Source organism: Streptomyces sp. NPDC028289 (assembly GCF_055565975.1).
The window spans coordinates 540,958-596,466 of sequence record NZ_JBVHTI010000005.1 but is presented as its reverse complement, the minus strand read 5'-3'; the positions used below and the strand labels follow the sequence as shown (position 1 = coordinate 596,466).

Below are 55,509 nucleotides of genomic sequence, written 5' to 3'. Positions count from 1 at the left end.
GCCGGGGTCCGGTGCGAGGTCCAGTCCACGTTGATCAGGCCCTCGTCGGCCAGGTAGGCGCAGGCGGCGGAGAGGTCCTCGTCGGGCAGGCCCAGCTCGGTACGGAGCGCCGATCCGCTGACCTCGGAGCGGTTGTGCTCCACAGCCCCGTACAGGGATCGCAGGACCGCCTTCCGGTTGTTCTTGCGTTCACGCAGTTTCGTCATGTCTGTCGTTCTCCGAAGTTTTGACGGCCGTGTGGAGAAGGCCGGGACGACGGACCCTCCTGACCGCACGCGCCCGGGTCACACCTCATCGGCGTGTGCCGACGCCTGCCCCGTCGACTCGCCGGCCGCGAGCCACGACCGTGCGGGTTCCGCGGTGCGGGCGGTGTCGAGGGTGAGATGGAGCCGGGTGCCTCCGCCTTCCCCGGCGGGGTAGCTGCGCTGCTCGGTCGAGGCGAAGCAGCGACGGAGGACCTCGGCCACGCGCCGCGCGACCTCCGGGGTCGCGGCGACGATGCGCACCTCTGCGTGGCCCCGAGAGGGCAGGTGGTCGTACTCCACAGGGACCTCCTGACGGGCGACCGGCAGAACGCGGACGCGTCGCTGCCCGGTACGCCGGGAGACGGGGCGGGGCGGCTGCGGCGCGTTCCACGCGGGCCCGGCCGAAATTTTCCAGCGCCCCCTTTTCTGAAGGGTATGCCGGGGAGGACCGGCCGTGCGTGCCATGGTCACACCGACGTCCGGACGGTGGTCCGCCCGTCACGGGGTGCCCTCCCCCGGTGACCGAACGGAGCCGGGCCGGTCGCCCCGTGCCCGGCAGCAGAGGCCGACGCGAAGGCGGCTGCCGCTCTCGGCCGGGAGTTCGGTGCACACCGGGGTGTCCCGCGCACGGATTCAGGCACCGGTGCCGCTCCGGCGATCGACGACGCCGGGTCGGCCGAAGCGGGAGGAGGGATCCCCGACTCACGAGATCGAACGCCTCCGTGCGCTGACACGCCGCCAGGTCGAGAACCGCAGGCAGGAGCCGGGCGAGCTGTATGCCGAGCCTCCGGCGGCAGCCCACGGGCCTGGAACCAGTCGCGCATCAGCGCACCCGCGCGCCGCGCCGTCCCCTCTGTCCGGTTGGCCAAGGGCGCGGCGCCCACCACGGCGGGCCCGCCGCCGTGGTGGGCGGTGGCGGCCAGGACGAGAACCTCTCCGAAAGGTTCTCCTCCGGAGGAAATCCACCTAGGCTTGCGGCATTCCGCCGTGCCACAGGTTTCCGCGGAAGGCACACCGTTCGGCAGCCTGTCGGCCGCCCGTGCCCCCGAACCCGGGCAAGGATCGAATTCGCAGCCTCCGCAGAACAGCCACCTCTCATGGCCCCCGGCCGGCTGCCCCCTGTGCGTCACCCCGTCCACTTCCCCCTCGTCGCGAGACCGGCGCGGTGACCTTCCCGCATGCCGCTGCACGGTCCGACGTGGGGTACACGGCTCCCGTTGACGCGCCCGAACAATTGGGGGGAGCGGCGCGCGGGGAGCCCGGGCGGCCGCCGTCGAGTTACGGACGACCGGCGGCGGCCGTCGCAGACCGCGGTGCCGGGCCGGAGAACCGGGCGGGGCCCGGGGCAGCGCCTCCGGCCGGAGGCTCGTCTCTCGCCGCTGCCGGGAAGGACTCGGCGTGGGCACCCGCCGTCTTCCGGCGGGAGCCTGCCGCCGCCTACGTCCGCAGCAGCCGCTGGGTCAGCTCCCGGTACTGCCTCAGCGAAGCACGGAGTTCGGCGGAGTCCGTCTCGGGGTCCCGGTCATGCCAGCCTGCGCGGAGCACTCGACGCACCTCGGACAGGGCGGTCGCGAGCTGGGCGGCGGCTTCGTCGAAGGCGCCCTCGGCCTCCTCCAGCGCCTCGCGCGGGGTGTCCGCGAAGGTGTTGACGGCATGTCCGAGGCGGCGCACGATCTCGGCCCGTCCTTCTGGGGGAAGCAGCGGCTCCGGTCCCGTGGTGCGGCGTCCACCCGGGTCCCGGGGCCGGTCCGCGGGCTGCTGGGCGCGTGTCTGGTCGTACATCGTCGTGTGTACCGCTTCCGTTCGCGATGCGGATCACCGCCTGGAGGCGCCCTTCGCCTTCCCTACGGCCTGATTCGGGCTCCCGAGGACCCGGTCCGCCTGCTCTTCATGGCCCTCGGCCGTCCTGTCAGTCAACGTCCGGCGACGATCGGTGTCAACGCGACGTCTGCCCGATCGCGTCCGGCCGAAGGCCGCTGTTCAGCGGAATCAGGTATCCCCCGACCCGAGGGGTACGGTGGGCGCAACGAGGGTGTGTCGTGCCTATCCGACAGGTCGTCACCAGCACACCGCCCATCCCCAGGGGCAGTCCGTGACCCCGGCCGCACCTTCGTCCCAGCGGCCTCCGCCGAGGTCAAGGACCCCTCCATGCGCCCCAGCCCGGTCGACGTCCACCCCACCGGACACCGCCTCGCCGGTCCGGGGCCACAACGGCACCTCCCCCTTCCCGCCGGACGGACCTGCGCCCGCGCGCGACATCGACCGCGGCCAGAAGGACCCCTTGGTCGCCGTCACCCGCCTCCTGAACGCCTCCGTCTGGTGCGCGTCGCACACCCGGCGACACGGGACAGAGGCGCCGCGCGTCGCGCCCGACGGCAACCACGCACCCATCTACGGAAGTTGGCAGCAGCCTCATGACCACCGCACTGCAACCCCCGCTTCCCTCCCACCCCGCCCTCCGCCTGCGCCTGGCGCCCCGCAGCGACCTGCCGCGGTCCATCGACGGAGCATGGTGGCCGCGCTCCTACGACCTCCTCGTGGAACTCCCGCGACTGCTGGCCGGGTTGCCGCGCGAGTGGGGCCATATCACCAGCGTCACCGTCAACGGGGCGGTGTGGTCCACGGCGCCCGGCCGGATACTCGTCTCCAACCAGGTCGTACGACTGCACGGAGCCCTGGCGGCGAACGCCCCGCACACCGTCGTCCTGCTCGCCCCCGGCCTGGGGCGCTGGGACCTTGTGGTCGTGCCTCCGGACACCACCGACGACGACGCCGAACCGCTCATGGCGGCCGCGGCGGGTGCCCCCCGGGGCAGGCTGACCCGGACGCCGTGACATCCCCGCCGGCCTTCCCGCCCTGATCCACCCACACGCACCCGCCCTGTTCCCGGCGGCCACCGGGACGCCGGGGCGCCAGGAGTACGGTGGAGAGACCGAGGGCATGCCGTGCACCGCCTCCGACGCCGGTGCCGTTCTCGGGGATCGACGACGCCGGGTCGGTCTTCGCCCGCGCCCGGGGCAGGGTTGCTCATGCCCGCGCACGTGTTCCTCCCGATGACGTTGACTCTCCCCGCGCTCCGACCCGCACGGGGCAGGCCGCGCACTCGCCTGCCGGACCCGGACTCCGCGACGGCGGAGCGCCGGTCCTCGCCCGAGGTGGCGGAGCGCGTCCGCCCGCTGTCCCGCGGTCAGGTCGCTGACCGTCTGCAGGAACTGGGCGACCTGTACGCGGAGACCTCCGGCGGTGACGCGTGGGCGTGGAACCAGGCGCGGGCGACCTTCCTGCTCCATCTCGCGGCCGACTCCCGGCGACCGGGGTTCTCGCTGCTGATCGCGGAGACCACGGCCCTGGCCGGATACGCCTACGGCTTTCCCACGGCGGGCACAGGTCCGTGGGGGCCGAGGTTCCGTGGCCACGTCAGGGAGGGCCTGCTGCGCCGCGCCGTCACCGGCGGGCTCTTCGTCGTCTCCGGCATCGTGGTGCCCCCTCGCGTGCGCCGGGAGTACAAGGACCAGGTCTGGAACCTCGCCCGGCGCCTGCAGCGGCGGTTGCTCTCCGATCACGGCGCCGCGCTCGGCGTCACGCTGGTGGACGCCCGGGACGCCAGGACGGTCGAGACCATGCGGTCCTGGGGCTGGCGGGACGCAGGGGACGGCACCCTCCCGGCCGTGCCGCTGGCCGTGCCGCCCGGTCCGTTCCGCCTTCTGGTACTGGTTCCGGGGACGTGAGCGGCCGTCTCCGCACGGATCACATCTCGGCCCCGGCCGGAGGCAGGGGCAGACGCAGCGCGAGCAGGGCGATGTCGTCGGAGCTGCCGGGCGGCATCCGGGCCGCCAACTGGTCGCACAGCCTGTCCAGCGGTTCGTGGGCGAGTGTGAGGGCGTGGCGGCGCAGTCGGCCGAGCCCGGTGCCCAGGTCGCTGCCGGGAGACTCGATCAGGCCGTCGGTGTAGAGCAGGAGCGTGGACCCCGGCAGCATGGCCTGGGCGGCGCTCGGCCGACGGCTGCTGACCGCCCAGGTGGGTTCCGAGGATCATTCCCTGCCCGGCTTCGAGGTACCGCGCGTTCCCGTCGGGGGTCAGCAGCAGCGGTGGCGGGTGACCGGCACTGGTCCAGCGAAGCGTCCAGGGGCCGGTGTCCGTGCCCTCCGGCCGGGCGAGGACGAGAGTGGCCATCGAGACGGTCGTGATGGCGTGCAGGGCGTCGTCCAGGCGGTCCACTACGGCACCGGTCGACCCGGTGTGGTCCCATGCGAGGGAGCGAAGGACGCCCTGCAACTGCGCCATGCCGGCCGCAGCGGTCGGATCGTGACCCAACGACGTCGCCGATGACCAGCGCGAGCGCGCCGTCCCTCAGCGTGAACGCGTCGTACCAGTCGCCGCCGACCTGCGAGCCGGCCGGCGCGGGCTGGTACCGGGCCGCCAGCCGGATCACCCTCACCGAGACCGACCTGCGCTCCCTCCTGCTCGGCACCCTCACCCCCCGCCGGCCTCGCCGCGCGCGACACCGTCGAGATCACCGGCGACGCCGGGCCGGCTCACCGAACTGCTCGGCCATCTCGGCGCACCCGACCCGGACTTCGCCATCGTCACACCGTGAGCCGAGGCCCGGCGGCGGACCGGCACTCCGGCCTGAACGGTGCTCGTCGCCGAGACACACGGTGGCGAGGAATCGGTGCGGACACCGAACTCACTTGTAAATGGGCTGAGTTGGTTCCACCTCGACCAATGACGCCGGGATCGCTGCCCCGCCGTCGGCCAGGTACCTGGGTGTCATCGCCCCGGCGGTGACCGAGGACGAGAAGTTCCGGTCCGTGCAGAACACGACGTCGGGCACCGTCAACTTCCGCATCGGCCGGGGAGGACCGCTGCCCAGGGTCGGCACGGCCAACGGACTGCCTCCATTCGCCGAATCCGGCCTGGCGGCATCGCCGCGGTGCGAGGAAGCGGCCACCGCGGCCATGGCGCCCCGGACATTCCCCTGTCCGGGGCGCCAGAGGTCGAAGGCGAGGCCGGCCAGAACCCACTTGGGCGGCAGGCTCGCCGCGAAGCCGCAGCCCTCGCCGATCCACTCGCCGAGCGCCCCGTTCTCCGCGACGGCGGACCCTGCGACCACGACCCATCCGCGGATCGGGCCGCCCGTCATGTGTCGTGACGCCAGTCCACGGTGCACGCGGCCACCCGGTCGGGCGGTAGCGGGATCACCCGGCGCACCGGCACATCGATCGCCGCCGGACCAGGATCCCAGCCGGTGTCGGAGTGCGCACGACAGCGGCCGGACGGTACCGGGGCCATTCGGAGGTGCTGCGGTGGCACCTGGCGCGGCGGACTCGCACGCTGAATCCCGGACATGGACGCCCCACCACGCACCATTCGGTGGCAAAACCCTTCAGGAGGATCACGTGACCGCATCGCCGCCCGCCGGCGACGCCCCGCCGGCCCGGTACGACGACCTGCGCGCCCTGGTGATCAACTGCACCCTCAAACGGTCACCGGACCCGAGCAACACGCAGGGGCTGATCGACCGCAGTGTCGCCATCATGGACGCGCAGGGAGTGCACGTCGATGTCGTACGGGCGGTGGACCACGACATCGCCACCGGTGTGTGGCCCGACATGACGGAGCACGGCTGGGAGACGGACGCCTGGCCCGACCTGTACCAGCAGGTCATGGCGGCCGACATCCTGGTACTGGCCGGCCCGATCTGGCTGGGCGACAACAGCTCCGTGACGAAGCGGGTCATCGAGCGTCTGTACGCCTGTTCCAGCCTGCTCAACGAGGCGGGGCAGTACGCCTATTACGGCCGGGTCGGCGGCTGCCTGATCACCGGTAACGAGGACGGCGTCAAGCACTGCGCCATGAACGTCCTCTACAGCCTCCAGCACCTCGGGTACACCATCCCTCCCCAGGCGGACGCCGGCTGGATCGGCGAGGCGGGCCCCGGACCGTCGTACCTCGACCCCGGCTCGGGCGGCCCGGAGAACGACTTCACCAACCGCAACACCACGTTCATGACCTGGAACCTGCTCCACCTGGCCCGCGCGCTGAAGGACCTGGGCGGCATCCCCGCCTACGGCAACCAGCGCACCGCCTGGGACGCCGGCTGCCGCCGCGACTACGAGAACCCCGAACACCGGTAGGGACATCCATGGCCGGAACAGCCGCGCGCGGTCCGGAAGCAGGGTCCGTCTCCGCCGCCGTGCGCACCACTCCTGATGAGGGTGGCACGGTCACGAGGCACAGACGTTCGGAGATCACCGAGGCGGTCGTTCCGCCGTTCGGCTGGTGACGGACACCCGCTTGCACCTCGGGTCCGGACAGCCCACCCGACCTGTGCCAGCTTGAAGGTGTCCTGTTTGTCCGGAACAGGTCGTGGCATTGAGGGCCGTCCGCTTGCGAGCGCGGCTCAAGGACTGGAGGAGACGGCCGATGGCAGGTGGCGGACGGCCGTCGGGTCCGACCCAGACCGGTGGGCCGCAACGCCGAAGACCGGAAGGGACGTCGGTGCTGAAGCAGCTGAAGCGCGCAGCAGGCGCTGTGGCCGCCGCCGCGGCGGCGAGCCGTGCCCGGACCCGTGCGACGGCAGAGCGTGTCGGACAACTGCCCCCGCCTCCGGGTCCGTTCCGCCCCGGGTTCTGGCGCAGTCCGATCCGCGGGCCCTGGCTGACCTCGGCGTTCGGCCTGGTCCTCCTGATCGGCATTCCGCTGCTTTTCGTCACCGGACTGCTCTCCTACGCCGCCTACAACCCCGATCTGAGCCCCCTCAACGACGAGACCCCCGACAAGGGCGTCCTGGGCTTCTACCTCTTCGCCTGGCCCACGCACCCCTACTGGCTCTACCGACTGCTCCAGGGCGTGCACGTGACGCTGGGCGTGGTCCTCGTCCCGGTGCTGCTGGCCAAGCTGTGGTCGGTGATCCCGAAGCTGTTCGAATGGCTGCCGGTGCGCTCCGTCGCCCACGGCCTGGAGCGGCTGTCCCTGCTCATGCTGGTCGGCGGCGTCATCTTCGAATTCGTCACCGGAATCCTCAACATCCAGCTCTACTACGTCTTCCCGGGCTCGTTCTACCGCCTGCACTTCTACGGCGCCTGGGTGTTCATCGCCGCCTTCGCCGTCCACGTGTGCCTCAGACTCGGCCGGATGACCCGGGCCCTGCGCTCGCGCAGCCTGCGGACCGAACTGCGCACCGACCTCGCCCACACCCTGCCCGAACCCCCCGATCCCGACGGCCTGGTGGCGGCCGCCCCCGCCCCGCCGACGATGACCCGCCGCGGCGCACTCGGCATGGTGGGCGCGGGATCACTGCTCCTCCTCGTCGTGACCGCCGGACAGAGCATCGGCGGGTGGCTGCGCGGCAGCGCACTGCTCGCACCGCACAACCGCGACCCCGGCAGCGGCCCGAACGCCTTCCAGATCAACAAGACGGCGGCGAAGGTCGGCGTCACCCCCGCGCTCGTAGGCCCGACCTGGCGGTTGGAGGTGCACGGAAGCGGAGCGCCGCGGATCCTCACCCGCGAGCAGCTCCTGGCGATGCCCCAGCACGCCGCCGCACTGCCGATCGCCTGCGTGGAGGGCTGGTCCACCGAGGACCAGCACTGGAGCGGCCTGCGGCTGGCCGACCTCGCCGCCCTGGCCGGACTGCCGGACGCCGCAAGCGTCCTGGTCCAGTCGATCCAGCCGCCCGGGCCCTTCACCAGGGTGGTGCTGCGGGGCAACCAGATCCGCGACCCCCGGGCGCTGCTCGCCCTCCGCGTCAACGGCGCGGACCTCTCACTCGACCACGGCTACCCGGCCCGCATCATCGTCCCGGCCAACCCCGGCGTGAACAACACCAAGTGGGTGCACCGGCTCACCTTCAGGACGTGACCATGGCACGATTCGTCCGCTGGTACGGCTCCGGCCCCCTGCACCTGCTCGTCCTGATCGCCTCGTTCGCCCTGACCGGCTACGCCATGGTGCGCCTGTTCGCCGTCCAGCCCTGGGAGGTGGCGATCTGGTTCGTCGGCGCGGCGGTCCTCCACGACCTGATCCTGCTGCCCCTGTACTCGCTGGCCGACCTGTCGGCGCTCTCCGTAGTGCGGCACCGAGCCGACGCCGCCGACAGACCGACGGTGCGGTGGATCAACCACCTGCGGGTTCCCGTCTTCCTGTCCGGTCTGCTCCTGCTGGTCTGGTTCCCTCTCATCCTCCGTCTGGCGGTGCCCTACCCAGGTGACACCGGGCTGTCCGACAGCGTCTACCTCGGCCGATGGCTGGCGATCACCGGCGTGCTCTTCGCAGCCTCCGCGGTCGCCTTCGCGGTGAGACTGCGCCGAGTGCGTCGCGATGACAGTGACAGCCGACCTCCTGCCGGCCACGGCACACCACCGTGACCACGGACGAGAACGAGCTGTACGACGCCGACGAGGACCCGTACGCCGTAGCCCTGCGCCCCGGCCGGGAACCGGTGTACCTACGACTGGACGACCGGCGCCGCATCCAAATCCCGGTCCACCGCTGGCACGAACAGCCCACGGCGGCCGACAGGACCGTGCTGGAACGCTGCGCCGGCCCCGTCCTCGACGTCGGCTGCGGTCCCGGCCGCATGTGCAGAGCGCTCCTGAGCCGCGGAGTCTTCGCCCTCGGCGTCGACATCACCCCCCGCGCCGTCGCCCTGACCACCGCCCTGGGCGGCCTCGCACTGCACCGGTCGGTCTTCGACCGGCTGCCTGCCGAGAGAGGCTGGCAGACAGTGCTGCTCATCGACGGCAACATCGGCATCGGAGGCGACCCCCACGGCCTGCTGCGCCGCTGCGGCGACCTCATCGCCCCCGCCGGGCGCCTCGTCGTCGAGGTCGACCCCCATGACGTGGAAGAACAGTGCACCGCCCGGTTCGAGAACGACCAGGGCCAGGCCGGACCGTACTTTCCCTGGGCCCGGCTGGGACGACCAGCGCTCCACCGGATCGCCGCCGGCCTCGCCCTCACGGTCACCGACCAGTGGACGAGCGGACACCGCTGCTTCGCCACCCTCGCCCACCAGGGACCGTCCTGACGGAGCCGTCGCGGCGACGGAAGACATGGGCACGGCAGTCGTCCGAGCCGGACGCTGTCTCGGTCCCCCGCGCGACGGAGCCCGATGAGCAGACCCCTCGTGGGCGGGACCGCCATCGAACACCCTGAGCCCATCAGCAACCCCACCCGCAGGCCAGGGGTTCGGCTCGTGCTGTTCAGCCCCCGGGGGTCCAATCGTTCGCGAGGAGGCCAAGGACGGCTTCGTCCGCACAGATGCCGTACGCCCATGCGGAACGCCGCAATGTTCCTTCCCGCGTGAACCCGACCCTGGTTGCCGCCGCGAGCATCGGGGTGTTGTCCGTGAGGGTCTCGATCTGCAGGCGCTGTAGTCCGTGTACGGCGAATCCGTACGCGCACAGCGCGTGCAGGACGTCCGCGCTGAACCCGCGGCCGCGAAATGTGGGGCGCAGGGCGATCCCGATGTGCGCCGTCCGGTTGTGCGTGTCGATGCCCCACAGGAGGGCCTCGCCGGCCAGCTCCTGCGACTCCAGCTCGACGACGGAGAAGCACGCCGCCTCGTCCGACGGCCCGGTAACGGCGAAAGGCGAGTGGCGCGAACCTGGTGGGATGGGCCGCCACGGGCGAGAGTCGGCGCGTGACCGTGTCGGCACATCGTCGTACAGCTCGGAGTGGAGAACGGGGACGTCGCTCTCGTGCCGGGCGCGTAAGCCGATCCTTTCACCACGTATCACAGCGCATTGCTATACGAGGAGTTCCAGCCGATCAACCAAGCTTCAGGACGCGACGGCTCAGTTGCGCCAAGTGGCGGCCGACCAGGCAGCTCCGTCCCCCGGCGGGCCGCGCACCGAGCCGATCGGTCTCAGACTTGGAGGAGGGGCCGAGACGGTGAGAGGGCCGGTGAGTGATGGCGGAGGAACCGGGTGCCGCGCTGGCGCTGTTTCTTGAGCGCTCGCACGCCGCCTCCCCACGGCAGGTACCGCAGCTGGTCGACGAGACCGCCCGGCGGCTGGGGATGGCCTCGGCGGTCGTCTACCTGGCGGACGTACAGGAAGACCAGCTGGTGCCCCTGTTCGGCACGGCCGAGGGCCAGGGCGAGGCCGCCCTGGCGGTCGAGGGGACGGTGGCCGGATGGGCCTACCGCACCATGTCGCTGCGGCTGTCGCGCCGCCGGCCGCTGGCGGTGTGGCTGCCTCTGGTCGACGGTAGGGATCGTCCTCGCCGAACGCGACGGTGACCGGCACGGTCAGCGTGGCCAGATCACCATCCGCGATGCGGCGGTTCTGGACCTCCAGGTCGGGGAAGAGAGCAGCAGTCCACGCACGAATCGCTACCAGCGCGTCCGACCGCGTGCCTTCGCCGAACCATTGCGGAACTACGGAGGCGGCCACCACACCGTCCGGGTCCCCGACTGCGTAACCGAACCGCGCCTGGGTGTGCGCCAGGATCCATTCCCGCATCTTCGGGTCGTCCATGAGGGCGTCGGCGAGCGGTCTGAAGTTGGGATCTCCCAGCAGGCGGATCAACTCCGGGAACTGCAAGGAAGGGGCGTCCCCGTAGTAGCAGTTGAGGAGGACTAGTCTGTCCACCGACTCGGCGTGGTCCAGAGTGAAATTGACCGCGACGGCACCCGAAGCGTCGTGGCCGACCAGAACGCAGCGATCGATTCCCAGCTCAGTCAGTACCGCACTGAGTTCGGCCTCGCGCTGTCCGGGCCGGAGGGTGGTCTCTGGCCCCGCTCGGACTTTCCGAAGCCGGAGAAGTCCAGAGCCACCACGCGCCGCGGAGTTACGAGAGGGATGATGCGGTCATAGATCCGTGAATCGTCCGGAAAACCATGCATGGCGACTACGGGTAGGCCAGTGCCTCCGTTGTCTCGGACGTGCAGACGTCCGTAGGGTGTTTCGACCGATCTGCTCGCATACTCGTCATCAGGTGTGGACATACCGTCCTCTCCGGCTTTGAGTGCCATCCCCAGCCACCTGGCATTTTGGGTACTTGCCGTCGGTCCGCTGTTCCCAGCGACTCGTCCTCGGCGCCCTGGAGGGCACAGACCTATTCGTGGTCGGTGGCGAGGGCGATGGGGCGGGCGGCGTCCATGTCCTTGCGGAAGGTGTCCAGCTTGGCGTCGAAGGCTTGCAGGGTGTCGGCTCCGAGCGGGAGGCGCAGGGGCGGTTCGGGGTCGTCGGCCATCTCGACGATGGCGCGCGCGGCCTTGACCGGGTCGCCGGGCTGGGTGTGGTGGAGGCTCGCGGCGGCAGTGCGCATGGCGCCGACGGTGGGCGCGTAGTCGTCGATGGTGTCGGGTCCGGTGTGCAGGTTGGCGGGGTCGAGGAAGTCGGTGCGGAAGAAGCCGGGTTCCACGAGGGTGACGTGGATGCCCAGGGGTGCCAGTTCGGTGTGGAGGGTCTCGGTGAAGCCCCCGACGGCGAACTTGGTGGAGGCGTAGATGCCCCAGCCGGGCGCGGTGGCGAAGCCGACGATGGAGCTGATGTTGATGACGTGGCCGGCTCGACCGGCCGTGCCCGCGGCGGTCGTGCAGGATGGCCCGGTAGCCGCTCTCTGCCACCAGGCGAGCCTGGTCGTCCCAGGCGTCGGCGTTGAGCGGCCAGCCGTGGCTGAACACCACGGGGCGGCCGCTTCCCCAGTCCTTGTAAAAGATCTGGGTGCCGTCAGAAGTGGTGAAGACTGCCATGATCGACTCACCTTTCCGCCGGCGGTATCCCGCCGGTCGAGCTGTTCCCATGTCAGCGTTTCTACAGAACTCGCCGGCGAAAGAGCCTGCTTGGAAATAGTTCAACGGACTGGCCCGTGTGCAGCGAGCCGACCATGGGCGCCACATTCGCTGGGCTTTCTCCCCACCGCCGTGCTCTGTCGTGCCCGATGCCGCTGGACCGCTTCCCATGGTGAATCAGGACGAGCGCGCGGCCATCACGTGCGGCTCCCAGTCCGCGTAGCCCGGTGACTACGAACCCGTGGCCCAGGACCGGAATCCGCCCGGTTCACACCGTCTTGCAGGGGTTCATGGACTACGGTATTTCCGATTGTCCTGCAGTTCTCGACGCGAACGCACTCCCAGTTTCCTGAACACTTTGCGCAGGTGATAATCGACGGTATGCACACTCAGGAAGAGTTGCTCGGCGATCTCGGCGTTCGTCGCGCCATCGGCCACAAGTCTCGCAACTCTGGCTTCCTGCGTGGTGAGGCGACTTTCACTGCCGGCCGCAGGAAGGGGACGTCGGGGCTCCGAAGGGGCTCCGGCCGCAGAGAGCTCCATGGCCGCACGCATCGCATATCCCTCCGCGCCCATATATGCGAACAGGTCACGGGCGGACCGGAGGTGATGGCGCGCTTCCTTGGTACGGCGGACCCGGCGCAGCCACTCTCCGTAGAGATGATGGCTGCGGGCGCGCCGCCCGGGGCCCCGTGTGTTCTCGTGATGCTGAATCGCCTCAAGGTAGCGCGGTTCGGCCGACGCGTCGTCTCCGAGGACAAGTGCGTCGGCGCGCGCCAGATCACCCAGGAGGGCGGGCACCGGAGTCAATTCGGCCAGGTCACGCAGATAATCCCGTATGGAAAGAGCCTGCTCCGATTCGTCGCAGCGGACAGCTGCTTCCACCATGTCGCCAATCGCGAATTTCAGTTGCGAGCTCTCCGCGAGACACCCCTCCAGGTTGCTGAGGGCCTCGGCATAGCGGCCCTGGCTCAGCGCGACGACACTTCGCGCATAGTCACGGAATACCAACTGGTAGCCCTGCCCGTTACGAGATGCCTGCTGCGTAACGATTTCATCCAGTTCCCGAGCGGCGACGTATTGACCACGCCAGGCCGCGATGAGAAGTGCTCCGATGTGCTGCTCGTTGCCGCGTGCCTCTTCCCACGCGGACCGCTTGTCGAAAAGGATTTCCGCCTCCCGGACGCGTCCGGCAACGAGTTCGGAAACCGCCGTGTGACTGAGCGCGAGAGCCAGCGGAATGGCCGCTCCCTGTGCACGGGCCTCCTTTTCCATGCGCAACGCCAAGGTGTTGAGAGCGATATCGTCACCCAGCAGGGTTGCGTGGGCACATGCTGCGGCGAGCCACTGGAACAGTTCAGGTGCCGTCGCCGGAGCTTGACGTACTTCGTCGACGGCGCGGTGAAGGTGGGCCGCCGCTTCGGCGAGTCCTTCGAGATGCAACGTGGCATCGGCGTCCAGGAGAGCGTCACCGGGGGTGCGGTCCATCTCCGGGGGCAGCGGCAGGTCCCGGATCAGCTGGGCCACCGCACGCCGGGTGCTGACGGCGGGGGCCAGGGACCCGCCGATCTGCGCCTGCACCACCGCCTCCACCAGGACGTCACGGGCCATGCGGATATCAACGGGCGCGAGTTGCCGAGCGGCAGAGAGCAGTGCTCCCGCAGCAGCGCCCGTGTCTCCGACAAGTCGATGGATTCGCGCTTGGACACGCTGGGCCTGCCCGTTGTAGTGCGGATCCGCTCGGTAGGCCGCTGCTTCGTCGAGAAGCGCCTGCCCTCGCCCGGGCGATCCGGCGACCACACTCGCTTCGGCCGCGGTGAGCAGCCGGCGTGCGCGGGAGGGCAGGTCGGTGGTCAGCGCGGCGGAGCGGGCGAGGATGGTGGAGGCCGCCGCCCACCCTCCACGGCTGACGGCACGCTGCGCTGCGGTTTCGAGCTCCATGGCGACGGCGTCGTCCGGGTTCGTGGCTGCCGACGCGAGATGCCACGCTCGAAGGTCCGTGTCGCCGAGGTCACCGGCCACATCGGCGAGGACCGCATGGGTTCGGACGCGGAGGGCGGTGGGTGCGGCGTGATACACGGCTGCGCGAATGAGGGGGTGGCGGAAGGTGACACGGTCCCGGATGGTCAGCAGGTTCTGCTCCTCCGCCGGCGCGGCGGCATCGGCGTCGTAGTCGAGAACGGCTCCGGCGCGCCAGAGGACCTTGGGATCGCAGGTAGGGTCGGCAGCGGCGGCAAGCAGCAGGGCCCGGGTGACATCCGGCAGGGCCAGAGTCTCTCGTACGTAGAGTTTCTCGGTGGCCTGGCCCAGTGGAACGGGGTCGGGAAGCGGTGAGGCGCCGCTCAGTTGGGCGGGGCTGAGTTCTCTGGCTGCTTCGATCAAGGCCAGCGGGTTGCCTGTTGTGGCGGATACGATCCGGTCGCGTACCTCGCCGTCGAGTACTCCGTCGACAGCCGCCTCAAGTAACTGAGCGGCGTGTCTCTCGGTAAGGGTTTCGACCAGTAGCGAGGGCAGTCCCTGGAGAGTGGGGGCTGATTCGGTGCCCTCACGAACGGCGAAGATCAGGGTGAGGGACTCCGCGTACATGCGCCGCGCGATGAAGCCCAGGGCAACGGCAGACTCCTCATCCAGCCACTGTGCATCGTCCACCAGGCACAAGAGCGGCCGGTCCGCAGCAGCCACCGTGAGCAGCCCCAGGGCGGCCACCCCGACGAGGAGGCGGTCCGGCGGGGCGGTGTGGTCCTGGAGGCCGAAAATGCGCCCGAGCGCGTTGCGTTGTGGGAGCGGTAGCTGGGGCAGACGAAAGAGATGAGGAGCGAGTAGGTGGTGGAGGGCTGCGTATCCGAGTTCTGCCTCGGAATCGACGGCATCAAATCGCAGGATCTGATGGCTTTCCTCGGCTGCGGCCTGAACCTGATCGAGCAGGGCGCTCTTTCCGACGCCTGGTGCACCGCGGAGAACGACTGCACTGCTCAGGCCGGTTCGGCCGCGCTTGAGCAGTGACTGGAGGCGGCTGCGCTCTTCGTCGCGGCCGAATAGCTGATCCATCTGTTGTCCTGTGGGCCTTCCGTTGCCGCTGGCCGTGCTCACGCAGCAGTCAGACCGGTCGCGGTCGCGCCGCGCGTCCCGTCTCCCCTCCGTGCCTGGGCGGGCAGCCCGAGGTGCTCGGTTGTCGGGTCGGGGCAGGCTGTCCGCAGCAGGATCCGAAAGCTCCCGGGTCAATACCCGCACGTGATCGCTTCCATCAGTAGATCACGCGGTTTCAGGGGCGTGACGGTCCTTTGAAAGGTGGCCTGGCATGGCACGTACTCGACGATGACCGGGGGCGTCGGCCGGGGACGGGGGAACCGCTCATCGTCGCTCCGCCGTAGACACCTCATCCGCCGTCATGCGGCGAGAGCATCGGACCGCAGCGAGCATGTGATGCCGTCGATGGCTGCGTTGAGCCGCCCGGCGACAGCCGTCAGCTGTGGCATCACAGCCGGGGCTGCCGCCATCAAAACAGGTTCAGCCTGGGTACGGACGACAACAACGTAGGGCGGCGAGCCGCTCGGCGCGCCCGTCGAGGCTCCGGACGGGGGCGCGGACATGGTGGCCGCGCTGGAGCAGGAGTTCGGTGGTCTGGCCGCCGGTCTTGCCGGTGGCCCCGATCACGAGGAGGTTGCGTTCCATGAGGGTGATCTCCGTTTCTTGAGCGGGAGCTGGTGGGAGCTCCGGCGTCAGTCCTGCGCACCGGTGCCGCGCGAGGTGGGGGGACGCTGGCGCGATGCCCGTCCGGCAGAGGGCGGTGGTTGCGCGCCCGACCCTGTGGTCAGGGGGTGTGGCGGGGCCGGAGGGCGAGCAGCGCGCTGGCCGCGGCGATTCCTGCGCCGGCCTGGACCCACCAGGCGTGGTCGAAGCCGGTGGTCGCGGCCTGGGGGGTGAGGGCGACGAGCAGGGCCACACCCACGGCGCTGCCGATCTGCCGGCTCATGTTGAGTACGGCGCTGCCGGTGGTGGCGCGTTCGGGTGCGAGGGTGCCGGCGGCGGCGAACAGCGGTGCCTGGGCCAGACCGCCGGCCAGGCCGACCAGGATCAGGCCCGGGAACATGCCGCTCCAGTAGTCGGGGGTGGTGTGCACGGCCGCGAGCCAGTACCCGGCGGCGAGTGCCATGGCCAGCGTGCCGGTCACGGCGGGGGCGGTGCGTCCGAAGCGGCTCTGGATGGGTCCGGCGTTCATGGCGAAGGCGATCGAGGCCAGGGGGGCCGGGGCGATGGAGACGCCTGCGCGCAGCGGGCTGAAGTGCCAGACCTCCTGCATGAACAGCGCGGTGCTGAGCAGGACGATGGCGAAGCCGGCGGAGAACAGGAAGAGGGCCACGGTGGCGGCGGTGAACGGCCTGCCGGCGAACAGCTCCTTCTCGATCACCGGCGCCTTGGCGCGCAGGGTGCGCTCGACGGTCGCGGCCCCGGCCAGGGCGGCTGCGGCGAACAGGGCCAGGGTGCGGAGGTCTGTCCAGCCCCACCCGGGTCCTTGGACGGTGGCGAGCACCAGCAGGCTCACGGCCAGCAGCAGTGCGAGGGCGGAGACCGGGTCCGGCAGGGCGGCGCCCTTGGGCTGGCGCACCTCGGGCAGCAGCAGCGCTCCGGCGACGAGGGTGGCGACGCCGACGGGAACGTTGACCAGGAAGATCCACCGCCAGTCGAGGGTGACGAGCAGGCCGCCGACGGGCGGTCCGGCCGAGGCCGCGATGGCGCCCACGCCCGCCCACAGGCCCACCACCAGGGTGTGCTGGCGCTTGGGGAAGCTCGGGTAGAGCAGACCGAGCGAGGTCGGCACGATCATCGCCGCGCCGACGGCCTGGAGGGCGCGGGCGGCGACCAGTACGCCGAGACTCGGTGCGGCGGCCGCGACGGCGGAGGTGAGGGTGAACAGCGCCACTCCGGACAGCAGCATCTTCTTGCGTCCCCAGTGGTCCGCGATGCGGCCCGCGGGCACGAGCACGGCGGCGAAGACGATCGCGTAGGCCGACAGAACCCATGACACGCTCGCGACGCCCGTGCCCGGGAACGACCGGCCGATCCCGTCGAGGGCGACGTTGACGACGAAGAAGTCGAGCTGCGCCATGAAGGCGACGGCGCCCAGCACCGCCATGATGCTCCAGCGGCGCGGGTGGCCCCCGTCGGTGACAGCCGGAGCCGCACCGGCGGGCCATGTCGATGTCGCGGCTGCCTGCGGTGAAGCCTGTGTGGACATGGCGTCCGCCCCTCACTCGAAAATGGGCTTGCTAGCCCTTTTTGGGCTCGGCCTCATGGGACACCCAAAAAAAGAGGCTGTCAAGCCCATTTTTATGCTAAGGTCATCCGGATGACCGCAAGCAGCGAAGTGCCGGCTCGGAAGCTGACCCCCAAGGGTCTGGCCACCCGCGAGCGCATCATCGCGGCAGCAGCGGAGCTGATCTACGAACACGGCGCCCAGAACACCAACAACGAGCAGATCCGCGAGGCCGCCGGAGTCAGCGGCTCACAGCTCACGCGCCACTTCCCCACCAAGGAGGCCCTGGTGCGCGCGGTGCTCGCCTGGCAGGCCGACAGCATCGTCGCCCGCCACCAGGCACCGGAGCTGGGCGAGCTGGACAGTTTCGCCGCCCTTCATCAGTGGGCCGACTCCTACATCGCCTCGCAGGACATGCTGCGCGGCGGCTGCACGTTCGGCTCCCTGGCCGCCGAGGTCGTCAAGGCCGAACCCGCCCACCGGGACACGGTGGCCGACGGCTTCGAGCGGTGGCAGGCACTGTTCCGGCGCGGCTTGAGCAAGATGCGCGAGCGCGGCGAACTGCGGCCGGAAGCCGACCCGGCCGCGCTCGCCCACCTGCTCACCGCCGCATTCCAGGGCGGAGCCCTCCTGGACCAGGCGGCCGGCGATCCCACACCCCTGCGCGACGCACTGCACGGCGCCCTGGCCTACATCGAATCCTTCGCCGTAGAGGGCTGAGCGACCCGGCACTGGCGGACACTCGGCGGCACCCGATGAGAGAGCCCGCAGCCCGGTGAGGCCGCAGAGGGATCCGGACGGCACCCGCCCACTGCTCTACGAAACTCCAGGACTACCGGCTGTCGACTGGATCGGTCCTGGTCCGGCGGGGACGCCCACCCGTTGCCGTTCCGCCTCCGCGAGGCGCGCTGAGCGTGTCCGGGTGCCGAAGGCGGCCAGGGCGATCACGCCGAGCAGCCAGGTGCCGGCGATGAAGTAGAAGACGCTCTGGTAGCCGTGGCCGTTGTAGAGCGCGGCGACGATCAGCGGACCGGCGGCGTTCGACAGCCGGCCGAGGCCGTAGGAGACGCTCGTGCCCAGCGAGCGGCTGCGGGTGTCGAAGAGCTCGGGAGAGTAGGCGTAGGCGAGGGCGGTGTAGCCGCGTTCGAAGAGGTTCACCAGGAAGCCGAACACGACGACGAGGACCGGGTCGAAGGTGAGGCCGTACAGCAGGCCGCAGACCGCGATCACCGTGCCGAAGGCGACCAGGCACCATGTGCGCTCGAACCGGTCGGTGACCAGGGAAGCCAGATAGCAGCCGAGTGGTGCGCCGACGGTGGTCAGGGCCACGTAGAAGACGGACTTCTCGACGCTGAAGCCCTCCTTGGCCAGCAGGGTGGGTGCCCAGCTGGAGTAGCCGAAGAAGCCGATGGTCTGCGTCATCCACAGAACGCTGAGCAGCAGCGTCGGGAAGAGGTACTTCCGCTGAAGCAGCAGTCGCAGCGGCGCCTTTGCCGACGGCTTTTCGCCCACCGGGGGCGCGGGCTCGGGCAGGGGCCCCTTCTCCGCGGCGACGCCTGCCTCGATCTCCCGCAGGATCGCGTCCGCCGTGGCGTGGTCTCCCCTGCTTTCGAGCCAGCGCGGTGACTCCTTGAGGTGCCGGGTGAACAGGACGAGCAGGATGCCCAGCGAGCCCCAGAGGTAGACCAGCCGCCACGACCAGTCGTTGAGCGGTACCACTGCGCTGGCGATGAGGTTGGTGACGGGGGTGCCGCAGATGCCGATCGCGATGGCGTACGCCTGGTACTTGCCGCGGGTCGCCGACGGGTACATCTCGTTGACGTAGACGACCCCCACGACGGTCATCGCCGACAGGCCGGCCGAGGTCAGGACGCGGAAGACGCCCAGGGATGCGAGGTCCCAGGAGAACACCGCCGCGAACGAGGAAAGGCCGAAGAAGAGCGTCGTCCACAGCAGGGCCCGCTTGCGGCCCCAACGGTCGGCGATGGATCCCGCGAGGATCGCCCCGACGAACATGCCGACGAACGACAGCGAGGTGACGTAGGCGATCTGGTCGACTGTCACACCCCACAGCTTGATCAGTTTCGGTGCGGTGGTGGCGAAGCTGTTGATGTCGGCGAACTCGAAGAAGTAGGCGAAGGCGACGGCGAGCAGGGTGACCTTGTGGAACCGGGAGATTGGAAGCCGGTCCAGCCGGTTCAGCGCGTTGGCGTGTTGCATGAGCGGGCCTTGTCGAAGTCGGGGAGGTGGGAGGGGAGTTGGGGGCGTCAGCGGGGAGTTGAGGCGTCAGATGTCCTCGTCGGGCCAGTACAGGCGCATCGGGTTGGCGACGAGGAGCTTGTGGCGCTGTTCGTCGGTGACCGCCACCCGTGGGAGGTAGTCGACGAGGAGGCCGTCGTCCGGCATGTGGTCGGTGAGGTTGGGGTGCGGCCAGTCGGTGCCCCACAGCACCCGGTCGGGGAACTCCTCCACGACGCGGCGGGCGAAGGGGACGACATCGGTGTACGCATGGCGTTCGCCGTTGAGGGCGGCTGGTCCCGTCACGCTGAGGCGCTCGGGGCAGGTCACCTTCACCCAGACGTCGTTGTCCTCGACGAAGCGCAGGAACCGGCTGAACTGCGGCCCCTCCACCGGCCGGGTCACATCCGGGCGGCCCATGTGGTCCACCACCAGCGACACGGGCAACGACCCGAAGAAGCCCTCCAGTCGGGGCAGATCGGCGCTCTCGAAGTAGAGGACGACGTGCCAGCCCAGCGGGGCGACCTTCCTGGCGATCGTCTGCAGGTCGTCCTCGGGTGAGGCGTCGACCAGACGCCGTACGAAGTTGAAGCGCACTCCGCGCACGCCCGCCGCGTCGAGGGCGAGCAGTTCGCTCTCGTCGATGTCGGATCGGACGGTCGCGATGCCGCGTGCCCGGCCGCCCGCCGCCCGGACGGCGTCGACCATGGCGCTGTTGTCCACGCCGTGGCAGGTGGCCTGCACGATGACGTTGCGGGCGATGCCCAAGTGGTCGCGGAGTGCGAAGAGTTCGTCCTTGCCGCCGTCGCAGGGCGTGTACTTGCGTTCCGGCGCGAAGGGGAACTCGGCCTGCGGTCCGAAGACATGGCAGTGGGTGTCGACCGTTCCCGGCGGCAGTCGGAAGTCCGGGTCGGTCGGATTCTCGTACCAGTCCAGCCAGCCGGGGGACTTGGGGGAGAGCGTGCTCATGTGCGTCACCGGCCCTGGCGCTTCAGCAGCGCGTCGAGGCGGGGGTACACGGCGCGGGCGTTGTGCTCCTGGACCGCCGCCAGGTCGTCCGCGGTCAGCTTGGCCGCCTCCGCGTAGCGGCGGGTGTCGTCGAAGTGGTGGCCGGTGCACGGGTCGACGTCCCGCACCGCGCCGATCATCTCCGAGGCGAAGAGGATGTTGCGGGCCGGAATGACGTCGTAGAGGAGGTCGGAGCCGGGCTGGTGGTAGACGCAGGTGTCGAAGTAGACGTTGCCCAGGACGTGTTCCTCCAGCGGAGGTTTCCCGAGTGCCATCGCGAGGCCCCGGAAGCGGCCCCAGTGGTAGGGGACGGCGCCGCCGCCGTGCGGGATCACCAGGCGCAGGGTCGGGAAGTCCGTGAACAGGTCGCCCTGGACCAGCTGCATGAACGCCGTGGTGTCGGCGTTGAGATAGTGCGCGCCCGTGGTGTGGAAGGCCGGGTTGACGCTCGTACTCACGTGGATCATCGCCGGGATGTCGTACTCCACCATCTTCTCGTAGAGCGGGTACCACGAGCGGTCGGTGAGCGGCGGGGCGGTCCAGTGGCCGCCCGAGGGGTCGGGGTTGAGGTTGACCGCGACGGCGCCCCACTCCTCCACGCAGCGCGTGAGTTCCGGAACGCAGGTGGCCGGATCGGCACCGGGAGACTGCGGGAGCATCGCGGCCGGCACGAAGCGCTCCGGGTACAACTGGCTGACCCGGAAGCAGAGTTCGTTGCAGATGGCCGCCCAGGCGGCGGAGGTCTCGAAGCCCCCGACGTGGTGCGCCATGAAGGAGGCACGGGGCGAGAAGACCGTCACGTCGATGCCGCGCTCGTCCATCAGCCGCAACTGGTTCGGCTCGATGCTCTCGCGCAGCTCGTCGTCGCCGATGCACGGGTCCGCGAGGGCGGGGGCGGCCGACGGATCGGTGAGGGCGGTGGTCTGCCGCTTGCGCCATGCCTCCAGGGCCGGCGGGGCGGTCGTGTAGTGACCGTGACAGTCGATGATCATTACGGCGTCCTTCTCAGGCTGCTGGGTGCCGTGCAGCCTGGCCGCGCCCCGCACCGGCGGACGAGAGGGCCGAACACAGAACTAACCTCCCCTTAACACTCCGGCGAGCACCCGGTCGGTGTGGTCTACATTCGGCTGGATGGGTCGTCGGAGTGACCGAAAGGAGGTGGGCGGAGTGCAGATACTGCTGGCCGAGGACGACGACGGGGTCGCCGCGGCACTCGTGGAGGTCCTCTACGACCACGGTCACGTCACCAGACGCGTCCGGTACGGCCGGGACGTGCTGACCTACCACCGCAGCTCCGACCTGCTGCTTCTCGACCTGGGCCTGCCCGACACCGACGGACTGGCGGTGCTGCGCGCCCTGCGCGCGGTCAGCGACATGTCGGTCGTGGTGCTCACCGCCCGCGGCGACGAACGCTCGGTCGTGCGCGGACTACGGCTCGGGGCCGACGACTACCTCGTCAAGCCGGTACGCCTCGCCGAACTGCTCGCGCGGATCGACGCGGTCACCCGTCGGACCACGGCGAAAGACGGTCCGCCGGTGCGGACGGTCCGTGCCAGTGACGTCGAGGTGGATCTCGACGCGCGCCGGGTCCGGGTCGGGGGGACCGAGGTCGAGCTGACCACCAAGGAGTTCGACATCCTCGCCGTGCTGGCCGGCCGGGCCGGCACCGCGGTCAGCCGTGAACAGCTCCTGGACGAGGTGTGGGGCGACGCCTACCACGCCGTCTCCCGGTCGCTCGACGTCCACCTCACCCAGCTGCGGGCCAAACTCGCCCGCCCCGAGCTGCTCACCACGATCCGGGGCTTCGGCTACCGCTTCGGGGACCCCGGGAACTGAGGAGCCTCCGCGTGCGCACCCGGGTCCAGGCCGCGCTGCTGCTGTTCGTCGTGATCGCGGTGGCCGCGTTCGCCGTACCGCTGCTGCTGTTCACCGCGTCCGACCGCACCCAGCAACTCGTCCTCGCCCGCAGTGCGGACCTCGACCGCCTCGCGTCCCTCATGGACCAGGCCGCACAGACCGGCGACACCTCGGCCGTCACCGCCGAAGCCCGCCGCTACACCCAGCTGTACGGCGAACCGCTCGTCGTCACCGACACACGCCGCAGACCGATTGTCCAGACCGGCGGTATGCAGGCCGCCGATCCCGCTGTCGGCCGGCTCCTGGACGCGGCGCTGCGCAACCAGACCGCGCATCCCACGGGCGCGCTGCGTCCCTGGTCGAAGGGGTCCCGGATGTTCGCCGAGCCCGCGGGCACCGGGACCCGGGTCTCCGGCGCCGTCGTGCTCCGGGCCTCGGTCGACACGGCGGCGGAGGACATCACCCGGCGCTGGGCCGCCGTCCTCGCCGGGACCGCTCTGGTCGCCGTCGCCTGCACGGTCCTCGCGCGGGCCGCGACGAAATGGGTGGTCAGCCCGCTGCGCCGCCTGGACCACGCGGTCGGACAACTCGCCGCGGGACTCCCGCCCGAACAGACCAGGGCCGGCGGCCCACCGGAACTGCGCCAGCTCGCGACCGGCTTCAACCGCATGGCGCGTACGGTCACGGCGGCCCTGGAACAGCAGCGTCGGCTCGTCGCCGACACCTCCCACCAGATGCGCAACCCCATGGCCGCGCTACGGCTGCGCGTCGACGCCCTGCACCGCCATCTGCCCGCCTCCGCCAACCGCACGTACACCGGCGTGACCACCGAACTCGACCGCTTGGAGACCCTGCTCGACGACATGCTGACCCTCGCCACCGCGGAACACCGCGCCGGGGAACTCGCCGTGTCCGACGACTCCGGCGCCCACTGCGACGCCACGGCGGTCGCGACCGCCCAGTACCGGCTGTGGGAGCCGGTCGCCCACCGCGCCGGCACCCGCCTCACCCTCCACAGCGCCGAGAGCCCGGTCATGGCCGCCTGCACGGACCACGAACTCGCCCAGATCACGGACATCCTCCTGGACAACGCCATCAAGTACGCGGGCCCGGACGCCGAGATCTCCCTGCGCTGCACCGTCGAAGGCCGCCACACGGTCCTCACGGTGACGGACGACGGACCCGGCCTGACCTCGGAGGAAATCGCCCAGGCCACTACGCGATTCTGGCGCTCCGGCCGACAACGACAGGACGGGACGGCTGGAACGGGCCTGGGGCTGGCCATCGTCGAACAACTGCTGGCGGGCCGGGAAGGCCGACTGGAACTGGGGCCCGCACGACCACGAGGACTGCGGGCCACAGCGCTTCTGCCGTGCGCCGTGACCGACGCGGCCGACCGTGGCGACGGCGTCCGGATGAACGGCCACAGCCATGCCCGTCGCCCGTCGCACGGGCGGCTCGCTCCCGATCCCGAGGCGACCGCAGCCCGCCGTGATCCGCGGGGCGGTACACGATGACCCGCCCTGTCGACCGCCGCACCCTTCTCCACGCCGCCCTCGGCGCGACGACCGTCGCCGTCCTCGGGGGCGCGCTCACAGGCGACGCCTCCGGGCAGCGGCCCGGACCGAGCGGTGTCCTGCGCTTCGCGACCGGGGAGCCCACGGCCTTCTACGAGGCTTTCGGCCGCCTCCTCGCCGCCGAAGTCACGGCGGCGTACCCCCGTCTGAGCTGCCGTGTCCGCACGACCCCGGGCAGCCTCACCAACATCGAACTGCTCCGCGACCGCCGCGCCGACCTCGCGCTCGTCCTCACCGACACCGCACGGGCAGCCCAGGGCACCGCCCTCTTCCCGCACCCCGTGCCCCTGCGGGCGATCGGCAGGTTGTACGAGACCTACCTCCAGTTCGTCGTCCGCGCAGACTCGCCCGTGCGCACGGTGTCCGACCTGGCCGGACATACCGTGTCGCTCGGCGCGGCCGGATCGGGCGCGGCCGTACTCGGCGAACAGATCCTGCACGCCGCGGGCCTGTCCCCCGGCACCGAGGTCGCCGTACACCATCTTCCGCTGGCCGACGCGGCCGACGCCCTGCGGGCGGGCTCGGTCGACGCTCTGCTCGTGGCGGGCGGCGTACCGCTGCCGGCTCTGTCCGAGCTGGACGACCGGTTCGGTCTGCGGTTCCTGCCGCTGGCCAGGCTGCTGCCCCGGCTCGGCGGACAGGGCGGCCAGGCGGGCTCGGGCCTGGAAGAGGTGTCCTTGCCGCAGGGCGCTTACCGGGCGGCGGGCGGGGTCGCCACCATCGGGGTGTCCAACCTGCTGGTGTGCCGCTCCGAACTGCCCCGCGGCGTGGCCGAGGCGCTCACCCGCCTGCTGGTCCTGCGCGCGACCGAACTCGTTCCCCGCAACGCCGTCGGCACCCAGTTCCTCGACGTCCGCAGCCTCATCGGCACAGGCGCCATCCCTCTGCACCCAGGGGCGATCGCGGCATACCGTGCACTGCACGGCTGAGCCCCGGACGACGTTCCGGGCGTCCGGCCAGATCGTCGTGACGACCACTTTGCCGGTGTACCGCGGTACCAGCGGCCGACGGTGATTGTGACCTCCGGGTCCACGGGTCGCGCCGTAGCCGCTCCTAGCCTCGAAAGCAGTGACCCGGCCGGATGCCGGGCCAGGCAGAAGCGGGGATCGGCACCGTGATCGAAGTTCGTGGACTGACCAAGCGCTACGGGGACAAGACGGTGGTGGACAGACTGAGTTTCACCGCCCCGCCCGGACAGGTCACCGGGTTCCTGGGACCCAACGGGGCGGGCAAGTCCACCACCATGCGGATGATCGTGGGTCTGGACGCGCCCACCAGCGGTACGGCCCTGGTCAACGGCAAGCCCTACGCCCGGCATCGCGCCCCCTTGCAGGAGTTGGGGGTACTGCTGGAGGCGAAGGCCGTACATCCGGGCCGCTCCGCGTTCGACCACCTCATGGCGCTCGCGTACACCCATGGCGTGCCGCGTCGACGGGTGGAGGAGGTCATCGACCTCGCCGGTCTGCACGAGGTGGCGCACAAGCGGGTCGGGGCGTTCTCGCTGGGGATGGGCCAGCGGCTGGGCATCGCCGCCGCGCTCCTCGGTGATCCCGCAGTCGTCGTGCTCGACGAGCCGGTCAACGGGCTCGACCCCGAAGGCGTCAGGTGGGTACGGGAGTTGCTGCGCGGGCTGGCCGCCGAGGGCCGCACGGTGATGCTGTCCTCGCACCTGATGAGCGAGATGGCACAGACCGCCGACCGCCTGGTGGTCGTCGGTCGGGGGAAGCTGCTGGCCGAGACTACCGTCGACGCGCTGGTCGAACAGGGTGAGGACAAGAGGGTGCGGGTGGCCACCGGCGAGCCTGCGCGGCTGCGGTCGCTGCTGGCCGCACCCGGCGTCACCGTCACCTCGACGGGCGCCGAGCGGCTGGTCGTCTCCGGCCTGGACACGCGGCGGATCGGGCAGGTCGCCGCCGAGCATCAAGTGCCGTTGTACGAACTGGTCACCGAGTCGGTGTCCCTGGAGGAGGCGTTCATGCATCTGACCCACGACGCCGTCGAGTACCACAGCAGCGACGCCGGGAAGGCCGCCTGATGAGCGCGAACACCATCACCGCCACCACGCCGGTGCGCCCGAAGTACCGTGTGACGGGCCGGCGAGTGATCCGTTCCGAATGGTCCAAGTTCTGGTCGCTGCGCTCCAGTTGGATCACGCTGGGTGTGGCCGCGCTGTTCCTGGTGGCCATCGGGGCGATCGCCGCCGCCCTCTACAGCCCGAGCGGGCCTTTGGGCGGAAAGGACGCGGCATCCGGTGCGGCGCTGACCCTGGCCCTGGCCGGCACCAACCTCGCGGCCCTGGCCGTCGGTGCGCTCGGTGTGCTGCTGTCGGCCGGTGAGTACAGCACGGGGATGGTCCGCTCGACGTTCGCCGCGGTGCCGGGCCGGCTGCCTGTGCTGTGGGCGAAGTGCGCGGTGTACGGCCCGATCGCGTTCGTCACCTCCACGGTCGGCGCCCTGGCCTCGTTCCTGCTCGGGAGCGCCGCCCTGCACGGCGAGAAGATCGCCCTGTCCCTCGGGGACGCCGGGGTCTTCCGGTGCCTGGTGGGGGCGGGCCTGTATCTGGGTCTGGTCGGTGTGTACGGCGTGACGGTCGGCCTGCTCGTGCGCAACAACGCCGGGGGCATCGCGATCCTGGCCGGTGTGGTGCTCGTCCTGCCCGGCCTGACCGGGCTGCTGCCCAGCTCGCTGGGAGACACCGTCAGCCGCTACCTGCCCAGTAACGCCGGCCAGTCGGTGATGACGCTGCACGAGTCCAGCGACTCCCTGGTCAGCCCCGGAGCGGGAGTGACGGCGCTGCTGGTGTGGGCCGTACTGCTGCTGGCCGGTGCCGCCTACCGGCTGCGCCGCAGTGACGTCTGAGGTCCCGTCCGCGAGGATGGAGCCGATGGACGACAGAACGAGGGTGGGGGCGGCCCGGGCAGGGTCGACCGCACCCTCGCCCGGGGCGGACGCCGTCTGGGCACACCCCGTCATGCGGACCCTGTTGCAGGTACTGAGCCGTCTGCGGGCGGCGGACAGACGGCGTCGCTGGCTCCTCGACACCGTCGTAGTGGTCCTCGTTGCCGCCGCCGCGCCGCCGGATCTGCTGGTGCACAGCCCGGAGCATCCGGTGTCGCGCCCGGTGGGAGCCGGCCTGCCCGTCGGTGTGGTGCTGGCCATCGCGGCCGTGCTGGTGATGCCGCTGTGGTGGCGGCGCCGCAATCCCGCCGCGGTCTTCGGCGCCTGCCTCGTGGTGTGCCCGGTCATGTGGTCGCTGGGCCTGGGGCCCGCGGCCGCCGCCGTGCTGCTGATCGCCCTGTTCGACCTCGCCCTGCACGCTCCGCCCAGGGCGATCTGCTGGGCACTGCCGGTGACCGTGGCCGGGTGGGTGCTGATCGTGGTCACCGTGATCCCGGCGGCCAATCCGGTGGCCTTTCTGGTCCTGTCCGTCGGCACCGGCATCGGGGCCGTCGCCCTGGGCCTGACCTTCCGGGTCAGCCGGTTGTACCTGTCCGCGCTGCGGGACCGCGCGGCACGGCTGGAGGTCGAGCGCGACCAGCGCGTCCGGCTGACGGCGGCGGCGGAGCGCTCGCGGATCGCCCGCGAGATGCACGACATCGTCGGCCACAACCTGTCGGTCATGGTGAACCTCGCCGACGGCGCCGCCGTGCTCACCACCCGCGACCCCGCACGGACCGAGCAGGCACTCCATCTGATCGGCGACACCGGCCGGCAGGCGATGGACGAACTGCGTCGCGTGCTGGGGGTGCTGCGCGAGTCCCGGGAATCGGAGGACGACGGCACGCCCAGGTCCCCGCAGCCGGGTGTCCGGGACCTGGAAACCCTGCTCGACCGGGTGCGCGCGGCCGGCCTGCCGGTTGCCTACCGCACCGTCGGCCCGGTCGACGAGCTGGGCCGCGGTGTGCAGCTCACGGTGTTCCGGGTGGTGCAGGAAGCCCTGACCAACACCCTCAAACACGTCGGCCCCGGTGCCACGGCCGACGTCACGGTCGCGGTCGAGCACGGCCGGCTGCGCGTCCGGGTCACCGACACCGGTTCACCGTCGCGGAAACGGGCCACGGCTTGCCGCGGGGACACCGGACACGGCCTGGTCGGCATCCGCCAGCGGGCCGCGCTCTACGACGGCACCGCAACCATCGGACCACGCGACGACGGCCAGGGCTGGATCGTGGAAGTCCTGCTGGATCCGTCCGCCTCGGCCACATCAGGAGAGTCCGCGCCATGACCACCGTGTTGATCGCCGACGACCAGCCGCTGCCCCGCATGGGCTTTCGGATGCTGCTCGACGGCACCCCCGGCATGAGCGTCGTCGGGGAGGCCGACAACGGCGCGCAGGCCGTCCGTATGGCAGCCGACCTGCGCCCCGACGTGGTCCTGATGGATGTGCGGATGCCCGGTATCGACGGCATCGAGGCGACCCGCCGGATCGTGGCGGCCGGCGCTCGCACCCGCGTGATCATCCTGACCACCTTCGATCTCGACGAGTACGCCTACGCCGGCCTGCGCGCCGGGGCCAGTGGCTTCCTGCTCAAGGACGTCCGGCCGGCGGAACTCCTCGCCGGGATCCAGGCGGTCGCGACCGGCGACGCCGTCGTGTCACCCCGGTTGACCCGCCGCCTGCTCGACGCCCACGCCCACCACTTCCTGGCACCCGGCGCCCAGCGCCACACGGACGCGCGGCTGACCGCGCTCACCGAACGCGAGCACGAGGTGCTCGTGGCGATCGGCATGGGGTGGACGAACGCGGAGATCGCCGACCGTCTCGTGCTGACCGAGTCCACCGTGAAGAAGCACGTCGGGCGGGTCATGGCCAAGGTGGGCGCCCGCGACCGGATCCAGGCAGTCATCGTCGCCTACGACGCGGGACTGGTCACTCCCCGCCCTTGACCTGTGTTGGTTGCATGACAATGGTTCGCCGAGGCGCCTCGGCGAACCATTGTCATGCGGAGGACTGCTGTCAGTTCGTCGCCTTCGAGGCCGGGCGCTTGTACAGCTTCAGCGGCACCCGGCTGATGATCGAGTCGAGGGAGGAGTTGTTCCGCCCGTCGGCCCAGGTGACGTAGGCGTACTTGTCCGTCAGGGTGATGCCCGACCAACGGTCACCGGGAGGGCCCATCTCCCCGACCGGCTCGGTCACGTGGTTGACCTGCACCGGGGCACTGAACGAGCGTCCATGGTCGAAGGAGACGACCGAGAACGCGTCACCCGTGGTGGTCCGCCACATGACACCCAGGTCGCCGTTGGCACCGAAGTCGATCGCCGGACGCTGGGCATTGGGGGTGGCGATCGCCGCCGGGCCGTTCCAGGTCTTGCCGGCGTCCGGGGTGACGTAGACGTCCAGAGTGTTGGAGTCCCGGGGGACCATGACCGCGAAGCGGCCGCGGTGGGAGGTGTCGGCGGCGACCCATGGGACGGGGTCGGCGGCCGCGCCCAGCCCCGGAGTCGGCACCAGAGAACCGGTGCCCGCCGCGACAGGGGCTCCCTGGCCGTCCTTGACGGTGGTGTTCGTCCACGTCTTGCCGTCGTCACGGCTGACGTGGAAGTTCACCGGCTGCCCCGCCTCCTGGGAGGCGGACGCGAGGATCCCGCCGTACACGGCGATCTCACGACCCGGATAGCCGCAGACCAGCGGGATGCCCGGCGCCACCTCGATGCAGGGCATCGGGCCCGGTATCACCCGCGAGTCACTGCTGAAGGTCTTGCCTCCGTCCGCGCTGACGGAGACCGCGCTCGGGTACTCCCACGCCGCTCCCGCGACCGCGTAGACCTTGCCGGTCGCGACGTCCACCCGCATTTTCGGGGCACCGCCGAGCAGCAGCGGTGTGGACACCGGGTCGGTCCAGGTCTTGCCGCCGTCCGTCGACCTCGCGACCTGGTTGTGGTTCACCAGGTTCGCGTCCAGACCCGAGCTGACCTGGTTGTTGTCCACGTACACGGTGCCCTTCGCGTCGAACTGCACGCTCGGCTCACCGCACTTGGGCGCCGCGGTACCGAGCGGCCAGGCGACCTGGGTCCAGGTGTCGCCCCTGTCGTTCGAGTAGGCAAGGAAGCACCCGCCGTCGATCGGTTCCAGGCCCGGCGACGGCGGGAAGATGGTCGAGACGAAGACCAGGTTCTTCGGGTTTCTCGGGTTGACTGCGACCGTCGGCTGGCCTTCCTTGGTGGCAGGCATGTCGGTGACGTCGACTTCGTGAATGACTGCGTTGCCCGCGTCAATCGGCGAGGCCACGGCAGCGGGTGTTCCATACAGCAGGAACAGTGCGGAGAACGCCGCCGCACTTAACGTCGTGGATGAATTTCTGAACAGCACCATGTGATCCTCAATTTTCGTGTCCAGTGGAACAGGGTTCGTTTTTGCTCTAGGGCACGGGATCGAAAGTGGTCGGATGGGTGAGCGTCGTTTTCCCTGGCCGGGTTGCCGCCGGCGACGAACGCTCCCTGCACCGGTCGGACGGATGTCGTCCCCGTGGCCGCAGGCTTGGCCAACTCTCACGAACATCGCTCCGGGAAGCCTGTTTCCCGCCCGGTCCGCTGACGTCGGGTTCCCGTCTGCGGTCCTGGAGTCAATGGCTTGCTCCATTGCCAAAAGGCAAAATCGACTCCGATAAGCGGTAAATTGCTTCTCTTCGCTGCGTTGTGATCCGGCCCGCTTAGGCTAGAGAGATCCACCGTCGCACCCGTGGGACTACGGGAGAAAATTCGCCCGACGGAGTGGTACCGCAGTACCATTCCGTCGGGCGAATCCCTCATCTACGGGTAAGTCGGCCGAAAATGACGGTAGAGATCAATACTGTGGTGAGTGGTGACTGCGCCTATTGGCTCCCCGGCCAGGGATCGCCGACGTTTGCACAAGAGCGGCGGCCGGGTGGCGGAGTTGACCGAATCGCCGGCAGGGCGCACCGCAGTGTCGTGACGTACGCGAGTTGGGCGGTGGTATGCGAGGCGACGGGCACCTCATACTCCTGGGCCGGCTGATCGCCCTGCTCCTGTCCCCCACCACCGGTTCGGCCACGGTCGGGATCGTCTCCGCAACCGGCATCGTCGCACCGCTGATCGGCACCGGCGGTGGCCCGGAAGCGTCTCTTCCCGTGATTGCCGTCGGTTCGGGCTCACTGGGCCTGGATTGGCGCCGCACTCCATTGGGCCAGTCGGCACTGAGGACACTGCGTCGTATGGAGGTCTCTCGGCTTCACCCTCGACGAGATGCGCGCCCGGCTGGAGGCCACCGACAGCCTCGACTCGGGCCGAGGGACTGCCGCTCGAGGAGGGTGACCCTCCGCCGGAACTGGTCCGTGGTTTCGAGCGGGCTGCTTAAGCAGTGGGTCGAGCATCGGGAGCGACCATAGCCGGCTGGGGCATTGATCTGGGCGTCGGCTGCACCATGTGATCGCAGCGCGGCGGTGGGGCTCGCCGTACCCGAAGCGCGGCATCGGTGCACGGCCTTCCTGATGCCCACCCTTGATGTCGGCCCGGTGAGGGCTGGGTGCGCCGGATGGGCGGGAACCGGCCCAGCTCCACCCTGTCGCTCCCACGACAGCCGACGCTGTCGTCACCCCGACCGCGGGACTTCTGGCCCGTACTCTCGTGTGGCCACCACAAGACGCTCCGGGTGGCCCGCGCCCACGCGATCAGCTGGAACCGGAGCTGCCGGCCGCCTCGTCCGCGGCACGACGGTACTCGGCGTTGATGCGCTGAGCTTCCTCGAGCTGGTCCTCGAGGATGACGATGCGGCAGGCGGCCTCGATCGGGGTGCCCCTGTCGACGAGTTCGCGGGCGCGAGCGGCGATCCGCAGTTGGTAGCGGGAGTACCGGCGATGCCCACCCTCCGAGCGGAGCGGAGTGATCAGACGAGCCTCGCCGATGGCTCGAAGGAAGCCCGGGGTGGTGCCGAGCATCTCGGCTGCCCGGCCCATCGTGTAGGCGGGGTAGTCGTCGTCGTCCAGAAAATCACTAAGAGGGTTGTCCGCTGTCATGTCACCTCGCTGTGCAACGCGTCGAGGGGCCTTGGTGCCGTACGGCACCAAGGCCCCGAAGGAAATTCAACACCATCTGTCGGCCCTACTGCTGTGCCGACCTTCTGTTTCCGCTACCCGGCCCGGCAGAGGGGCGGGGTAGCGGGGGATCGCAGCTGCTTGACCGGGGACCACCATCCATTCCGGGGTCTTGCGGTACCCGGGCCGAGTGCTTCTCGGGCCGGGCGATCCTGATGGCGTCTGCTCCTCCGTTCCTCTCTGAACCAACCACTGGATGAATCGGCACTGCGGTACTGCTGCGGCAGCTCCTCGACATGCGAGCCGCCCAGTGCGGCTCCCAGCGCCGTCGCCGTTCTGGGAAACCTTGGCTTCGAGGCTCGAGAGCCGCACTGACCTGCGAACTTCGTGTACAGCTACCCGCCAGTTCGTTTCTGCCGGGTCTCGTTCGACCGTGTTCTACGACAGGAAGCATAACCACGCTGGGAGGCAATGTCTACTCTGGCAAGAGTAGATTTCACCTCTATGGCAGAGGAGGAATCCTGCCACCTGCGACGACGACCTCCCCCTGGGTCGTCGCGCGCGGCGCCACGACGGACGGGGCCCCTCGCCGCTCGGTCAAGAACCGCCTCCCGCCGTCCGCGAAGCTGCTTCACCCCCCGCGGGGCGGCCCCGAGGCAGGCGGCTGCATAGGATCTGCTCTCATGTCGAACCCTGATGAACTGCTTGTCGCCCTCTCCGCCGCGGTGGAGTCCGAGCGAAGCAATCAGATGTCGCTGACCGTGGTCGTAGGTGGCGCCGTCATCACCGGCCGGCTGGCTCCCGAGGCCGTGTGGAGGGAGCGGGTGGCGGAGGTCCTGAAGGAATCGGACCGCCTCGGGCCGTTCTCCGGCGTCTTCACCAGCGGCCCGCGAGGGGAACGGCCCGGCCGCGGCGGAGATCCCACGCATCTGCACTTCCATCTCGCGCGGATCCTGCAGGGCAGCCTCGGTATCCCGGAGACGGGCGGCATGTACCGAGTCGCAATCAAGGACGTCAGCGCATGGACCGTGGGCGATTTCAGCTACTTCGACCGGTGAGACGCCGTCCCCGGCCCGCTACTCCGCCAAGAGTCTCCGAGCGGACGAGGACACAGCGGTGGGGGCTCTGTCGACGTGCGTCGACAGAGCCCCCACCGGGATCCTGAGGGCGGTTACCCGCCCGTCCTCACACGTCCACAGGGCAGGTGCCGTCGACCAGTGCCGACGGGGTCCGGAGCGGAAGGGGAACGCTCACGGGCGCGGCCTCGGGGCCGTCGTGGCAGGCGAAGCCGAGGCTCGCCATGGCCCGGGTGACTTCGCCGACGGTGAAGTCACGGCGGTCCTGTCCCGTGGTGACCTGGCCCACCTGCTTGACGGGGAAGCGGCGGCGGCCGATGGTCACGGACGCGCCTGTGACCAGCTCGGGCTTGACGCCCTTCATCGAGGCCAGCACCCCGATCTTGGTCAGGTCGAACGGGTACCGGGCGATGACACAACGCATGATGCCTCCCAGGCATGACGGAAAGGAACTGACCCGGGCGGGGTGGATCAGCCGCGGACGGGAACAGGCCGGAGCCGGCTGCCGAGGACGTCCCGCAGACGGATGCGGTCCGTGTACGTGGAACTGGCACGGAGAACGGCGAGCCGGGCCAGAGTGATCGAACCCGTGCTCTGGTCGTCGCCGTCGCACACGGTCAGGTACTCGACACGTGCACCCGCCATGACGGCCAGAGCCACCTCGACGGTCATGTCGTCACAGACCCGAGGCCCGTACGCTTCCATACCGTCGACCACGGTCGTCGATGCGGGGTCCGCCACGCGGCACTGCGTCTGAGTGGGCGTCAAAAATGCCTCCTGCGGTGAGGGTTGGTCGTCTTGGTGGCCATTGCGGCCTGGGGAGACCGCTGCGGCTCCGGGGTCGTACAGGGTCTAGGCCGCCGAGTCGACGGCGGTGCGCCGCTGCGCCCGGCGGCGCACCGCCGCGCCGGCGGGCCGCCCCTCGCCCGTGCGGCCCTGACGGCCACGGGACGGGGAAGACGTGCGGCGGGGACGCTCCACGGCCGGAGCGGTGATGACGACCGGGACACCGGACGGCGCCTGGGCGCCGGTGATGCGGCTCAGCTCCGCCTCACCCGAGCGCACCGGAGTGATGCGCGGTGAGATGCCGGCCGAGGCCATCAGTCGGCTCATGCCGCGGCGCTGGCCGGGTGTCACCAAGGTGACGACGCTGCCGGACTCCCCCGCACGGGCCGTTCGACCGCCACGGTGCAGGTAGTCCTTGTGGTCGCCGGGCGGATCCACGTTGACGACCAGGTCGAGGTTGTCGACGTGGATGCCGCGGGCCGCGACGTTGGTGGCGACCAGCACCGTGACGTGACCGTCCTTGAACTGGGCCAGGGTCCGGGTGCGCTGCGGCTGGGACCTGCCACCGTGCAGGGCGGCGGCGCGGACGCCGCTGCTGAGGAGGTGCTCGGTCAACCGGTCCACGGCGTGCTTGGTGTCCAGGAACATGATGACCCGGCCGTCCCGTGCCGCGATCTCGGTGGTCGTCCGGTGCTTGTCCGCGTCGTGCACGTGGAGTACGTGGTGCTCCATCGTGGTGACGGCACCGGCCGACGGGTCGACGGAGTGGACCACCGGGTCGGTCAGGTAGCGACGGACCAACAGGTCCACGTTACGGTCCAGGGTCGCCGAGAAGAGCATCCGCTGGCCCTCCGGCCGCACCTGGTCGAGCAGGGCGGTGACCTGGGGCATGAAGCCCATGTCGGTCATCTGGTCGGCCTCGTCCAGGACAGTGACGGCGACGTCCCGCAGTCGGCAGTCGCCCCGGTCGATCAGGTCCTTGAGCCGCCCCGGTGTCGCGACGACGACCTCGGCCCCGGCCCGCAGCGCACTCGCCTGCCTGCCGATCGACATTCCGCCGACCACAGTGGCCAGCCGCAGCCGGACGGCGCGGGCATACGGGGTGAGCGCGTCGGTGACCTGCTGGGCGAGTTCACGGGTGGGTACGAGGATCAGGGCCAGCGGCTCCCGTGGTTCGGCGCGCCGGCCTGCCGTGCGGGCCATTACCGCGAGGCCGAAGGCGAGCGTCTTGCCCGACCCGGTACGGCCACGACCGAGTACGTCACGGCCGGCCAGGGAGTTCGGCAGGGTCGCCGCCTGGATGGGGAACGGTACGGTCACGCCCTCGTGGCCGAGCGCGGCCAGCAACGGCGTCGGCATGGCGAGATCGGCGAACGTCTCGACGGCGGGCAACGCCGGTGTGGTCGTCTTCGGCGGTGCGAACTCGCCTTGTGCGGCCCGCCGGTTTCCGTTGCCCGTGGAGCGGCTCCGAACGCCGGAGCGGCCGACGGCAGCACTTCCTCCGACGCGGTCGTATGTGCGAGTCGTGCGTGTGCGAGTCGTGCGTGCACGGTTCATGTGGAACCTTCCTCGACGTGGGCGCGTATCAAGGAATTTCCGCAGCAGAACGAGCGGCGCAGAGAATCGCGAGAACGAGCCGAAAAAACAGGGCTGAATCGCCCTGAAAATGAAGCGAGCTGGGGCCCGCACCCCAAGGTGCGGGCCCCAGCTGCGAAGTATGCGTCAGTGCCGACGCGTCACGCGGGAACGATGTTCTCGGCCGTCGGGCCCTTCTGGCCCTGCGCGATGTCGAACGACACCTTCTGACCTTCCAACAGCTCACGGAAGCCCTGGGCGGCGATGTTGGAGTAGTGGGCGAAGACGTCGGGGCCGCCGCCGTCCTGCTCGATGAAACCGAAGCCCTTTTCCGCGTTGAACCACTTCACGGTGCCAGTAGCCATTTTGTTTCTCCTTCGGAGACGGTGTCAGGAATACGCTCTGTGCGCTTTCCATGTCGCCGTGATGATCAGCCGCCGGAAAAACCATTCTGGCAACCACACCTGCAACTGATACTGACAGTAGCACGCCGTGAGCGACCCCACGCGGTGAACAATTCCTGGCCGTCTCCCACCTCAGGAATACTTCTCGTGCGCCGTGTCGATTTCTCACTTCCCGACCACAGGAATTGCTCTCCCGGCCCGCACTGTTGCCGTCGAGCCTGTCCGGTCGCAGCGCCGTGACCTCCTTCGACGGCTTGGGCGCGGCTGCCGTCGCCATCAGCTGACGACATGCCGACGAACGCGCCGAGCCCCTGGCAGCGAGAGGAAGGCCACACGGCGGTTCCGGCGGGGCGACCGCGGCGGCCTTGCGGCCCGCGGGCCGATCGAGCTCCGCACTTGGACGCGATTCCCACCCTCGACCGGTGCGACTTCCGGGCTGTCTGCCCGCTGGGCCGCCACAAGGCATTCCGGGTGCTGCCCGACGATCCGCCACTTTGACGCGAGCGTCCTGGTACTGAAGTCCCATCCACAGACGGGACCTGGCCAGCCGTCGCCTTCAGGCGCAGGCGCACGTGACCCGGCCTCACCGAGGGAACGCCAGGCCGAGGGCCAGGACATGCGCACACTTGCCAAGTCGGCCACGAAACCTCAGGCCGTCGGCGCCCTTTGGCAAACGTGAGCGGTGGCTGCGTGGCATCCACCAAGCACTCGTGCCCTCCCTGCGCCCGATCTTCGTGGTGCTCGACGGGTAGGCGTCCGGGGGGCTCCAGCAACACACAGACCCCAGGTCACTGACCTGGGGTCTCATCATGGAGCGGGTGACGAGAATCGAACTCGCGCTCTCAGCTCGGGAAGCGACGGCGCTCGGGAAACCCGGGGTTCTTCTAGGCGTCTACGCTCCGATGTGCCGCCCTCAAGGGGCAGGTTCGCGCTGCTGCCAACCGTGGTCGACCGGTCTGAAGGGCACGCTCCGGGCACGCCCTCCGAGACGAGTCGCCGCAGGCCGTCCTCTGTGGCGGAGGCATGACCGAGTCCGGAAAGAAGCGTTGGCCGACGAGACGGCCTTGCACGGGCACATGAGGCAGCGGCAGAGCGGCGGACTCTGTCAGTCGGGCGTGGCCCGGATGTCGGATTCCTCCGGGCCGTCGGACCATCAAGGGAGCAACACCCTCAGCCTATGGCGTACGCCCGGTACACCGTCTCCACCGAGCTGTCTCCGGCGGAGTCCGTCACCTCGGAGCGCAGGGCGACGGCGCCGGACGCCGGGTTGTGGACGGACGCCTGCCAGGCCGATCCGGACCGCTTGACGGTCGCCGCCTTCCAGGTCTTGCCGCCGTCGGAGGACGACCAGACCCGGACGGACTTGGCGGTCACCTTGGTGAGCTTGATGTCGGGGCCCTGGGAGGCGCGCCCGGCGCTCACGTCGACCGTCGTGGTGCTGTTCGGCGCGGCCTGGTTGTGGCTGTTCAGCCCGGTAGGCAGAAAGCGGGTGAGGAAGACGGGCGCGACCATCGCCTTGGCCGGGTCGGACACCTTGAAGTGCCAGTCGAGGGTCGCCCGCGGCGACAGCATGCCGGCCGGGAAGGTGATGCCCGGGCGGTAACGGTGGGCGTCGACGGTCAGGCGATACCAGCCGGCCGAGCGGACAGGGGCATCGAACTCGGTGGGCCCGGTGCGCCAGTCGGTCAGAGTCTGCTTCTTGACCGTGGTGCTGCTCTTGGACAGGACCACCGTCTCCTTCGTTATGTCCCCCCAGTCGCCGCCGATGTCGAGGTCGCCGATCAGGGCGTCCGGCAGGAAGGTGACGGACTTCTGCCCGAGCAGCGGCAGATTGCGCATGGGGCCCCATGCAGCCCGACCGAAGGACTGGGTGAGGCTCTGCCCCGCCTTCAGAGTCCTGAGCTTCGGAAAGCCGCCGCTGACGTCGTCGCCGTTGCTGCCGAAGATGTCGTCGCGCGGCTGCCAGGTTCCGGGAGTCAGATGGACGGTGGCGCTGTACGGGGCGTTGTCGTCGCGCACCTGGGCCATCAGGTCGGTCGTGCAGTCATCGGTCTTCGGCGCCGCCTGGAGCGCGGTGTCGACCTGAGTACCCATCTGCGTTCCGGCGCGCACCGAGAAGCGCATCGTCGCAAGCCCCGACCGCTTGAACGACCCGCCGGGCGCCGCCGGGATGCCCGTGGTCTTCTTCACGGCGACATAGCTGTCGTTGCCCGACCACTGCGCGAGGTACCCGAACTGCAGCAGCTTGGAGGAGTTCGGGATGGCGTAAAGGGCTCCCTCGTCGTTCCAGCCACCCGCGCTGAAGGCGGAGGGCATGTCACCGACGGTGGCGGCGCACACCTGCGCGCTGATCCGCGGCGGCCCGGTCACGTCGGCAGGGGTGTCGAGCGCCACCTTGACGAGCTTGCCCTTACGCGCGTCGAGCGTCACCGACTTGCTGCCCGACACCTGTACGACCTGAGCGCCGATGGTGTCGGTGCCCAGACCGTCGGTAGTGCTCTCGTATAAGTCGGTCATCGCGAGGTAGCGCCCCGACGGCAGGCTGATCCGCTTGCCGGACTTGACGCTGTACGTCTGCCCGGACGGCACGGCGACGACGGTGACCGTCGTCGAGACCTTGCCGCCGTGCCGCCCCAGCGTGGTGACCGTCAGCGAGCCCGACGCCGCCTGCGCGGAGGCGGCCGAAGCGAGCAGCGGTACCAGCGCGGCCACCCCGACGAAAGCAAGCGATCTTCGTGACACCGTCGTCAACTCCCCCTCAGGCCAACAATTTTGGCCATCATAGGATCGCCACGCAGACGGCAGTTCACGTCAGGAGATGCACCTGATCAAGGTGTGACAAAAAATCACGTGGCCGGCCAACGTCACGCGACGGTTCATCGACCTGTACGAGGAGATCGACCTCCCGCCAGTCCGGCTCCACGACCTCCGCCACGACGCCGCGACGCCGCGACGCCGGCCCACGCGGCCGGGGCCGACCTGAAGGACATCCAGGAGATGCTCGGCCACTCCTCGATCACCATCACGGCCGACACCTACACGAGCCTGCTTCCCGAGGCGGATCTGGCGATCGCCGAGGCCGCAGCCCAGCTCGAACCGCGCGCCCGCGCCGCCTCCAGGAACGCTGCTCCGGAAGCCAAGGCCGAGGCCGAGGCGGCGGAGGCGAACGTGCCGGGCGGTGCTGATCCGTCCGGAGAGATATCGGGGCCTCGCGCCCCGTCCGCTCACGCAAACGGCCCCGGGCGAGGAGTCCGAGGCCGAGTAGAACCCCGCCAGGATCGAATCCTTGCCGGGTGCGCTCGCCGGTGCTACCTGATGTTGTTTTCCCTGGTCAGCAACGTGCGGGCCGTGCACTCAATCCCGCGCATGACGCTCCGTGCCGGACAGTCCGGCAGCAAGGGGCAACCCTCAACACGCTTTCCACATGGTGGTGCCACCGCAGCACCGTGTCCCGACGCATCAGCAGCCGCGGGCTGGGCAGCACGTCCTTCGGGAGCCGGTGCAGCGGCGCCGCCGTGAATGCCCGAGCACCCGGGGGGGAACCGCACCCTCTTCTTGCCGGGTCGGCGGTCCAGGACGGTGATCTGATGGCGCGGGACGAGGATCGCGACGTCCTTGTCTCTGTCGCTCGTCGCCAGCAGACACAGCATGGCGAACGCGTTCGTGACAGGCCAGTCGCAGCAGCACGGCCGATCACCATGTCGCAGCGACCGCCAACTGCGGGAAAGCACAGGCGCAAGCGGCCGCGGTCGCCGAACTGCACACCGGCTCCCACCAGGGCGGAGTTTTCGGCAAGGGCACCGCCCCGCCTGGGCAACCGCCCATGGTCAGGACACGACGGAGCGCTGGGGCACGGTGCCCGCCTCGGTCGGCGTGGAGCGGGTGGTGTACTGCGGTACGGGGGCGTCGTCGCGGCCGGTGTCGCGCACGAGTCCGTACCGTTCGCGGTCGGCGGAGTGCGGGGACGGGGGACTGGCGATGTCGTCGGCTGTCTCCTGCCAGGAGGAGGGCAGGACGTCGAGGTTGTAGTCGGCCTGGGTCTCGTTGAGGTGGAGTGTGACGCTGCCGTCGAGGTAGTAGTACTCGTTCTGCCACATCTGCTGGGCTCCCGGCGGCAGGGTGATCAGTCCTTGCTGCCGGTTGCCCATCCAGGTGCCGCCGGCGGTGGCGCCCGGCTGACGGTCGTCCATGCGGTGGCCGCCGCCCGAGGCCACGTGGAACAGCCTTCCTCGCAGTCCGGTCCACGAGGGCATGGTCAGCAGCCCGGGGCGCAGCCCGTACATCACGTCCCAGTGGACGGTGAAGTAGCCCTTCCCGCGCAGTACCACCGTGTCCCCGCGGTGGACGAGCTGGTAGCCGTCCAGGTGTCTCTTGAGCCCCGTCATCGTCACCGCGGTCTGCGGGCGGTGGGGCAATGCGGCGGGCGGCCGGTCCGGCGGTGGCGCGCTGTCCACGGTGTCGACCACGGACCCGTACCGCGGCCGGGGCGAGGGATGCGAGACGGCCGAGCCCAGTACCGGTGCCGGCCGTGACGGTGATGCGGATGCGGATGCCGATGCCGATGCGGTGAGCGAGGGCGCGGGTGCCGGGCGGCCGGAAGCCGTCGGGGCGGTGGCCGGACGCGCCGACGGGCTGGACCATGGGGCCGCGTACACGAGCACGCCACCGCCCACGGCGAGCAGCGCACTCGCCGCCACCACGGCCTTCGCGGTGAGGCTCGCCCCGGCGGTCCCTGCCGTCCCTGCCGTCCCCGCCGTCGCGGAACCCCCGCTGCCTGAAGTGGCCGTGGTGCCGGCCTGGCCGGCCGCCGCCGCGTGCGTTCCCGCGGACAGCCACGGGCGCCAGGCCAGCAGTGCCGCCGGCACGGGCAGGAGGGCCAGGGACGCCAGCAGTCCTTCCGGGGCCAGCATGCCTTCCTCGTGGCGCACGCACCGCGGGCACTGCCGCACATGGCGGCCGAGGCGTTTGCGCCACAGGCCGCTGGGGGCCCCGTTCCAGTCCAGGGTCAGCCGGGTCAGTTCCCCGCATGCGGGCCTGGCCGCGAGGGCTCGGACGATGACGCGGGAGGTGTGCAGGCGCTCCTTCATGCGTTGCACCCGTACAGCCGCTTGATGGCCGGTCATGTCCAGAGCGGAGGCGAGCTCGGCCCGGGCGAGCCGGCCGGCCGTCTCCAGCCACCACAGTGACAGCAGCTCCCGGTCGTCCTCGTCGAGCCAACGGGTCGCGCGCACGGACTCCTCGCGCTGTCCGGACAGCCGCAGGTCGAGGATGACCCCCTCGGCGAAGTCGGCAGCCGGGTCGGGCCGGTGCTCAGCCGCGTCGAACGCCGCTCCCGTCGTCTCCCTCCTGCCGCGCCTGCGGATGTGGTCGCGGACCTCGTTCACGGTGATGGTGATCACCCAGGACCGGAACGCCTCCGGGCGCTCCAGTCCCCCGATGCCGCGCAGGATGCGCATCATCGTCTCCTGGACGATGTCGTCGACGTCGTCGCGGTACGGGTGCGCACGCGCCGCGACGCTGTAGACCAGCGGAAGGGTCCGGGAGCTGAGCTCTTCCAGGGCGTCGCGATCGCCGGCCCGGGCCGCGGCAATCACGTCGGCCGCGGGCGCGGCATGCCTTGGCATCGGGTCTCCCTTCGACCTGACGCGGGTACGAAGCCCCGCTCGCGCCGACCGGGCCGGGTTGCGGGGGCCCGCGGGCAATCGCCGTCGCTATCACACACACCGTGGCAGCGCGCTCATCGTAAGGGGTGAGCGCTGACAGCCATGGGCGGGCCGGTGGAATCCGTGGCGGCCGGGGATCAGCGGGAGTGACGCGGGGACGTACGCGGACGCGAGCGGACGCGCACGAAGCCGAAGACCGCGGCGACGCCGGCGAGAACGACGCCCGCCAGTCCTGTGAGGGCCCACAGAGCACCCAAGTTGCTGCCGGTGTCCGCCATGGCGCCGGTGTCCGCCATGGTGCCGGTGGGGGCGCCCAGGGGGGTGGCCGCTCGGCCGGTCCGGGACGGGGAGGGCGCCGGTGTCGTCGCGGCGGAGGAGGGGAGAGCGGTGAGCACGGTGCGGGCGCCGGCCCGGCTGACGGAGAAGCGCGCCCCGCCGAGGGCGAGACCGGTACCGGAGACTGTTGCGGTCGTCGAACCGACGGTCAGCTCAGGGGATTTCCGGGGAAGGAGGATCTTCGCGCCGGTGACGACCCGCAGCCTGCGCAGGGTCGTGTCGCGTGCCTTGCTGAGATCCAGGACGGCCGAGGAACCGGTCAGAGAGACCGCGCTGGATGTCCGCAGAGAGGTCCCGGAGACGATCAGCCGGCCTTTGGCCACGGTGGTGGCGCCGGTGTAGGCGGCGCTGGTGACGGTGGTGGCCGCGGCTCCGCTCTGCGTCACCGATCCGGCACCGGTCACCGCCGGGAGGGAGGTGGATGTCCCGGTGTTGCGGAGCACGAGTGAACCGTTGTCGATCACTTTGTCGAGGGCTCCGCCGGTGTGGAGGCTCCCGTCGCCGCCCGCGGCCCCGGAGCCGAGACGGAGGGTCGCGTTCCTGTCGATGGTGGTGGATCCGTCGTAGTACTGCGCTGCTGCGAAGGTCACGTCGTTGCCGTTGGTGCCGGCGATGACGACGTCCCCGGCGCCGGGAGCGCTGAGGGTGTCGTGATACATGCCGCCGCCGATGGGCGCGCCCAGGGTCACCGGTCCGTTGTAGTCGAAGGTGAGCCGGGAGCGCTGCCGTCTGGCGTGCAGGTTGATGTAGACCGTCTGCGCCGTGCCGGGCATGAAGATCTGGTGCGTTGTCCCGTCGCCCCACTGGACGTCGGCGCCCTCGATGTTGGTGCCGCGCTTGTTCAGTTTGTGGGCCACGGGCCGCCAGTTCAGTCCGGGGTCGCTCAGCGACGGCGCCGCCCCGTCGCCGCTGTCGCTCCAGCTGTAGACGCCGGTGAGGATCACCTTGCTGCCCGGGCGGGAGTGCACATTGACGTCGTTGCCGTACTCGTGGCTGTAGAAGTTCTGCCGCTGTACGACGGTGTGGTTGAGCGGGGTGTCGATGATCCATGAACCGCGGTTGACGACGGAGCGGGCGTTGGGCAGTTCGGCGGCACAGGTGGTGCTCGCGAAGTTGACGCCCGTGCCGTTGTCGAAGATGCCGGAGAACGGGTTGGTGCCACAGATCTGGAGCGTTCCCCACATGTTCCGGGGCTGGGTGACCAGGCCGGAGCCGCTGATGATGCCCAGGTTGAACAGCCGGGTCAGCGACAGACGCAGGGTTCCGTCCACCCGGATGTTGTCCTGGTTCTGCTGGTAACCGGGCGTGTTGTACGGGAAGGACCCGATCAGGCCGGTCGTACCGCCGGTGCCGTACTGGAGGGTTGCCCCCGCGTCCACGGTGACCGCGGGCTCGTCGGGACTGCCGACCACGACGTACGGGTGGTTGCCGCCCGGGACCTGGACCCTCTGGTGCTGCCGGGAGTGCGGCAGGGTGAAGGTGCTGTCCTTGGCGAGGACCAGCGTGCCGCTGCCGGACACGCGAAGGGCTCCTTCACCGCTGATCACACCGGTGTACGTGTGGGTTCCCTGCGGGACGCGCACGACCGCGTCACCGGTCAGGACGACATCACGGTTCGCCAGGACGGCCGAGGTGATGTCGCCGTCTGCGGCGACCGCGCTGCCCACCGCGACCACCGGTGTGACGGCTCCCGCGACGAGAGCCGACGCCAGGACAAGGTGCCAAGATCGATTCATCGAGTCAGGGTGCTTCCTGAAGTGCTGGTGATCCTTACGGACGTGAAGACCGGTGGCCGGCCACCGGGATCTCGAAAACCCGGAGAAGTTCTCCATACGGAAGCCATCTGGGTCCTGGGGAACGGTTCCCTTTTGTGCCGTGCACCGGTCGCCGGGAAAACAGCGTCGGGGCGGCAACCTTCTCGTCCTCTGCGGCAACTGTGATCCGGAAGGCCGAGTCGAACTACCGGATGGACGGGCATGAGGGCAACGAAGCACGCCGCGCCGCAACCGTGGCGCGGGCGCGGACTGGTCATGGGCATTCCCTTGGCGCTGCTGGACGTCGGTGTGCCGGCGTCCCGTCCCCCGGGGAGCGGAACCGGTGTCAGGATCACCGACATCCACGGGGAGCGGCTGACCGTCGACGGCACCGCCGTGCAGCCGGACGTCGCGCAGCCGACCGGCGTCCAGTTCGCCCGGCATTGACCAGCCCGCCGGTCAGCCTTCACCGCCCCGCAACCGAGCGCGACCGCTGTTCGAATCCCGGGCTGGGCACTGTTAGGCTGCGCTCCCCGTTGTTAAACGCGCAACCAACGCGCACATCATTGCCAGGAGAGGGCGACCGGGGGATGGTCCTCGATGACGCGTCCGCGGAGTTCCACGAATTCTTCGAACGCCACTATGCCGAACTCGCCCGTCTGGCACACCTCCTGACCGGTGAGACCGACGCGGCGGACGACCTCGCGGCGGATGCCCTGGTCGCCCTGTGGCAGCGCTGGGACCGGTTGCGGCAGGCCGACCACCCGCTCGCCTACGCCCGCGGTGTGGTGGCCAACCTGGCGCGGGGACGGATCCGCAGCGCGGTGCGCGAGCGACGCCGGATCACGCTGTTCTGGTCCCGCAGCCCCGAGAAGGTGGACGGGCCGGACATGGCGGCCGTGCTGGACGTCCGCGCGGCGCTCGCCCGGCTGCCGTTCCGCAAGCGCGCCTGCGTGGTGCTGCGGCACGCCTTCGACCTGTCGGAGAAGGACACGGCGGCGGCGCTGGGCATCTCGGTCGGAACGGTGAAGAGCCAGACCTCGAAGGGAATGGCCGAGCTGGAAAGGATACTGGGCGCACGAGCGGCCGGGGACCTGGTGGCGGGGAGGAGGAACCGGTGAACGAGGAGATCGACCGTCGGCTGCGCGAGGCCGCCGAGGCCCACCGGCCCGACCGTGCGAGGATGCTGGCCCGGGTGCAACGCGGCATGGCCGGCCCCGCCGTCCGTCACCGCGCGCGGCCGTTCGCGAGGTCCGGGACCAGGGTCGCGCTCGCCGGGCTCGCCGCCACCGGCATCCTGGCGACCGGCGGCCTCGCCGTCGCCGCCATCGTCGCCACCCCGTCGCCGTCGCCCACCGTGACCACGCCTGCCACCCCGTCCCCGACCGTCAGCTCCCCGCACCCGACATCGGCCCGCCCCACCCCCGTCGCGCCGGCCCCGGCCACCACCCCGGGCAGCTCGCGCCCGACTCCGCCGGCCACCAGTCCATCGCCGGCCGCCGGCGAGAGCCGGAACGGGCCGCTGTGGTCGGCCGGCTCGGTGGACCCGGGCAGCACCGTCTACTGGACGCAGAGCAACCTCGCCCTCAAGACGACCCAGCCGCTCACCTCGCTCACGGTCGAGATGCGGATCGTGCAGACCGGCGGGGTGAAGAACACCGGCACCTGGCAGACCCTGCCGAGTGGTGACTTCACCGTCACCGTCCAGGAGGCCGGCGGCACGCTGGTCTACCGCTGGGTCCTCAAGCCGGGCCTGACCGTGCCGGCCGGGAGCCATGAGTTCGCCGCGCAGTTCAACAACGGCACCAGTGTCCGCAGTGCCGCGGGCGACGGCTACCGCGTCGACGGGCAGGGTTCGGGCGGCTCCGCGTCGGTCCGGGGAGGGTTCGTCCCGGCCCGGTGAACGCCGCTGTGCGGCAAGGGGACGAGGTCCCCTTGCCGCACAGGCTCGATGGGAGAACAAGTACCCGAACCGCTGGTACGGGGTCCAGTCGGCCGGCCCGGCGTTGGTCCCGTCGCCGTAGGTGGCCTTCATGGTGGCCTGCAGGTCGCCGTGGAGCTGGGTTGGGGATGGCGACGGCGGCCGTGAACATTCTTCCCTCGATCGCGGCAACCTTTGTGTGCGTGGCGGCAACTGGCGGATGACCGGGGCCGGATCAAGGCCCGCTGTGTCAGAAGGACATGCCGTTGTCAGATCAGAACCGCTCTCATCGCCGCCGTCCGGCAACCCGCCGCGTGCTCACCGCCGCCGTGGTCCTCGCCGCCGCGGGTGCTGCCGTACCCCTGGTCGCCCAGGCCGCACACACACCGAAGGCCCGCCCCCTGGCCGGTGCAGCGGCCGGCAGCGGCCGCTACTTCGGCACGGCAGTGGCCTCGGGCAGGCTCGGCGACTCGACGTACTCCGCCGTTCTCGACCGGGAATTCAACATGATCACCCCGGAGAACGAGATGAAGTGGGACACCACCGAACCCTCCCGCGGGAACTTCGACTTCGCCCCCGCCGACTCGATCGTGGGCCACGCCACCGCGCACGGCCAGCGACTGCGCGGGCACACCCTGGTCTGGCACTCCCAACTGCCGAGCTGGGTCAAGTCCATCACCGACGCCAACACCCTGCGTAGTGTGATGGACAAGCACATCACCACCGAGATGACCCACTTCAAGGGCAAGATCTACGCCTGGGACGTGGTCAACGAGGCGTTCGCCGACGGCGGCAGCGGTCAGCACCGCAGCTCGGTCTTCCAGGACGTGCTGGGCAACGGCTTCATCGAGGAGGCGTTCCGCACCGCGCGGGCCGCCGATCCCTCGGCCAAGCTCTGCTACAACGACTACAACATCGAGAACTGGACCGACGCCAAGACGCAGGGCGTCTACGCGATGGTCAAGGACTTCAAGTCCCGCGGTGTACCGATCGACTGCGTCGGCTTCCAGAGCCACTTCGGCGCAGGCGGCCCGCCGGCCGGCTACCAGACCACCCTGTCCAAGTTCGCCGCGCTCGGCGTGGACGTTCAGATCACCGAGCTCGACATCGCCCAGGCGTCGCCGACGGCGTACGCCAACGCCGTCCAGGCGTGCATGAGCGTCGCCCGCTGCACGGGCATCACGGTGTGGGGGATCAGGGACAGCGACTCGTGGCGCACCGGTGAATACCCGCTGCTGTTCGATGCGGGCGGCAACAAGAAGCCCGCCTACGACGCGGTGCTCACCGCCCTGGGCGGCAGCAGCGGCGGGGGCACGGCGGGCGGCGGCACGACGGCCGGGGGCATCACCTCCGGCACCGTCTACACGATCTCCAACGCGGCCGCCGGGCGCGTTCTCGACGAGCCCGCGGGATACAAAGGCAATGGCACCCCGCTCCAGGTGTGGGACGCCGGCGGTGCCTCCAACCAGCAGTGGCGGGCCGCCCGGAACAGCGACGGCTCCTACACGCTGACCAACGTCGCCAGCGGCCGGGTACTGGACGAGCCGGGCAACCAGACGGCCAACGGGACGAGGATGACGGTCTGGGACTCCAACGGTGGCGCCAACCAGCACTGGCGGGCCGCCCGGAACAGTGACGGCTCCTACACGCTGACCAACGTCGCCAGCGGCCGGGCGCTGGAGATCCCCGGCGGTCGGACCGCCAACGGCACTCCCGTCCAGGTCTGGGACACCAACGGCGGCGGCGCCAACCAGCACTGGAACTTCAAGCCGACCGGGGGGTCGGCGGCGCCGAAGAGCAACACGTGTGCTCTTCCGTCGACGTACCGGTGGACGTCGACGGGTGCGTTGGCGCAGCCGGCGAACGGGTGGGACGCGGTGAAGGACTTCACCACCGTGACGTACACCGGCAAGCACCTGGTCTACGCGTCGAACGTGGCGGGATCGTCGTACGGCTCGATGATGTTCAAGCCCTTCACGAACTGGTCGGACATGGCCTCGGCCGGCCAGACCGGCATGAGCCAGAAAGCGGTGGCGCCCACACTGTTCTACTTCGCGCCCAAGAACATCTGGGTGCTGGCGTCCCAGTGGGGCGCGTCGACCTTCGTCTACCGCACGTCGAGCGACCCCACCAACCCCAATGGCTGGTCCGCGCCGCAGCCGCTGTTCACCGGCAGCATTCCCAGCACCGAATCCGCCACCGGCCCGATCGACCAGACCCTGATCGCCGACGACAAGAACATGTACCTGTTCTTCGCCGGCGACAACGGCAAGATCTACCGGGCGAGCATGCCGATCGGGAACTTCCCGGGCAGCTTCGGCTCCTCGTACACGACGGTCATGAGCGACACGGTCAAGAACCTGTTCGAGGCGCCGCAGGTCTACAAGGTCCAGGGCCAGAACCAGTACCTCATGATCGTCGAGGCACGGGGGGCGAACGAGCAGCGCTACTTCCGCTCGTTCACCGCCACCAGCCTGAGCGGTTCCTGGACCCCGCAGGCGGCCACTGAGAGCAACCCCTTCGCGGGCAAGGCCAACAGCGGTGCCACCTGGACCAACGACATCAGCCATGGTGACCTGGTCCGCAACAACCCCGACCAGACCATGACCGTCGACCCCTGCAACCTGCAGTTCCTCTACCAGGGCAAGTCCCCTGCGGCGAGCGGCCCCTACGACCGGCTGCCGTGGCGGCCGGGCGTCCTCACCCTGCAGCGCTGACCGCTATTCACCGCCTCGTCGAGGAACCCCAGCCGTGTGCCGGCTGGGGTTCCCATCGTTCGGGGATCAGACGGAGGCTCGGCGAGGCTTGTCGGGCTGATGGGTGTGCTCCTGGTCCTGCGCGCGTGGGCACCGGCGTCCCGGGCCGCATTCACCTTCCGCCGCAGCGACGCATTCATCGACCGGGACGGCCCGCACTCCCCCGGCCTCGCGGTCGAACTCGGCTTCCCCGCCGTCACCTGTCAGCACGATCGTCCCCTTCGCCGAGGCCGCCTCGATCGGCGCCCGCACCGACGGCGGCATGGCCGGCGCCGCCCGGAGAAGTCCTCAGCCCGGCGAAGACGACGAAATGCGCCCCCATCGAAGCGATGGGGGCGCATTCGTCAGCTTCGCCTACTTGAGTGCTGTACCGCCCGAGTTGTGGTACGCGATCGTCTTGTTGATCAGGTTTCCGCCGTCGGTTTCGACCGAGGTCTGTTCCTGCTGTCCTGGACCGAAGAGCAGGCCGGCGACATGGGCTTTCGCGACCTGGTCCAGGTGCCCGAAGAGCCAGTCCACCTTGTCGTCCTTGTAATGGTTGAGGGTGTTGTTCTGCGCCATGTTGCCCACGGGGATCTGCCACAGGACCACCGGCTTGCCCACGGACTCGGCCATCGTCTTGTAGAACTGCAGTGCGGCGGCGGCCTTCTGGTCGGTCCAGAAGTGGTCACTGCCGCCGTGGGCGGGCTGTGCGTACCAGCCTGCGTCGCGGTCCGACACGTCGGTGGCCAGGAAGTCGGCGTTCTGCGCCCCGAGGTTCGCGTAGTCCTTGACGCATGCCTGTGTGTCGGTCTGCCAGTCGAAGCAGGAAAGGTGCAGCCCCACGGCGGTGTTCGGCGCGTACTTGTGCGCCATCGAGATCAGGCAGCGGGAGAGTCCGGCGGCGCTGTTCTCCTGGGATCCGCAATCGGTCGGGTTGGCGCCCGAGACCTGTGCGGGAACCTGGTGCGGATTGCCGAGCGACCGGACGTAGCCCCAGAAGTCGGGCTCAAGGTCGATCGCTTCGTGCGACGTGCCGATCTTCTGGAGGAAGAACCGGTAGTCGTTCAGGTACCGGGTGAGCAGGTCGAGCCGGTTGATGGCCTTGACCTCGCCCGGACCGTCGCCCTCCCCTGCCGCATCCCCGAGGTCGCGCAACGAGTACCAGGTCCAGAGCATCTTCTGCGGACGCGCGCTGCCCTTGTACGTCGCCTGGGCCGCCACGCTGTCCCGCCAGGTCACGTAAGTGCCGGGCGCCGTGGTGCTGCCGTTCCAGCAGCCCCACCAACCCGACCAATCGTCGTGGCAGCGCGCTGCCGAGTAGTAGTCCGACGAGGGCGCGGGCTGGCTGTGCACATAGGCGTACCGCACGTCGAACGGCGCGGCGGCCGCCGAGGCGTCGGACATCGAGCCGCCGATGAGCACCGTGCTGCTGCCCATGAAACGCGTCGTCGAGCTGCCGCCACCGGCCACGGGAGACGGCGTCGACGACGGGTGCGAGCTGCTCGGAGCCGGGCTGGTGGGAACGCTGCTGCTCGGCGCGGAGGGCGTACCGGAGCTGCCGACACTCCCGGCCGGGACGAGTTGCCACTGCTGATCGGCGCCGCCCCGGTCGCGGTTCTGGACGACGTGGCCCCCGTCGGCCTTGGCGGCGTTGTGGACATCGACGGCCATGCCACTGAAGCGATTGACCAGACGCACGTAGCCGTCCGACGACTTGGCCAGTTTGAACTGCTGGTTGGTGCCGTTCAGGTCTTTCCACTGCACGATGGCGGAGCCGGCGGTCTTCGACCAACCGAGGTCGTCCAGCACCTTGCCGGAGTTCCGGTTCTGCAGCCGGTAGTACCCGTCACCCGCGTCGATGAACCGCCACTGCTGGTTGGCCCCGCCGTGACGGCTCCACTGCACCACCGCCGCGCCGTCGTTCTTGGCGGAGGCGCGGTCGTCCAGCACCTTGCCGCTGTTGCGGTTGACCAGCACGTACCACTTCTTCAGATCCAGGGTCTTCGGCTGCGCCGAAGCCTGGCTGACCACGACAGCCGAGCCGGTCACGACCACCATGGCGAGACCCGCCCAGAGACCCCGACGCGCGAGCAACCGACGGCCACGATGCTTCGGACGACCACCGCGCGCGCCGCCGTCGGCACGGTGGCCGCCGACGGGGGACGCCACCGATGACGTGGGTGGGCCGGGGACATGTCTGTGCTCTCGTTCCAGGGACACGCCTGTGCTCTCTTTCAGCCGTTGCATCTGACCGACCACCTGGCCGGACAGCACCGAGTGGTCCCAGAGGCCGAAAAGGTTGCCGCGAAGAGCCACAGAATTTTTTTCGCCTCGCCCAAGGGGTCCGGGGTGCGGTGGCGGAAGAACAGGGCCGATCCCAGGGTCACCCCGCGTGCCCGCAGCGGCACTGCCATGACGGAGTGGATTCCGACGCGGTGCGTCAGATACAGGCCGAGAGCCCCAACGTATGGCCAGGTTGCTTGCCGCCGACGGTGGCCCACGTCCAACACCGAAGTGCGGGGCCTGGGTTCCCCGCGGTGAGCGCGACGGTTCCGCGACCGGTGGGCGTGGTTCGGTGTCAGCGTCAGGGGGTTCGGGCCTCGGCGGCGTCGCGGAGGAGTCCGGCGAAGGTCAGGGCGGCGGGGGTGAGGGAGTGGTCGGCCATGCGAACCAGCAGGATGCGGCGGATGGGAGCTGGCGGTTGGAGGGGCAGGGCGTTCACGCCGGGTCGGATGCCCTCCAGGGCCAGGGTGGGGGCGAGGGCGACGCCGATGCCGGCGGCGACCATGGCCTGGGCTTCCTGGTAGTCGTGGGCCTCGTAGGCGATGTGGGGCTCGAAGCCGACGGCGCGACAGCCGCGGACGAGGGCTTCGGCCACCGGGTGATGGTCGGCGCGGGTGATCCAGGGGTCGTGTGCGAAGTCGGCGAGTGAGGCGGCGTCGCGGCCGGCGAGTGGATGGTGGTCGCTGACGAGAAGGGCAGGCGGGTCATCGAGAAGTGGGGTGATGACAATGTCCTCCCGGTCGATTCGGCTCCAGTCGTAGTCCCACATGAGGGACATCTCGATCTCCCGGTTCTCCAGCATCGTCCAGAGCCCGGCGATGCGGGCGCTGCGGACGGTCAGCCGTACGTCGGGGTGGGCGTCCCGGAAGGCGATCACGGCCTGTGGGAGGAGCGAGGCGCCGACGGTGGGGAAGGTGCCGATGCGCAGGGTGCCCGCGCGCAGGCCGGCGTAGTCGGCGAGTTCGTTTTCCGCGGCCCGCAGTTCGCGTTCGATCCGGTGCCCTCGTTCGGCCAGCGCCCGTCCGGCGTCGGTGAGGGTGACACCCCGGGCGTGGCGTTCCAGCAGGGGCTGTCCTGCCTCCGCTTCCAGGCGGCTGACCTGCTGCGATACCGCTGACGGGGTGTAGTTCAGGGCGCGGGCTGTCGCGGTCACCGAGCCGCGCCGGGCGACCTCCGTGAACAGCAGGATGCGCCGGACATCGAGCATGCCGCCACCTCCAGCGTTCACTTCACCTTAATAGCCATGCAGATTTCCGAGATTGTACTTCACGCTGCCGTAACCCACCGTGGAGGACACCACGCACGGCGAGACCGTCGGCGGGCTTCCCCTTCCCTGGCTGTGAGGAGTCGGTTGTGCTGCGTCTGCAGGGCGAGATGATCCGCGGAGGAACCAGCAAGTGCTGGATCTTCGACCACCGCGACGTGGCCGCCACGGGCGTGGACGTCGATGCCCTCCTGCTCGCCGCCTTCAACGCCGCCGACCCCCGTCAGATCGACGGCGTGGGCGGAGCCTCCTCCACCACCTCCAAGGCCGCCGTCGTACAGGCGTCGACCCAGGCCGGCGTGGATGTCGAGTACGCCTTCGCACAGGTCGGGATCGGCGACGAGCACGTGGAGTGGGCCAGCAACTGCGGCAACTGCGCCACCGCCGTGGCCCTGTACGCCGCCCACCACCATCTCGTGCCGATCACGTCGGACACCACCACCGTCCGCATGCTCAACGTCAACACCGGGGCCCGCCTCACCGGCACGATCCCCACCCCCGCGGGCGTGGCCCCGGAGGAGGGCACGGCCGTGGTCCCGGGTACCTCGGCGCCGGGCGTGCCGGTCCTGCTCGGGTTTCAGGACCCGGCGGGCTCGACGACCGGCCGCGCACTGCCGACCGGCCGGGCACTGGACGAGCTGACCGGCCCGGACGGCCTTGTCGAGGCATCACTGGTGGACGCCGGCGCCCCGACCGCGCTGTTCGAGGCCAAGGCGTTCGGCCTCGACGGCCCGGAATCCCTCACCGCGTTCGCCACCGCAGTACCCGCGCTGACCCTGCTGCGCCGCCAGGCAGCGCTGGCCATGGGCCTGGCCCGCGAGGGCGATCCGGTCAGCCACGCGGTACCGAAGGTGGGCATCGTCGCCCGACCCGCGCTCTATCGGACCACACAGGGCATGCTCGTCAACCAGGACGAGTACGACCTGGCCGTGCGCATGGTCTCCATGCACGCCCCGCACCCGGCGATCGGCCTGACCTCCGCCGTGGCCCTGGCCACGGCCGCCACCACCCCTGGCACCCTCGCCCACCGCGTAGCCCGGCAGACCGCCGACGGCACGCTGCGCCTGGGCACCCCCGCCGGCGTGGTCACCACCCAAGCCGTCCCCGCACCGGACGGCGCGTCCCCCACGGTGCTGCTGCACCGCGCCGCCCGCCGCATCGCCCGAGCCGAACTCCTCGTTCCCGTCCTGGAAGGACGCCCCGCATGAGCCGCAACGACGCCGCCCCGGGTACCGTCACCCAACCACCGGGCCGCATCAGCCGGATGCTGTCCCACCTCTACATCCAGTGCCTGATCGCCGTCCTCCTCGGCGCCGCCGTGGGCGGGTTGTGGCCGTCCGCCGGTGCTGACCTCAAACCGCTCGGCGACGGCTTCATCGCGCTGGTGAAGATGTTCATCGCACCGATCATCTTCTGCACGGTCGTCCACGGCATCGCCTCCATGGGCAACGCCCGCGCGGTCGGCCGCGTGAGCCTGAAGGCCCTGGTCTACTTCGAGGTGCTGACCACCGTGGCCATGGTGATCGGCCTGCTCGTCGTCAACGTCGTCAAACCGGGCAGCGGTCTGCACATCGACCTCTCGACCCTGTCCACCAAGGGCCTGCCGCCGGAGGCGACCACGGCCCACGAGGGCTTCGCCGCCTTCCTCCTCGCCACCATCCCGGCCACCCTGGTCAGCGCCCTGACCGGCAACGAGATCCTGCCCGTGCTGCTGGTGTCGGTGCTGTTCGGCTTCGGCCTGCACGCCAGCGGAGAGGCCGGCCTGGGCATAGCCCGGGGCGTCGAGAAGTTCTCCACAGTCCTGTTCACGCTCATCCGGTGGATCATGCGGCTGGCTCCGATCGGCGCGTTCGGCTCGATGGCCTTCACCATCGGCCACTACGGCCTGGGCACCCTGCGCCACCTGGCGCTGCTCGTCGGCTCGTTCTGGCTGGCCGCCCTCTTCTTCGTCCTGGTCGTCCTCGGGACCGTGATGCGCCTGAACGGACTGCGGCTGCTGCCCTTCCTGCGCTACATCAAGGAAGAACTGCTGATCGTCCTGGGCACCTCCTCCACCGAGCCCGTCCTGCCGCGCATGATGGCCAAGCTCCAGCACGCCGGCGCCTCGAAACCCGTCGTCGGCATCACGCTGCCCGCCGGGTACTCCTTCAACCTCGACGGCACCGCCATCTACCTGACCATGGGCTCGGTCTTCCTCGCCCAGGCCCTCGGCATCCACCTCAGCCTCACCCAGCAGCTGGCCATGCTCGCCGTCATGCTGCTCACCTCCAAGGGCGCCGCAGGCGTCACCGGCTCCGGCTTCATCGCCCTGGCCGCCACCCTCAGCGCCGTCCCGCACGTCCCGCCCGCCGCCCTGGCACTGATCTTCGGCGTCGACCGGTTCATGTCCGAAGCCCGCGCCCTGACCAGCCTGGTCGGCAACGGCGTCGCCACCCTGGCCGTCGCCCGCTGGGAGGGCGAGCTGGACGAGGACCGCGCCAAGGCCGTGCTGCGCGGAGAGATCCCCTACGCCCCCGCCCCCGCTCCCTCCGCGGTGACAGCCGAGCCCGATCCGACGGAGACACCAGTACCAACCCACGCCCCCGTCCCCGCCGCAGGCTGACGTCGCGGTCCTGACCGATCTCGCCGCCGAGGCGGATGCCATCAGCGTGGGCTGCGACAAGTGCGTGCCAGTCAGCGTGCGTGAGAGACAGCGCGGGCCCTGCCCCGTCTAGCAGGTCCTCGCCGGTAGTACACCCGTCATGGTCACGACTCAGAAGGTGCTCGTCGCCCGGCTGGGCGACGAGCAGTGGAGCCGGCTGCTGACCTGCTCCGCCGGCGGGCGCAGCAGCATCGTCAGGCAGACGGCCGTCCGCACCGGGACGGTGGTCGTCGTGGTCTCCGGCAGCCCCGGCCTTGTCGATACCCACGTGCACGAGGCAGTCGCCAAGGCCACGGGGGCGAGGTCCACGGAGCGATGAGGCGGGCCCGGCGGGCAGGCAGCTCGGGCTCGTCCGCCGCGCGCCGCTTCTGGTGGCTGCTTCCGTCCTGTCGCAACGGCGGCCCACGCCGCAATGAGCGCCTGCGGGCTTCCTGGAAGGCCGGATCGTTCGCCTTGACGACCTCCTGCCACGCCTTTTGCAGGGAGTCGACCGACTCCAGCACGGGCAAGAGGTCACCGTTGACATGAGGCAACGGCTCTACCTCAACCCGTTGAAGATCCGGCATCCTGTTGACGTCGGCAGCTTGGTCGGATCAACGGCTGAAGGATGCCGTCGCGAGTGCACAGCCGCACGGCGGGGCCACAGGCCGTTGTGGCTGCGGCCCCGCTCGGGCGTTGGGGTCAGGACGGGTCGCCGTACTGGAGGCCGCGTCCGTTGGTGCCGATGTAGACGCGGCCGTAGGTGTCGGGGTCGCCGGTGATGATGCCGAGGCTGCCGATGGCGCCCCACTGGTGGGCGTCGTCGTTGACGCGGAGCCAGGTGGCGCCCTTGTCGGTGGAGCGGAAGACTCCGGTGACGTCGTTGACGGTGCCGATCAGGTACAGGGCCTGGTAGTTGGCGCCGGGTGCGGCCTTGCCGAAGCCGAGGGCGGAGGCGGACTGCACCGTCTTGAGTGTGGTGAAGGTGCGGCCGCCGTCGGTGGAGTGCAGCAGCCCCTTGTCACCGCCGGCGATCCACAGGTCCCCGTTGATGCCGGGGACGGCGGTGAGCCGGCCGGCGGGCAGGCTGGTGGCGCGGGGGGTGAAGGTCGCGCCGCCGTCGGTGCTGGCGTGGAGCGTGCCGCCCGTGAGTGAGTAGAAGGTGCTGGCCGAGG

General features: G+C 70.1%; 49 protein-coding genes and 5 pseudogenes (2 of these 54 cut by a window edge). 25 read left to right on the top strand and 29 right to left on the bottom strand.

Translation table 11 applies throughout. From position 1 onward, the window contains the following. The 3 genes from ACZ4UV_RS27480 to ACZ4UV_RS27470 all read right to left on the bottom strand — a co-directional run. Window positions 1–206, bottom strand: partial view of a hypothetical protein gene (locus ACZ4UV_RS27480; protein WP_384559450.1) — the 5' portion only. It extends 82 nt beyond the left edge of the window; 206 of the gene's 288 nt are visible here — the first part of the coding sequence; the start codon lies at window positions 204–206; the stop codon falls past the left edge of the window. 78 nt (window positions 207–284) lie between these two features. Further along, the gene (locus ACZ4UV_RS27475; RefSeq protein WP_451022039.1) at window positions 285–545 is read right to left on the bottom strand and encodes a hypothetical protein; all 261 of its coding nucleotides are present in this window, start codon (window positions 543–545) and stop codon (window positions 285–287) included. A gap of 1,137 nt (window positions 546–1,682) precedes the next feature. Next, window positions 1,683–2,027 (bottom strand): hypothetical protein, encoded by a 345-nt coding sequence (locus ACZ4UV_RS27470; protein WP_451022038.1) that lies wholly within the window; start codon window positions 2,025–2,027, stop codon window positions 1,683–1,685. A gap of 632 nt (window positions 2,028–2,659) precedes the next feature. Here ACZ4UV_RS27470 and ACZ4UV_RS27465 point away from each other — a divergent pair. Further along, on the top strand, window positions 2,660–3,079 hold the full coding sequence (locus tag ACZ4UV_RS27465) for a DUF5994 family protein (protein ID WP_451022037.1): 420 nt from the start codon (window positions 2,660–2,662) through the stop codon (window positions 3,077–3,079). A gap of 195 nt (window positions 3,080–3,274) precedes the next feature. Next, the gene (locus ACZ4UV_RS27460; RefSeq protein WP_451022036.1) at window positions 3,275–3,973 is read left to right on the top strand and encodes a hypothetical protein; all 699 of its coding nucleotides are present in this window, start codon (window positions 3,275–3,277) and stop codon (window positions 3,971–3,973) included. A 19-nt stretch (window positions 3,974–3,992) separates the two neighbouring features. Here the strand turns inward: ACZ4UV_RS27460 and ACZ4UV_RS27455 are convergent, their stop codons facing one another. From ACZ4UV_RS27455 to ACZ4UV_RS27445, 3 genes and pseudogenes are all read right to left on the bottom strand, one after another. Then, the gene (locus tag ACZ4UV_RS27455; protein WP_451022035.1) at window positions 3,993–4,223 is read right to left on the bottom strand and encodes a SpoIIE family protein phosphatase; all 231 of its coding nucleotides are present in this window, start codon (window positions 4,221–4,223) and stop codon (window positions 3,993–3,995) included. A gap of 88 nt (window positions 4,224–4,311) precedes the next feature. Next, a pseudogene (locus ACZ4UV_RS27450) lies at window positions 4,312–4,530 on the bottom strand (SpoIIE family protein phosphatase); the annotation flags it as partial. A 403-nt stretch (window positions 4,531–4,933) separates the two neighbouring features. Then, window positions 4,934–5,359, bottom strand: a complete 426-nt coding sequence (locus ACZ4UV_RS27445; protein ID WP_451022034.1) for a hypothetical protein — start codon at window positions 5,357–5,359, stop codon at window positions 4,934–4,936. A 286-nt stretch (window positions 5,360–5,645) separates the two neighbouring features. Here ACZ4UV_RS27445 and ACZ4UV_RS27440 point away from each other — a divergent pair, with 286 nt between their 5' ends. The 4 genes from ACZ4UV_RS27440 to ACZ4UV_RS27425 all read left to right on the top strand — a co-directional run bounded on the left by ACZ4UV_RS27440 (window position 5,646) and on the right by ACZ4UV_RS27425 (window position 9,277). Further along, window positions 5,646–6,383, top strand: coding sequence for a flavodoxin family protein (locus tag ACZ4UV_RS27440; RefSeq protein WP_451022033.1), 738 nt, complete (start codon window positions 5,646–5,648; stop codon window positions 6,381–6,383). A 364-nt stretch (window positions 6,384–6,747) separates the two neighbouring features. Next, on the top strand, window positions 6,748–8,109 hold the full coding sequence (locus ACZ4UV_RS27435) for a molybdopterin-dependent oxidoreductase (RefSeq protein ID WP_451022032.1): 1,362 nt from the start codon (window positions 6,748–6,750) through the stop codon (window positions 8,107–8,109). A 2-nt stretch (window positions 8,110–8,111) separates the two neighbouring features. After that, window positions 8,112–8,615: a hypothetical protein gene (locus tag ACZ4UV_RS27430; protein ID WP_467841399.1), complete on the top strand. Its 504-nt coding sequence runs from the start codon at window positions 8,112–8,114 to the stop codon at window positions 8,613–8,615. Next, window positions 8,612–9,277 carry a class I SAM-dependent methyltransferase gene (locus tag ACZ4UV_RS27425; protein WP_467841396.1) on the top strand — a complete coding sequence of 222 codons (666 nt, stop codon included), beginning with the start codon at window positions 8,612–8,614 and terminating at the stop codon, window positions 9,275–9,277. The genes ACZ4UV_RS27430 and ACZ4UV_RS27425 overlap by 4 nt, the downstream gene beginning before the upstream one ends. A gap of 175 nt (window positions 9,278–9,452) precedes the next feature. Here the strand turns inward: ACZ4UV_RS27425 and ACZ4UV_RS27420 are convergent, their stop codons facing one another. After that, complete coding sequence (locus tag ACZ4UV_RS27420; RefSeq protein ID WP_467841392.1) at window positions 9,453–9,989, bottom strand: GNAT family N-acetyltransferase; 537 nt, start codon at window positions 9,987–9,989, stop codon at window positions 9,453–9,455. A gap of 173 nt (window positions 9,990–10,162) precedes the next feature. On the opposite strand from ACZ4UV_RS27420, the gene ACZ4UV_RS27415 reads away from it, so the two are divergent. Next, window positions 10,163–10,492 carry a hypothetical protein gene (locus tag ACZ4UV_RS27415; protein WP_451023341.1) on the top strand — a complete coding sequence of 110 codons (330 nt, stop codon included), beginning with the start codon at window positions 10,163–10,165 and terminating at the stop codon, window positions 10,490–10,492. Window positions 10,493–11,310: 818 nt separating this feature from the next. Here the strand turns inward: ACZ4UV_RS27415 and ACZ4UV_RS27410 are convergent. The 6 genes and pseudogenes from ACZ4UV_RS27410 to ACZ4UV_RS27385 all read right to left on the bottom strand — a co-directional run bounded on the left by ACZ4UV_RS27410 (window position 11,311) and on the right by ACZ4UV_RS27385 (window position 17,225). Continuing rightward, window positions 11,311–11,619 carry a Rossmann-fold NAD(P)-binding domain-containing protein gene (locus ACZ4UV_RS27410; protein ID WP_467841823.1) on the bottom strand — a complete coding sequence of 103 codons (309 nt, stop codon included), beginning with the start codon at window positions 11,617–11,619 and terminating at the stop codon, window positions 11,311–11,313. Between the two features lie 18 nt (window positions 11,620–11,637). After that, a pseudogene (locus tag ACZ4UV_RS27405) lies at window positions 11,638–11,739 on the bottom strand (short-chain dehydrogenase/reductase); the annotation flags it as partial. A 19-nt stretch (window positions 11,740–11,758) separates the two neighbouring features. Then, a pseudogene (locus tag ACZ4UV_RS27400) lies at window positions 11,759–11,950 on the bottom strand (alpha/beta fold hydrolase); the annotation flags it as partial. A gap of 327 nt (window positions 11,951–12,277) precedes the next feature. Beyond that, on the bottom strand, window positions 12,278–15,037 hold the full coding sequence (locus ACZ4UV_RS27395) for a helix-turn-helix transcriptional regulator (protein ID WP_467841389.1): 2,760 nt from the start codon (window positions 15,035–15,037) through the stop codon (window positions 12,278–12,280). Window positions 15,038–15,496: 459 nt separating this feature from the next. Beyond that, window positions 15,497–15,661 carry an NmrA family NAD(P)-binding protein gene (locus ACZ4UV_RS27390; RefSeq protein ID WP_451019975.1) on the bottom strand — a complete coding sequence of 55 codons (165 nt, stop codon included), beginning with the start codon at window positions 15,659–15,661 and terminating at the stop codon, window positions 15,497–15,499. 139 nt (window positions 15,662–15,800) lie between these two features. Further along, a complete protein-coding gene (locus ACZ4UV_RS27385) occupies window positions 15,801–17,225 on the bottom strand; it encodes an MFS transporter (protein WP_451019974.1) in 1,425 nt (474 codons plus the stop codon). Window positions 17,226–17,336: 111 nt separating this feature from the next. On the opposite strand from ACZ4UV_RS27385, the gene ACZ4UV_RS27380 reads away from it, so the two are divergent. Then, a complete protein-coding gene (locus ACZ4UV_RS27380; RefSeq protein WP_467841385.1) occupies window positions 17,337–17,963 on the top strand; it encodes a TetR/AcrR family transcriptional regulator in 627 nt (208 codons plus the stop codon). Between the two features lie 96 nt (window positions 17,964–18,059). Here the strand turns inward: ACZ4UV_RS27380 and ACZ4UV_RS27375 are convergent, their stop codons facing one another. The 3 genes from ACZ4UV_RS27375 to ACZ4UV_RS27365 all read right to left on the bottom strand — a co-directional run bounded on the left by ACZ4UV_RS27375 (window position 18,060) and on the right by ACZ4UV_RS27365 (window position 21,481). Further along, on the bottom strand, window positions 18,060–19,463 hold the full coding sequence (locus ACZ4UV_RS27375) for an MFS transporter (protein ID WP_451019972.1): 1,404 nt from the start codon (window positions 19,461–19,463) through the stop codon (window positions 18,060–18,062). A gap of 66 nt (window positions 19,464–19,529) precedes the next feature. Further along, window positions 19,530–20,450 (bottom strand): amidohydrolase family protein, encoded by a 921-nt coding sequence (locus tag ACZ4UV_RS27370; RefSeq protein ID WP_451019971.1) that lies wholly within the window; start codon window positions 20,448–20,450, stop codon window positions 19,530–19,532. 5 nt (window positions 20,451–20,455) lie between these two features. Beyond that, the gene (locus ACZ4UV_RS27365) at window positions 20,456–21,481 is read right to left on the bottom strand and encodes an amidohydrolase family protein (RefSeq protein ID WP_467841381.1); all 1,026 of its coding nucleotides are present in this window, start codon (window positions 21,479–21,481) and stop codon (window positions 20,456–20,458) included. A 175-nt stretch (window positions 21,482–21,656) separates the two neighbouring features. On the opposite strand from ACZ4UV_RS27365, the gene ACZ4UV_RS27360 reads away from it, so the two are divergent. The 7 genes from ACZ4UV_RS27360 (at window position 21,657) to ACZ4UV_RS27330 (ending at window position 28,810) form a co-directional block, all read left to right on the top strand. After that, window positions 21,657–22,325 (top strand): response regulator transcription factor, encoded by a 669-nt coding sequence (locus tag ACZ4UV_RS27360; protein ID WP_451019969.1) that lies wholly within the window; start codon window positions 21,657–21,659, stop codon window positions 22,323–22,325. A gap of 11 nt (window positions 22,326–22,336) precedes the next feature. Continuing rightward, window positions 22,337–23,863, top strand: coding sequence for a sensor histidine kinase (locus tag ACZ4UV_RS27355; RefSeq protein WP_451019968.1), 1,527 nt, complete (start codon window positions 22,337–22,339; stop codon window positions 23,861–23,863). After that, entirely contained in the window at window positions 23,860–24,852 is a 993-nt protein-coding gene (locus ACZ4UV_RS27350; protein ID WP_467841378.1) for a TAXI family TRAP transporter solute-binding subunit, read from the top strand. Before ACZ4UV_RS27355 ends, ACZ4UV_RS27350 begins: the two co-directional genes overlap by 4 nt. A 185-nt stretch (window positions 24,853–25,037) precedes the next feature. Then, on the top strand, window positions 25,038–25,958 hold the full coding sequence (locus ACZ4UV_RS27345) for an ABC transporter ATP-binding protein (protein ID WP_451019966.1): 921 nt from the start codon (window positions 25,038–25,040) through the stop codon (window positions 25,956–25,958). Next, a complete protein-coding gene (locus ACZ4UV_RS27340) occupies window positions 25,958–26,782 on the top strand; it encodes an ABC transporter permease (protein ID WP_390045896.1) in 825 nt (274 codons plus the stop codon). Before ACZ4UV_RS27345 ends, ACZ4UV_RS27340 begins: the two co-directional genes overlap by 1 nt. A gap of 25 nt (window positions 26,783–26,807) precedes the next feature. Continuing rightward, window positions 26,808–28,148 carry a sensor histidine kinase gene (locus ACZ4UV_RS27335; protein ID WP_451019965.1) on the top strand — a complete coding sequence of 447 codons (1,341 nt, stop codon included), beginning with the start codon at window positions 26,808–26,810 and terminating at the stop codon, window positions 28,146–28,148. Further along, the gene (locus ACZ4UV_RS27330; RefSeq protein WP_266432111.1) at window positions 28,145–28,810 is read left to right on the top strand and encodes a response regulator; all 666 of its coding nucleotides are present in this window, start codon (window positions 28,145–28,147) and stop codon (window positions 28,808–28,810) included. The genes ACZ4UV_RS27335 and ACZ4UV_RS27330 overlap by 4 nt, the downstream gene beginning before the upstream one ends. A gap of 70 nt (window positions 28,811–28,880) precedes the next feature. Here ACZ4UV_RS27330 and ACZ4UV_RS27325 read toward each other — a convergent pair whose 3' ends face one another. Next, a complete protein-coding gene (locus ACZ4UV_RS27325; protein WP_451019964.1) occupies window positions 28,881–30,152 on the bottom strand; it encodes a sialidase family protein in 1,272 nt (423 codons plus the stop codon). Between the two features lie 706 nt (window positions 30,153–30,858). Between ACZ4UV_RS27325 and ACZ4UV_RS27320 the strand changes: the two genes are divergently transcribed. Continuing rightward, complete coding sequence (locus tag ACZ4UV_RS27320) at window positions 30,859–31,269, top strand: GntT/GntP/DsdX family permease (protein ID WP_467841371.1); 411 nt, start codon at window positions 30,859–30,861, stop codon at window positions 31,267–31,269. A 282-nt stretch (window positions 31,270–31,551) separates the two neighbouring features. Here ACZ4UV_RS27320 and ACZ4UV_RS27315 read toward each other — a convergent pair whose 3' ends face one another. Then, window positions 31,552–31,896 (bottom strand): helix-turn-helix domain-containing protein, encoded by a 345-nt coding sequence (locus ACZ4UV_RS27315; RefSeq protein ID WP_059130428.1) that lies wholly within the window; start codon window positions 31,894–31,896, stop codon window positions 31,552–31,554. 701 nt (window positions 31,897–32,597) lie between these two features. Here ACZ4UV_RS27315 and ACZ4UV_RS27310 point away from each other — a divergent pair. After that, on the top strand, window positions 32,598–32,972 hold the full coding sequence (locus tag ACZ4UV_RS27310; RefSeq protein ID WP_451019962.1) for a hypothetical protein: 375 nt from the start codon (window positions 32,598–32,600) through the stop codon (window positions 32,970–32,972). A gap of 127 nt (window positions 32,973–33,099) precedes the next feature. Here the strand turns inward: ACZ4UV_RS27310 and ACZ4UV_RS27305 are convergent, their stop codons facing one another. The 4 genes from ACZ4UV_RS27305 to ACZ4UV_RS27290 all read right to left on the bottom strand — a co-directional run bounded on the left by ACZ4UV_RS27305 (window position 33,100) and on the right by ACZ4UV_RS27290 (window position 35,716). Then, window positions 33,100–33,414 (bottom strand): SCO5918 family protein, encoded by a 315-nt coding sequence (locus tag ACZ4UV_RS27305; protein WP_451019961.1) that lies wholly within the window; start codon window positions 33,412–33,414, stop codon window positions 33,100–33,102. 47 nt (window positions 33,415–33,461) lie between these two features. After that, entirely contained in the window at window positions 33,462–33,731 is a 270-nt protein-coding gene (locus ACZ4UV_RS27300) for a CBS domain-containing protein (protein ID WP_059130431.1), read from the bottom strand. 111 nt (window positions 33,732–33,842) lie between these two features. After that, window positions 33,843–35,333, bottom strand: a complete 1,491-nt coding sequence (locus tag ACZ4UV_RS27295; RefSeq protein WP_467841366.1) for a DEAD/DEAH box helicase — start codon at window positions 35,331–35,333, stop codon at window positions 33,843–33,845. A gap of 179 nt (window positions 35,334–35,512) precedes the next feature. Further along, window positions 35,513–35,716: a cold-shock protein gene (locus ACZ4UV_RS27290; RefSeq protein WP_030342329.1), complete on the bottom strand. Its 204-nt coding sequence runs from the start codon at window positions 35,714–35,716 to the stop codon at window positions 35,513–35,515. 438 nt (window positions 35,717–36,154) lie between these two features. Between ACZ4UV_RS27290 and ACZ4UV_RS27285 the strand changes: the two are divergent. After that, a pseudogene (locus tag ACZ4UV_RS27285) lies at window positions 36,155–36,253 on the top strand (VapC toxin family PIN domain ribonuclease); the annotation flags it as partial. 672 nt (window positions 36,254–36,925) lie between these two features. Here ACZ4UV_RS27285 and ACZ4UV_RS27280 read toward each other — a convergent pair. From ACZ4UV_RS27280 to ACZ4UV_RS27270, 3 genes are all read right to left on the bottom strand, one after another. Continuing rightward, the gene (locus ACZ4UV_RS27280; RefSeq protein ID WP_467841363.1) at window positions 36,926–38,497 is read right to left on the bottom strand and encodes a hypothetical protein; all 1,572 of its coding nucleotides are present in this window, start codon (window positions 38,495–38,497) and stop codon (window positions 36,926–36,928) included. Window positions 38,498–39,582: 1,085 nt separating this feature from the next. Then, the gene (locus ACZ4UV_RS27275; RefSeq protein ID WP_467841360.1) at window positions 39,583–41,379 is read right to left on the bottom strand and encodes a sigma-70 family RNA polymerase sigma factor; all 1,797 of its coding nucleotides are present in this window, start codon (window positions 41,377–41,379) and stop codon (window positions 39,583–39,585) included. A 176-nt stretch (window positions 41,380–41,555) separates the two neighbouring features. Beyond that, the gene (locus ACZ4UV_RS27270; protein ID WP_451022229.1) at window positions 41,556–43,490 is read right to left on the bottom strand and encodes an autotransporter; all 1,935 of its coding nucleotides are present in this window, start codon (window positions 43,488–43,490) and stop codon (window positions 41,556–41,558) included. Between the two features lie 294 nt (window positions 43,491–43,784). Between ACZ4UV_RS27270 and ACZ4UV_RS27265 the strand changes: the two genes are divergently transcribed. The 3 genes from ACZ4UV_RS27265 to ACZ4UV_RS27255 all read left to right on the top strand — a co-directional run bounded on the left by ACZ4UV_RS27265 (window position 43,785) and on the right by ACZ4UV_RS27255 (window position 45,411). Continuing rightward, complete coding sequence (locus ACZ4UV_RS27265) at window positions 43,785–43,955, top strand: hypothetical protein (RefSeq protein WP_451022228.1); 171 nt, start codon at window positions 43,785–43,787, stop codon at window positions 43,953–43,955. A 143-nt stretch (window positions 43,956–44,098) separates the two neighbouring features. Then, window positions 44,099–44,629 carry a SigE family RNA polymerase sigma factor gene (locus tag ACZ4UV_RS27260; protein WP_384559506.1) on the top strand — a complete coding sequence of 177 codons (531 nt, stop codon included), beginning with the start codon at window positions 44,099–44,101 and terminating at the stop codon, window positions 44,627–44,629. Then, window positions 44,626–45,411 (top strand): hypothetical protein, encoded by a 786-nt coding sequence (locus ACZ4UV_RS27255; RefSeq protein WP_451022227.1) that lies wholly within the window; start codon window positions 44,626–44,628, stop codon window positions 45,409–45,411. The genes ACZ4UV_RS27260 and ACZ4UV_RS27255 overlap by 4 nt, the downstream gene beginning before the upstream one ends. A 60-nt stretch (window positions 45,412–45,471) precedes the next feature. Here ACZ4UV_RS27255 and ACZ4UV_RS27250 read toward each other — a convergent pair. Further along, window positions 45,472–45,621: pseudogene (locus ACZ4UV_RS27250) on the bottom strand (hypothetical protein); the annotation flags it as partial. 68 nt (window positions 45,622–45,689) lie between these two features. Between ACZ4UV_RS27250 and ACZ4UV_RS27245 the strand changes: the two are divergent. Next, entirely contained in the window at window positions 45,690–48,146 is a 2,457-nt protein-coding gene (locus ACZ4UV_RS27245) for a non-reducing end alpha-L-arabinofuranosidase family hydrolase (protein ID WP_467841356.1), read from the top strand. A 393-nt stretch (window positions 48,147–48,539) separates the two neighbouring features. Here ACZ4UV_RS27245 and ACZ4UV_RS27240 read toward each other — a convergent pair whose 3' ends face one another. Together ACZ4UV_RS27240 and ACZ4UV_RS27235 are read right to left on the bottom strand one after the other, a co-directional pair. Further along, window positions 48,540–50,225: an RICIN domain-containing protein gene (locus ACZ4UV_RS27240; protein ID WP_467841353.1), complete on the bottom strand. Its 1,686-nt coding sequence runs from the start codon at window positions 50,223–50,225 to the stop codon at window positions 48,540–48,542. A 526-nt stretch (window positions 50,226–50,751) separates the two neighbouring features. Then, the gene (locus ACZ4UV_RS27235; RefSeq protein ID WP_316770725.1) at window positions 50,752–51,657 is read right to left on the bottom strand and encodes a LysR family transcriptional regulator; all 906 of its coding nucleotides are present in this window, start codon (window positions 51,655–51,657) and stop codon (window positions 50,752–50,754) included. A 146-nt stretch (window positions 51,658–51,803) separates the two neighbouring features. Between ACZ4UV_RS27235 and ACZ4UV_RS27230 the strand changes: the two genes are divergently transcribed. The 3 genes from ACZ4UV_RS27230 (at window position 51,804) to ACZ4UV_RS27220 (ending at window position 54,674) form a co-directional block, all read left to right on the top strand. Continuing rightward, complete coding sequence (locus tag ACZ4UV_RS27230) at window positions 51,804–52,922, top strand: PrpF domain-containing protein (RefSeq protein ID WP_467841350.1); 1,119 nt, start codon at window positions 51,804–51,806, stop codon at window positions 52,920–52,922. Further along, window positions 52,919–54,316: a C4-dicarboxylate transporter DctA gene (dctA, locus tag ACZ4UV_RS27225; protein WP_467841347.1), complete on the top strand. Its 1,398-nt coding sequence runs from the start codon at window positions 52,919–52,921 to the stop codon at window positions 54,314–54,316. The genes ACZ4UV_RS27230 and dctA overlap by 4 nt, the downstream gene beginning before the upstream one ends. Before the next feature lie 139 nt (window positions 54,317–54,455). Next, window positions 54,456–54,674, top strand: a complete 219-nt coding sequence (locus ACZ4UV_RS27220) for a hypothetical protein (protein WP_451021742.1) — start codon at window positions 54,456–54,458, stop codon at window positions 54,672–54,674. Between the two features lie 362 nt (window positions 54,675–55,036). Here the strand turns inward: ACZ4UV_RS27220 and ACZ4UV_RS27215 are convergent, their stop codons facing one another. Continuing rightward, window positions 55,037–55,509 carry the final stretch of an RICIN domain-containing protein gene (locus ACZ4UV_RS27215; protein WP_467841343.1) on the bottom strand. It continues 2,179 nt past the right edge of the window, so the window shows 473 of its 2,652 coding nt (coding positions 2,180–2,652); the start codon falls outside the window, past its right edge; the stop codon is at window positions 55,037–55,039.

Excerpts from the sequence above, each read along its gene's own strand:
- ACZ4UV_RS27470 (WP_451022038.1), bottom strand. The coding sequence starts at position 2,027 with ATGTACGACCAGACACGCGCCCAGCAGCCCGCGGACCGGCCCCGGGAC.
- ACZ4UV_RS27465 (WP_451022037.1), top strand. The coding sequence starts at position 2,660 with ATGACCACCGCACTGCAACCCCCGCTTCCCTCCCACCCCGCCCTCCGC.
- ACZ4UV_RS27460 (WP_451022036.1), top strand. The coding sequence starts at position 3,275 with ATGCCCGCGCACGTGTTCCTCCCGATGACGTTGACTCTCCCCGCGCTC.
- ACZ4UV_RS27455 (WP_451022035.1), bottom strand. The coding sequence starts at position 4,223 with ATGCTGCCGGGGTCCACGCTCCTGCTCTACACCGACGGCCTGATCGAG.
- ACZ4UV_RS27430 (WP_467841399.1), top strand. The coding sequence starts at position 8,112 with ATGGCACGATTCGTCCGCTGGTACGGCTCCGGCCCCCTGCACCTGCTC.
- ACZ4UV_RS27415 (WP_451023341.1), top strand. The coding sequence starts at position 10,163 with ATGGCGGAGGAACCGGGTGCCGCGCTGGCGCTGTTTCTTGAGCGCTCG.
- ACZ4UV_RS27395 (WP_467841389.1), bottom strand. The coding sequence starts at position 15,037 with ATGGATCAGCTATTCGGCCGCGACGAAGAGCGCAGCCGCCTCCAGTCA.
- ACZ4UV_RS27390 (WP_451019975.1), bottom strand. The coding sequence starts at position 15,661 with ATGGAACGCAACCTCCTCGTGATCGGGGCCACCGGCAAGACCGGCGGC.
- ACZ4UV_RS27385 (WP_451019974.1), bottom strand. The coding sequence starts at position 17,225 with ATGTCCACACAGGCTTCACCGCAGGCAGCCGCGACATCGACATGGCCC.
- ACZ4UV_RS27380 (WP_467841385.1), top strand. The coding sequence starts at position 17,337 with ATGACCGCAAGCAGCGAAGTGCCGGCTCGGAAGCTGACCCCCAAGGGT.
- ACZ4UV_RS27375 (WP_451019972.1), bottom strand. The coding sequence starts at position 19,463 with ATGCAACACGCCAACGCGCTGAACCGGCTGGACCGGCTTCCAATCTCC.
- ACZ4UV_RS27370 (WP_451019971.1), bottom strand. The coding sequence starts at position 20,450 with ATGAGCACGCTCTCCCCCAAGTCCCCCGGCTGGCTGGACTGGTACGAG.
- ACZ4UV_RS27365 (WP_467841381.1), bottom strand. The coding sequence starts at position 21,481 with ATGATCATCGACTGTCACGGTCACTACACGACCGCCCCGCCGGCCCTG.
- ACZ4UV_RS27350 (WP_467841378.1), top strand. The coding sequence starts at position 23,860 with ATGACCCGCCCTGTCGACCGCCGCACCCTTCTCCACGCCGCCCTCGGC.
- ACZ4UV_RS27340 (WP_390045896.1), top strand. The coding sequence starts at position 25,958 with ATGAGCGCGAACACCATCACCGCCACCACGCCGGTGCGCCCGAAGTAC.
- ACZ4UV_RS27335 (WP_451019965.1), top strand. The coding sequence starts at position 26,808 with ATGGACGACAGAACGAGGGTGGGGGCGGCCCGGGCAGGGTCGACCGCA.
- ACZ4UV_RS27330 (WP_266432111.1), top strand. The coding sequence starts at position 28,145 with ATGACCACCGTGTTGATCGCCGACGACCAGCCGCTGCCCCGCATGGGC.
- ACZ4UV_RS27320 (WP_467841371.1), top strand. The coding sequence starts at position 30,859 with ATGCGAGGCGACGGGCACCTCATACTCCTGGGCCGGCTGATCGCCCTG.
- ACZ4UV_RS27315 (WP_059130428.1), bottom strand. The coding sequence starts at position 31,896 with ATGACAGCGGACAACCCTCTTAGTGATTTTCTGGACGACGACGACTAC.
- ACZ4UV_RS27310 (WP_451019962.1), top strand. The coding sequence starts at position 32,598 with ATGTCGAACCCTGATGAACTGCTTGTCGCCCTCTCCGCCGCGGTGGAG.
- ACZ4UV_RS27305 (WP_451019961.1), bottom strand. The coding sequence starts at position 33,414 with ATGCGTTGTGTCATCGCCCGGTACCCGTTCGACCTGACCAAGATCGGG.
- ACZ4UV_RS27295 (WP_467841366.1), bottom strand. The coding sequence starts at position 35,333 with ATGAACCGTGCACGCACGACTCGCACACGCACGACTCGCACATACGAC.
- ACZ4UV_RS27290 (WP_030342329.1), bottom strand. The coding sequence starts at position 35,716 with ATGGCTACTGGCACCGTGAAGTGGTTCAACGCGGAAAAGGGCTTCGGT.
- ACZ4UV_RS27275 (WP_467841360.1), bottom strand. The coding sequence starts at position 41,379 with ATGCCAAGGCATGCCGCGCCCGCGGCCGACGTGATTGCCGCGGCCCGG.
- ACZ4UV_RS27270 (WP_451022229.1), bottom strand. The coding sequence starts at position 43,490 with ATGAATCGATCTTGGCACCTTGTCCTGGCGTCGGCTCTCGTCGCGGGA.
- ACZ4UV_RS27265 (WP_451022228.1), top strand. The coding sequence starts at position 43,785 with ATGGGCATTCCCTTGGCGCTGCTGGACGTCGGTGTGCCGGCGTCCCGT.
- ACZ4UV_RS27260 (WP_384559506.1), top strand. The coding sequence starts at position 44,099 with ATGGTCCTCGATGACGCGTCCGCGGAGTTCCACGAATTCTTCGAACGC.
- ACZ4UV_RS27245 (WP_467841356.1), top strand. The coding sequence starts at position 45,690 with ATGCCGTTGTCAGATCAGAACCGCTCTCATCGCCGCCGTCCGGCAACC.
- ACZ4UV_RS27240 (WP_467841353.1), bottom strand. The coding sequence starts at position 50,225 with ATGGTGGTCGTGACCGGCTCGGCTGTCGTGGTCAGCCAGGCTTCGGCG.
- ACZ4UV_RS27235 (WP_316770725.1), bottom strand. The coding sequence starts at position 51,657 with ATGCTCGATGTCCGGCGCATCCTGCTGTTCACGGAGGTCGCCCGGCGC.
- dctA (WP_467841347.1), top strand. The coding sequence starts at position 52,919 with ATGAGCCGCAACGACGCCGCCCCGGGTACCGTCACCCAACCACCGGGC.
- ACZ4UV_RS27220 (WP_451021742.1), top strand. The coding sequence starts at position 54,456 with ATGGTCACGACTCAGAAGGTGCTCGTCGCCCGGCTGGGCGACGAGCAG.